This window comes from Flavobacterium sp., from assembly GCF_024305175.1.
In the GTDB taxonomy this organism is placed as follows: Bacteria; Bacteroidota; Bacteroidia; order Flavobacteriales; family Flavobacteriaceae; genus Flavobacterium.
Genome location: NZ_JAMWYY010000009.1, coordinates 1 through 57,671 on the forward strand (window position 1 = coordinate 1; position 57,671 = coordinate 57,671).

The 57,671-nt window shown below is 41.7% G+C and carries 50 protein-coding genes (1 of these 50 running past the window's edge); 29 read left to right on the plus strand and 21 right to left on the minus strand.

Annotated features, from left to right (window positions below; translation table 11 throughout):
- Window positions 1–485 precede the first annotated feature (485 nt).
- The 9 genes from chrA to Q0K96_RS03580 all read right to left on the minus strand — a co-directional run bounded on the left by chrA (window position 486) and on the right by Q0K96_RS03580 (window position 8,100).
- Window positions 486–1,616, minus strand: coding sequence for a chromate efflux transporter (gene chrA, locus Q0K96_RS03540; RefSeq protein ID WP_297332631.1), 1,131 nt, complete (start codon window positions 1,614–1,616; stop codon window positions 486–488).
- A gap of 5 nt (window positions 1,617–1,621) precedes the next feature.
- Window positions 1,622–3,496 (minus strand): metallophosphoesterase, encoded by a 1,875-nt coding sequence (locus Q0K96_RS03545; protein ID WP_297332632.1) that lies wholly within the window; start codon window positions 3,494–3,496, stop codon window positions 1,622–1,624.
- Window positions 3,497–3,520: 24 nt separating this feature from the next.
- Entirely contained in the window at window positions 3,521–3,973 is a 453-nt protein-coding gene (locus Q0K96_RS03550) for a DoxX family protein (protein WP_297332633.1), read from the minus strand.
- Window positions 3,945–4,367, minus strand: coding sequence for a phosphatase PAP2 family protein (locus tag Q0K96_RS15050; protein ID WP_363317227.1), 423 nt, complete (start codon window positions 4,365–4,367; stop codon window positions 3,945–3,947). Before Q0K96_RS15050 ends, Q0K96_RS03550 begins: the two co-directional genes overlap by 29 nt.
- A 262-nt stretch (window positions 4,368–4,629) precedes the next feature.
- Window positions 4,630–5,118, minus strand: a complete 489-nt coding sequence (locus Q0K96_RS03560; protein WP_297332634.1) for a hypothetical protein — start codon at window positions 5,116–5,118, stop codon at window positions 4,630–4,632.
- 3 nt (window positions 5,119–5,121) lie between these two features.
- A complete protein-coding gene (locus Q0K96_RS03565; RefSeq protein ID WP_297332635.1) occupies window positions 5,122–5,868 on the minus strand; it encodes a sulfite exporter TauE/SafE family protein in 747 nt (248 codons plus the stop codon).
- Entirely contained in the window at window positions 5,865–6,578 is a 714-nt protein-coding gene (locus Q0K96_RS03570) for a hemerythrin domain-containing protein (RefSeq protein WP_297332636.1), read from the minus strand. Before Q0K96_RS03570 ends, Q0K96_RS03565 begins: the two co-directional genes overlap by 4 nt.
- A gap of 77 nt (window positions 6,579–6,655) precedes the next feature.
- Window positions 6,656–7,480 (minus strand): helix-turn-helix transcriptional regulator, encoded by an 825-nt coding sequence (locus tag Q0K96_RS03575; RefSeq protein ID WP_297332637.1) that lies wholly within the window; start codon window positions 7,478–7,480, stop codon window positions 6,656–6,658.
- Window positions 7,481–7,482: 2 nt separating this feature from the next.
- On the minus strand, window positions 7,483–8,100 hold the full coding sequence (locus tag Q0K96_RS03580; protein WP_297332638.1) for a class I SAM-dependent methyltransferase: 618 nt from the start codon (window positions 8,098–8,100) through the stop codon (window positions 7,483–7,485).
- A gap of 80 nt (window positions 8,101–8,180) precedes the next feature.
- Here Q0K96_RS03580 and Q0K96_RS03585 point away from each other — a divergent pair, with 80 nt between their 5' ends.
- The 4 genes from Q0K96_RS03585 to arsB are packed head-to-tail and all read left to right on the plus strand — an operon-like array spanning window position 8,181 to window position 10,718.
- Window positions 8,181–8,513, plus strand: coding sequence for a metalloregulator ArsR/SmtB family transcription factor (locus Q0K96_RS03585; RefSeq protein ID WP_297332639.1), 333 nt, complete (start codon window positions 8,181–8,183; stop codon window positions 8,511–8,513).
- 17 nt (window positions 8,514–8,530) lie between these two features.
- Window positions 8,531–9,004, plus strand: coding sequence for a DUF6428 family protein (locus Q0K96_RS03590; RefSeq protein ID WP_297332640.1), 474 nt, complete (start codon window positions 8,531–8,533; stop codon window positions 9,002–9,004).
- 11 nt (window positions 9,005–9,015) lie between these two features.
- A complete protein-coding gene (locus tag Q0K96_RS03595; RefSeq protein ID WP_297332641.1) occupies window positions 9,016–9,645 on the plus strand; it encodes a protein-tyrosine-phosphatase in 630 nt (209 codons plus the stop codon).
- A gap of 2 nt (window positions 9,646–9,647) precedes the next feature.
- Complete coding sequence (gene arsB, locus Q0K96_RS03600) at window positions 9,648–10,718, plus strand: ACR3 family arsenite efflux transporter (RefSeq protein ID WP_297332642.1); 1,071 nt, start codon at window positions 9,648–9,650, stop codon at window positions 10,716–10,718.
- A 235-nt stretch (window positions 10,719–10,953) separates the two neighbouring features.
- On the opposite strand, the gene Q0K96_RS03605 is transcribed toward arsB, so the two are convergent.
- The 3 genes from Q0K96_RS03605 to dinB form a co-directional block, all read right to left on the minus strand.
- A complete protein-coding gene (locus tag Q0K96_RS03605) occupies window positions 10,954–11,493 on the minus strand; it encodes an alpha-ketoglutarate-dependent dioxygenase AlkB (RefSeq protein WP_363317228.1) in 540 nt (179 codons plus the stop codon).
- Between the two features lie 69 nt (window positions 11,494–11,562).
- Window positions 11,563–14,640, minus strand: a complete 3,078-nt coding sequence (gene dnaE, locus Q0K96_RS03610) for a DNA polymerase III subunit alpha (protein WP_297332643.1) — start codon at window positions 14,638–14,640, stop codon at window positions 11,563–11,565.
- Window positions 14,641–14,642: 2 nt separating this feature from the next.
- Complete coding sequence (dinB, locus tag Q0K96_RS03615; protein WP_297332644.1) at window positions 14,643–15,797, minus strand: DNA polymerase IV; 1,155 nt, start codon at window positions 15,795–15,797, stop codon at window positions 14,643–14,645.
- Window positions 15,798–15,884: 87 nt separating this feature from the next.
- Between dinB and Q0K96_RS03620 the strand changes: the two genes are divergently transcribed.
- From Q0K96_RS03620 to Q0K96_RS03635, 4 genes are all read left to right on the plus strand, one after another.
- Complete coding sequence (locus tag Q0K96_RS03620) at window positions 15,885–16,649, plus strand: LexA family transcriptional regulator (protein ID WP_297332645.1); 765 nt, start codon at window positions 15,885–15,887, stop codon at window positions 16,647–16,649.
- An 8-nt stretch (window positions 16,650–16,657) separates the two neighbouring features.
- Window positions 16,658–16,903 carry a hypothetical protein gene (locus Q0K96_RS03625; protein WP_297332646.1) on the plus strand — a complete coding sequence of 82 codons (246 nt, stop codon included), beginning with the start codon at window positions 16,658–16,660 and terminating at the stop codon, window positions 16,901–16,903.
- A gap of 128 nt (window positions 16,904–17,031) precedes the next feature.
- On the plus strand, window positions 17,032–18,552 hold the full coding sequence (locus tag Q0K96_RS03630) for a MauE/DoxX family redox-associated membrane protein (RefSeq protein WP_297332647.1): 1,521 nt from the start codon (window positions 17,032–17,034) through the stop codon (window positions 18,550–18,552).
- Between the two features lie 11 nt (window positions 18,553–18,563).
- Window positions 18,564–18,845 carry a DUF6520 family protein gene (locus tag Q0K96_RS03635; protein WP_297332648.1) on the plus strand — a complete coding sequence of 94 codons (282 nt, stop codon included), beginning with the start codon at window positions 18,564–18,566 and terminating at the stop codon, window positions 18,843–18,845.
- Window positions 18,846–18,858: 13 nt separating this feature from the next.
- On the opposite strand, the gene Q0K96_RS03640 is transcribed toward Q0K96_RS03635, so the two are convergent.
- From Q0K96_RS03640 to Q0K96_RS03650, 3 genes are read right to left on the minus strand one after another with little or no spacing between them, the layout of a single operon-like run.
- Window positions 18,859–21,339: a prolyl oligopeptidase family serine peptidase gene (locus Q0K96_RS03640; RefSeq protein WP_297332649.1), complete on the minus strand. Its 2,481-nt coding sequence runs from the start codon at window positions 21,337–21,339 to the stop codon at window positions 18,859–18,861.
- Entirely contained in the window at window positions 21,326–22,702 is a 1,377-nt protein-coding gene (locus Q0K96_RS03645) for a RagB/SusD family nutrient uptake outer membrane protein (RefSeq protein WP_363317229.1), read from the minus strand. The genes Q0K96_RS03640 and Q0K96_RS03645 overlap by 14 nt, the downstream gene beginning before the upstream one ends.
- 3 nt (window positions 22,703–22,705) lie before the next feature.
- Entirely contained in the window at window positions 22,706–25,726 is a 3,021-nt protein-coding gene (locus Q0K96_RS03650; protein ID WP_297332650.1) for a TonB-dependent receptor, read from the minus strand.
- Between the two features lie 84 nt (window positions 25,727–25,810).
- Here Q0K96_RS03650 and Q0K96_RS03655 point away from each other — a divergent pair, with 84 nt between their 5' ends.
- The 7 genes from Q0K96_RS03655 to Q0K96_RS03685 all read left to right on the plus strand — a co-directional run bounded on the left by Q0K96_RS03655 (window position 25,811) and on the right by Q0K96_RS03685 (window position 30,969).
- Window positions 25,811–25,990, plus strand: a complete 180-nt coding sequence (locus Q0K96_RS03655) for a hypothetical protein (protein ID WP_297332651.1) — start codon at window positions 25,811–25,813, stop codon at window positions 25,988–25,990.
- A gap of 314 nt (window positions 25,991–26,304) precedes the next feature.
- On the plus strand, window positions 26,305–26,646 hold the full coding sequence (locus tag Q0K96_RS03660) for an XRE family transcriptional regulator (RefSeq protein ID WP_297332652.1): 342 nt from the start codon (window positions 26,305–26,307) through the stop codon (window positions 26,644–26,646).
- Between the two features lie 147 nt (window positions 26,647–26,793).
- The gene (locus Q0K96_RS03665) at window positions 26,794–27,594 is read left to right on the plus strand and encodes a hypothetical protein (protein WP_297332653.1); all 801 of its coding nucleotides are present in this window, start codon (window positions 26,794–26,796) and stop codon (window positions 27,592–27,594) included.
- A 63-nt stretch (window positions 27,595–27,657) separates the two neighbouring features.
- The gene (locus tag Q0K96_RS03670) at window positions 27,658–28,386 is read left to right on the plus strand and encodes a hypothetical protein (protein ID WP_297332654.1); all 729 of its coding nucleotides are present in this window, start codon (window positions 27,658–27,660) and stop codon (window positions 28,384–28,386) included.
- Between the two features lie 43 nt (window positions 28,387–28,429).
- Window positions 28,430–29,515, plus strand: a complete 1,086-nt coding sequence (locus tag Q0K96_RS03675; RefSeq protein ID WP_297332655.1) for a PIN domain-containing protein — start codon at window positions 28,430–28,432, stop codon at window positions 29,513–29,515.
- Between the two features lie 79 nt (window positions 29,516–29,594).
- Window positions 29,595–30,155, plus strand: coding sequence for a hypothetical protein (locus tag Q0K96_RS03680; protein WP_297332656.1), 561 nt, complete (start codon window positions 29,595–29,597; stop codon window positions 30,153–30,155).
- 40 nt (window positions 30,156–30,195) lie between these two features.
- The gene (locus Q0K96_RS03685) at window positions 30,196–30,969 is read left to right on the plus strand and encodes an excinuclease ABC (RefSeq protein ID WP_297332657.1); all 774 of its coding nucleotides are present in this window, start codon (window positions 30,196–30,198) and stop codon (window positions 30,967–30,969) included.
- Here Q0K96_RS03685 and Q0K96_RS03690 read toward each other — a convergent pair.
- On the minus strand, window positions 30,966–32,645 hold the full coding sequence (locus tag Q0K96_RS03690; RefSeq protein ID WP_297332658.1) for an AraC family transcriptional regulator: 1,680 nt from the start codon (window positions 32,643–32,645) through the stop codon (window positions 30,966–30,968). The two genes, Q0K96_RS03685 and Q0K96_RS03690, sit on opposite strands and share 4 nt — an antisense overlap.
- 339 nt (window positions 32,646–32,984) lie before the next feature.
- Between Q0K96_RS03690 and Q0K96_RS03695 the strand changes: the two genes are divergently transcribed.
- From Q0K96_RS03695 to Q0K96_RS03720, 6 genes are all read left to right on the plus strand, one after another.
- On the plus strand, window positions 32,985–33,674 hold the full coding sequence (locus Q0K96_RS03695) for a hypothetical protein (protein WP_297332659.1): 690 nt from the start codon (window positions 32,985–32,987) through the stop codon (window positions 33,672–33,674).
- 49 nt (window positions 33,675–33,723) lie between these two features.
- The gene (locus tag Q0K96_RS03700; RefSeq protein ID WP_297332660.1) at window positions 33,724–34,560 is read left to right on the plus strand and encodes an AraC family transcriptional regulator; all 837 of its coding nucleotides are present in this window, start codon (window positions 33,724–33,726) and stop codon (window positions 34,558–34,560) included.
- A gap of 64 nt (window positions 34,561–34,624) precedes the next feature.
- Window positions 34,625–35,467 carry an RteC domain-containing protein gene (locus tag Q0K96_RS03705; RefSeq protein ID WP_297332661.1) on the plus strand — a complete coding sequence of 281 codons (843 nt, stop codon included), beginning with the start codon at window positions 34,625–34,627 and terminating at the stop codon, window positions 35,465–35,467.
- Between the two features lie 143 nt (window positions 35,468–35,610).
- Window positions 35,611–35,919 carry a helix-turn-helix domain-containing protein gene (locus Q0K96_RS03710; protein WP_159801729.1) on the plus strand — a complete coding sequence of 103 codons (309 nt, stop codon included), beginning with the start codon at window positions 35,611–35,613 and terminating at the stop codon, window positions 35,917–35,919.
- A gap of 460 nt (window positions 35,920–36,379) precedes the next feature.
- Window positions 36,380–37,393: a DUF3945 domain-containing protein gene (locus Q0K96_RS03715; protein ID WP_363317231.1), complete on the plus strand. Its 1,014-nt coding sequence runs from the start codon at window positions 36,380–36,382 to the stop codon at window positions 37,391–37,393.
- Window positions 37,394–37,410: 17 nt separating this feature from the next.
- Entirely contained in the window at window positions 37,411–39,474 is a 2,064-nt protein-coding gene (locus tag Q0K96_RS03720) for a type IA DNA topoisomerase (protein WP_297332663.1), read from the plus strand.
- A 37-nt stretch (window positions 39,475–39,511) separates the two neighbouring features.
- On the opposite strand, the gene mobC is transcribed toward Q0K96_RS03720, so the two are convergent.
- From mobC to mobA, 4 genes are all read right to left on the minus strand, one after another.
- Window positions 39,512–41,512, minus strand: coding sequence for a conjugal transfer protein MobC (gene mobC / locus Q0K96_RS03725; RefSeq protein WP_297332664.1), 2,001 nt, complete (start codon window positions 41,510–41,512; stop codon window positions 39,512–39,514).
- Between the two features lie 436 nt (window positions 41,513–41,948).
- Window positions 41,949–43,796: an NERD domain-containing protein gene (locus Q0K96_RS03730; protein ID WP_297332665.1), complete on the minus strand. Its 1,848-nt coding sequence runs from the start codon at window positions 43,794–43,796 to the stop codon at window positions 41,949–41,951.
- A 151-nt stretch (window positions 43,797–43,947) separates the two neighbouring features.
- Window positions 43,948–45,210, minus strand: coding sequence for a conjugal transfer protein MobB (mobB, locus tag Q0K96_RS03735; protein ID WP_297332666.1), 1,263 nt, complete (start codon window positions 45,208–45,210; stop codon window positions 43,948–43,950).
- 2 nt (window positions 45,211–45,212) lie between these two features.
- The gene (gene mobA, locus Q0K96_RS03740) at window positions 45,213–45,650 is read right to left on the minus strand and encodes a conjugal transfer protein MobA (protein ID WP_297332667.1); all 438 of its coding nucleotides are present in this window, start codon (window positions 45,648–45,650) and stop codon (window positions 45,213–45,215) included.
- A 647-nt stretch (window positions 45,651–46,297) separates the two neighbouring features.
- Between mobA and Q0K96_RS03745 the strand changes: the two genes are divergently transcribed.
- The 8 genes from Q0K96_RS03745 (at window position 46,298) to Q0K96_RS03780 (ending at window position 53,845) form a co-directional block, all read left to right on the plus strand.
- Window positions 46,298–47,086, plus strand: coding sequence for a ParA family protein (locus Q0K96_RS03745; RefSeq protein WP_297332668.1), 789 nt, complete (start codon window positions 46,298–46,300; stop codon window positions 47,084–47,086).
- Window positions 47,070–47,480: a DUF3408 domain-containing protein gene (locus tag Q0K96_RS03750; RefSeq protein ID WP_297332669.1), complete on the plus strand. Its 411-nt coding sequence runs from the start codon at window positions 47,070–47,072 to the stop codon at window positions 47,478–47,480. Before Q0K96_RS03745 ends, Q0K96_RS03750 begins: the two co-directional genes overlap by 17 nt.
- A 2-nt stretch (window positions 47,481–47,482) precedes the next feature.
- Window positions 47,483–48,046 (plus strand): conjugal transfer protein TraD, encoded by a 564-nt coding sequence (locus Q0K96_RS03755; RefSeq protein ID WP_297332670.1) that lies wholly within the window; start codon window positions 47,483–47,485, stop codon window positions 48,044–48,046.
- A 165-nt stretch (window positions 48,047–48,211) separates the two neighbouring features.
- Window positions 48,212–49,576, plus strand: coding sequence for a DNA phosphorothioation system sulfurtransferase DndC (gene dndC / locus Q0K96_RS03760; protein WP_297332671.1), 1,365 nt, complete (start codon window positions 48,212–48,214; stop codon window positions 49,574–49,576).
- The gene (locus Q0K96_RS03765) at window positions 49,573–51,672 is read left to right on the plus strand and encodes an AAA family ATPase (RefSeq protein ID WP_297332672.1); all 2,100 of its coding nucleotides are present in this window, start codon (window positions 49,573–49,575) and stop codon (window positions 51,670–51,672) included. The genes dndC and Q0K96_RS03765 overlap by 4 nt, the downstream gene beginning before the upstream one ends.
- Entirely contained in the window at window positions 51,656–52,054 is a 399-nt protein-coding gene (locus Q0K96_RS03770) for a DndE family protein (protein ID WP_297332673.1), read from the plus strand. The genes Q0K96_RS03765 and Q0K96_RS03770 overlap by 17 nt, the downstream gene beginning before the upstream one ends.
- Window positions 52,047–52,619, plus strand: a complete 573-nt coding sequence (locus tag Q0K96_RS03775) for a hypothetical protein (RefSeq protein WP_297332674.1) — start codon at window positions 52,047–52,049, stop codon at window positions 52,617–52,619. Before Q0K96_RS03770 ends, Q0K96_RS03775 begins: the two co-directional genes overlap by 8 nt.
- Window positions 52,619–53,845 (plus strand): DGQHR domain-containing protein, encoded by a 1,227-nt coding sequence (locus Q0K96_RS03780; protein ID WP_297332675.1) that lies wholly within the window; start codon window positions 52,619–52,621, stop codon window positions 53,843–53,845. The genes Q0K96_RS03775 and Q0K96_RS03780 overlap by 1 nt, the downstream gene beginning before the upstream one ends.
- Window positions 53,846–53,923: 78 nt before the next feature.
- Here the strand turns inward: Q0K96_RS03780 and dptH are convergent, their stop codons facing one another.
- Window positions 53,924–57,671, minus strand: the 3' portion of a protein-coding gene (dptH, locus tag Q0K96_RS03785; RefSeq protein ID WP_297332676.1) for a DNA phosphorothioation-dependent restriction protein DptH. The gene runs 1,427 nt beyond the window's last position; the window shows 3,748 of its 5,175 coding nt (coding positions 1,428–5,175); its start codon lies off the right edge, out of view; it ends in the stop codon at window positions 53,924–53,926.

Genomic DNA, 57,671 nt, shown 5'->3' on the forward strand with positions numbered 1-57,671 from the left:
CACCTAATTACTCACAAAAATATTGATATAAATGCTGTTTCATTTAGGGTATAAAACGAAAAAGCCCGCAAATAATCAGTATTTGCGGGCCAATTAAAGGCTCTATGTCGGGGTGGCAGGACGACTCCAAGCCACCACAAATACTTTTATACCAATAAATTATAGCTCTAACTTAAAAAAACACTCACCGTTTTACTCACAAGAGATTTGAACAGTAATATTTACAAATTTAATGAATATTTTTTACAAAAGATAATTGAAAATTTTATACTTCCAATTCTTGCATAAAACAGGTTGAATACACGTCGTCGTACAAGGGAGAAAGATGGTAGTCGAACTACCATCTTAAAGCCTGCGGTAATACTGAGATAAGCATTGATAAAGATGTTTTTGCCGTGAATTTGCCACTTTTTATACCAGATCAAGAACGCTATAATTGAAATTTGAAGACAATAAAACTTCAATTATTAACTTTTAAGGGATAATCACACCATCGACAATAAGTACCCAACTAAAGCTCCGCCAATTACAACAAAAGCACTATTTATTTTTCTGAATGTAAAAACAATTATTATACTGGCCACTGCAATTAAAACTGTTCGCCAATCGGTGATGGTTTCTTTACCCATTTCAAAACACACAGCTACAATTATAGCTACGGATGCGACATTGACAGCATCTAAAAAAGATGATAGCCCCTTGGAATTCCGCAATTTTCTCATTAGCGGATTTAGCATTGCAACAAAAACAAACGATGGAAGAAATATCGCAACAGTGGAGATGACAGCCCCTGAGAGCCCGTTTATCTGAAAACCAATAAATGTTACCGATGAAAAAACAGGCCCCGGTGTGAATTGTCCGACGGCAATGGCATCCATGAGTTGCTGCCGTGTGAGTAGCCCAGTGGCTACCAGCTCTGTATCTAAAAACGCAAACAGGACATACCCGCTGCCATAAAGTATGGAACCAATCTTAAGGAAAGTCCAAAATAATTTAGCATTGATTGGCGACCAAAAGGCCATCTGGCTAATTTGGATAAATGTAAATGGTGCGAAACTTTGCAAAGTACCAGCCCTTCTATTCTGAACAGTATGCAGTGCCAGAGCCAGCAGGCCTGCTCCAAACATTAAGAAAATTTCATTAATTCCAAACACCGCCGCTGCCAGTACCACAATACCAATCAAACCTAAAAATAGTGTTTTGACTGACTGTCTTGCCAAGGGATAAACCGCTGCGAGAATAATCGCAATAATTGCAGGCTTAATGCCGTAAATAAAGCGCTGCACCTCCGGTAATTGACCGTATTGACTGTAAAAGTAGGCGAGCACACCCGTAATAAAAACAGCAGGCAAAATAAAGCATAAGCCTGCTATGAATAAACCTTTTACCCCCCCTCTGTCATACCCGACATGAATCGCCATCTCAGTGCTGTTAGGGCCCGGAATAAGATTTGTGGCGCCAAGTAAATCCAAAAAATGCTGTTCGGTCATCCAGTTTCGTTTGACCACTACTTCATCCCGCATCATGGCTATGTGCGCTGCAGGCCCTCCAAAACCGATAATGCCTAATTTCCCAAAAACTTTTGCAATTTCTTTTATACTTATTTTATCTTCCATTTTTATTACCTTAACTCGACTTCATCTATTTGATTTAAAGTATCAGGGTTAAAAACCTTCATCGTTATTTTTTTTCCTTCAATATAAAAAAGGCATAGCGCATTTTCTACACTGAAGGATTGGGTATGTTTGCTCCATGGCAACACTTCCTGCCCATAATAGGGAGCCCCTGCTGCGCCATTGTTGATTTGATAAACAGGGCGTGATACCTTAAGCTTTTTATGTGGATAATTGTCCGGATAGATAGGCATATCAGCTGTAAGCTTTAACCAATTATAGTTATGCTCATCTCCCGTAAGCATTCCCACCACTTTTCTACTTTTATTAATCAAAAGATCTAAATATTCATCCCTGCGCTCTATAATGCCTTTTTCTACAGGCTTCCCTGCAATGTATGGACGCTTGCTGTTATCGCCACTGTACCACATGTCATCCTTACTATGTCCCCCGTTAGGGAAAGCCGGTGTATGCTGTGTCACAAAAATATGGTCGATATGGGTGTCCGCCTCCAGCTTCTCAAGGGTCTGTTGAAGCCATAAAAGCTGGTTATCCATAAGATAACCATGCAATCCTCCTCCGGTAGCCGTCTGATCAGCAATAGAAGGTGCGTACCAGTAGTTGCTATTAAGAACGATCATAGCCACATTCCCGTAAGTGTAATAATATACATTTTCCTTGTAGGAAGGAAAATCTATATTTTGAGGGTCAGGGTCATACTTGTTGTTATCCTCGCCGCCGGGCCCGTTCTCAGGGTTGACAAACTCCTCCGCAAAAAGTGCTTCGGCCGACTGTGTATCATACGGAAAAGCATCAATAAATGCCTGCTGTTTCCCCTTTTCATCTTTGAAGATAAAGCCTAACGCCTCATGATTGCCCATTCCTATATAAAAAGGCATGTAGTGCCAAAAGGGTTCGATGGATTTTTTCCAGTTATAATACTCTAGCCGTTGCTGTTCTTTGCTGCTCAGATAACCGTTAATCATATCGCCCGTGAATTGTATAAAGCTGGCATCTTTCATATAAGCAAGCGCAGCAATTTTCTTCATTATGTATGCGTTGGCTCCCAGGATTTTCCGTTCGCCTCCACCGGTAGCATGGCGGCTATCGCTTGAATAGCCAAACACGAAGGCTTCCCTGCTGCCTTTCTTCGGGGCGGTTTTAAGATGATACGATTGCGATTGTATCCCATAACTCACTTTATAGCTGTACTTGGTATGGGGAGCAAGTCCGGCAATATCCCACCGATGGAGCGTCTTTTCCTGCTCATCTTTATATACTTTTCCATTAATTTCAATTTCGGCTTTTACCGGATGTGTGGTCCTGCACCAAATGACCGCAGAGTTATCCGTAACCATATTTACAAAAGGGCCTTCATAAATCGCCGGTGTTACTTCAAACGGACCCTCGCCTTTTAACGCTACTATCCCGTCAAACAAGATCATGCCCTGATCATTAGCAATCCTGTAGCCAATGTTCAGGTACCCATTTTTCTTCCAGTCTACAAAATCATAAGGATATTTAAAATCGTCTTTTATATTAAATGTTACATTACCATTCTCAATATTGAGGGTTTTGCGATAAACAGGAAGCGGGTGTGGTGCTTTTCCATAGGGGATTAAGCCATAAGTCACCGTACCCTTCAATGTTCCAAAATCCATCATGACACCATTCTCGTTCCCTTTGGCTTTACCTAGAAACTGTTCAATGGTTAGTGGACCTGTAAGTTCTTCCGTAAAGTACTTTCCTCCTTTATTCTCAAAGTATAGTTTTCCGTTAGCATCAAAAGCCAGATTATTGTATGAAGCAGGAATCCTCGGATGCTGCGCCATAGCGGCAATAGTGAGCAGTAACGCGATCGTCGAAAATAATATCTTATTCATATGATTTGTATAGTTGAAATAAGTTTAAGCTGAAGGAACGATCTGATTTTTAAGTTTATTTATCAGGGCATCAGCTGACCATCGTCCTCCACCTTTTACTAGCAGATAGATGCTTCCTAACAGCATTGCCCAGTCGGTCCTGCTCCCGTGGAGCATTGCCCAAAATCCTTCCTCCTGTAAAACGGTTGATTTGGTTGTGGCTATGGCCACCAGCATAATGATAATCGGCACAATTGCGGCAAGGCGCGTCAGGAGCCCGGCAAGGATCAAAAGGCCTGAGAGGATTTCAAAAAAGCCTACAAAGCTTCCCAGGAAGTCAGGTGAGGGCAAACCGATTTTTTCAAACCGCCCTGCACCCCGCAAAGCCGGGAACAAAAATTTCTGTATTCCTTCCGAGAGGAAAACAGCACCCACCATCAGCCTAATGAGGATTGTAGCCCTGCTGGTGTCAGTAGTCAGAATCTGATTTAGTTTCATCTTTAAAATATTTATTGGTGATGTATAGATAGATCGCGGCAACAAAGTTACTTATGAAAACGCTCAAAAAAAGCGGTGCCAGTATATCGGTAGGATAATGAGCGCCAAGGTAGATGCGGCTCACACTGACCACAAGTGCCCATGGAAGGATCAGGTAGGGCATCCACTTTATTTTCCTGCGGGTAAGTATTGTCAGGTAAAGCGCCAGTGAAAATGCATTGGCAGCATGTGAGGACATAAAGCCATAGCGCCCGCCCCTGTAACCGTTTACGTAATGAAGCATGTCCTGCAAGCCCTGTTCATGTCCGGGGCGAAGCCTCTCCACAAGGGGCTTGAATAGCCCCGAGGCAATCTGGTCGCTAAGGGTGATGAGAAGCGCGATTAACAGCACCATAGGAATAGCTCTTTTTCTAAAGTGTAGGGCGAGAACAACTATCAGCCCCGCATAGAATGGCAGCCAGACCCACTTGGCACTGATCCACCACATGACAGGGTCCATCATGGGACTATGCAAGCCGTTGATCCACAAGAGCAACGCTTTGTCCCACTCAAGGACAGTTCGTGCTATACCTGAAAATAAAGGAGTCAGTGTAATCAGCAAAAGGATGCCTACAGCCCCCAGCATCATCAGCAAAGCAATAATGATTTTCTTCATGTTATCGGAACCTTATTGGTGATTGCCGCTCCAATGGCTGCTTAACAGTAAAATAAGGAACTTTTTCCATTGTATGGCAGGCATTGCAGTTGACGGTCATCATTTCAAATTTTTCCTTAAAGAGGACACTGTCCCTGGCTTTTATCGCCTTTTCCATTTCCGGCAATACGAAATCCATAAAATGTTCCCCCGAGGCTTTACGTTTGGGCCTACGCTCAAAGCCATTTTTTAATGTAGTCCCTATTTTCTCTCTCTGATACTGTGCATAATCCCAGTTGCCATCCCGGCCTGCCCAGTAAAGCTCTTGATAGCGGTAACCCACCTCAACCATAGTGGCATCAAAGCCTCTTAATTGACCTGCTACAGTATTGAATTTTTCTCCTGTATCACCTTTGAGCCAACCCCCAGGGCCACTAGGCTCTTCCCGGCTGTTGCAGCCCCAAAGAAAAGGCAGCAGCCCTGCTGCCAGCCATAAGTATAATCTTTTCATATTTTATATAATTATTGATATTATCATTACTACCCCGCTGATAACCATGACAGCGATAACCAATACCCTGAATAACCGGGAACTGATACGATTCAACAGCTTTTTTCCGATAAGGTTCCCAATTGCCGCTCCCACACCCAGCACAATACCATACACCCATAACTCCCCCCGCAGCGAGCCTAAAGTAACATAAGTCCCGATCTGCATAAAACCAAGAATAAAAGAGTTGACTGTTTTGGTTGCTATAAGCTCTTGCTTTTCAATTCCATGGTTTAAATAGAAAGGATTCAGTACCGGACCGACAGCTCCCACCATCGTTGAAATTAACCCAATTAAGAACCCTAAAGGGATGAACCATTTAATGGGCATCCTAAAAGAGCGTTCTTTCTTCCCAAAGCGGTATTGAAAAATAGTACTTACCAGAAAGATGCCAAGCAGGACTTCTATTAGCTCCAGCCTAAGATGCGAGAATAGCCATCCTCCTAGGAGTACTCCTAAAATACCTGCGGGCACATACCTTGCCGTAATATGCCATTGTATACTTTTCCAAAATATCCAAACCCTAAAGGGTTGGCCAATACTGTTGGCCAGGTTAAGTACCGGCGCTACAGCGCCTGTCCCTAAATAATAGCGTGCAATAGGCACTAAAATTAGGGCCCCGCCACCGCCGGAAAGCGTTGAAACTATGTAGGCTAGAGTGCCCGCAATAAAGACCAGTATGTAAACAAGTATACTATCTGGTGCCATCATTGCAATTGGTTTTGTACAGGAGTGAATTGACCAAGGTCATAGATGTCCAGGGCCTTTTCGATTGACTCGGTTTTTGCCAGGTAGTCCAGGTACCCGTCTTTTCCAAACATCTTATGCTCATTCTTCTCGAACTCCTCTCCAAGGCTGTTATACTCATGCGCTGAAACAAGCTTTTTAAAAGCGGGAAAAAGAACTGTATCTTCACGCGACTCGTGCGGACGGTACATCCTGATAAAAGCGGACAGGTTAGCTTTAATTTCACTATATTCCCTATCTCCCAGGCGTGGTTTGCTTCCAAGGCTCATAAGGGTCGATGTGAGCAGCCCGCCCTGCTGGTGCTGTACCCTGAGGGTAGTGACCAGTTCAGTATGCTGGCCGGCCTTTTCAAAACGCGGGAAAAGGTATAATTCCTCCTGCTTCTCATGATAATCCTCAATAAATTTTCTTATTATCATTGCAGCCTGGTATAGGAGCTGCGGATCGAAATCTTTGTGGGAATTAATTCTGTTTACCAGTTCGTCATATATCAGCAGAACCCGGTTAAGTATCCCATGTTCCTGCATCAGGTCCTCATTGGGGCTTATCCCTTCTTCCTTATCTTCGCCTTCGTCTGCACAGGATGCAAGTACAGAAGCCAGCGGCAGGCTTACTAATCCGGCTGCAGCTACCTGCCCGATAAACTGCCTCCTGTTTTGGTTTCTTTTTTCCATAACAATGTAATTAGCGACAATACAAAATTGCCCTATAACTATAAACCTGTTATGGTAAATTTGAAAAAAGACTGGTATCAGGTAGTAACCCTGAAGTTTTTCGGTGTCTTGCCGACGCTTTTTCTGAAGAACTTGGTAAAGTGGGATGGGTCATTAAAATTAAGCAGGTATGCTATTTCCGAGCTTTTTTTGTCAGTGTAAAGCAAAAGCCGCTTTGCCTCGTTAAGTACAAAATCGTGCAGGATGTCCAACGCCGGCCTGCCTGTAGCACGCTGACATGCGGCATTGAGATTTTGCGGTGTGGTGTTGAGCTTTTCTGCATAGTAGGAAACAGTTCGCTTTTGTGCGCCTTCCCGGGTCAGGAACTCGATGAATGCCTGATGCATATCTTCCTTCAATGAAGTGACGGCCATGTTTTCAGCTTCCAGCGACGAAAAGACCTTTGACAGGAAAGACTTCAAAAGCCCCTCAATACTACTACCGGCTAAGGCCAGCCCTCCTTCATATTCCCTGCACAGCAGTTCCAGCACCAAATCAATATCATTTTGTGCGGTTAGGTAATGCACCGGTTTAGCCGAAAGCCTGCCCACTAATAGTTTTAACTCCCGGTCAATTGTCTGGTCCAGGAATTCCCGTTTTAGTATAAGTACATAGCCTTCCGGTTCAGAATCCATATCCCAATGGTGTATTTGATCCTGCCTCACAGTCAGAACCATCGGCGTATGAATGGTATAACCTACAGAGTCGGTATTATGCGTCCCGCTGCCTCCTGAGAGATAGATGATCTCCAGATAGCTGTTATGCTTATGAGGCTCGGTCCGGCGTATGTGCTTACGGAAAGGGGATATTTTAATTCCCGATATGCTATCGGATTTATCTTTGATCAGTAACTCAGACGCCATTATCAAACGTGTTTTTTTCTAAAACTGCAAAACCTGAAATTCTGCACCGTATTAAAAGGAGTTTGATGTTCATGGACAAAGCAGGCCGCTTTATCGAAATTTTCTTTAAACGCAAGTTCCAGCTGATCCTCCGAATAACGGCTTACTGCAATACCGCTGCATTTTTCGGGGCCCATTTCCGAGAATGTCCCGATTAGGGCGTGTCCATCTCTTTGTAGCGCTGCCGCCATAATTTCCGTATAACGTGTTATATCATTGCCTCCTGTAAGGAAGTGGAAGGCAGCGCGGTCATGCCAAAAAGCATATTCCCTTTCTGATCTGAAATCAAGAATGTCCGAAGTTATATAAGTTACGCCTGAATCTTTGCCGGCCAGACGATACCTGACCTTATCTAAAGCAGCCTGGGAAATGTCTAATAATGTTATATCGGTGAATCCTGCCTGTAAAAGAAAATCTGCCAAATTACTATCTCCCGCCCCCACATCAATTATTGCAGCGTTTTTAGGAACGTTCTTTTTTATAAACTGCAATGAAGCATCAGGTACACTCTGGTACCAGCTTACGGCATTACTTTCCTTGGAATTATAAACCTCCTGCCAGTGCTCTTCTTTTGTCTTCATGTTCAAATTTATAAATATTTTAATAGAACAAAGCAAAAATAAATTTAATATCGTAATATTGCAATATAATAATTAAAGATATGGGGGCAACAAAAACCGATCACTTCACTGACAACCAGAACGAGCTTGCTGTCTTAGCCAAAGCATTGGGGCATCCTGCACGAATAGCTATTATTGAATACCTGATGAAGGTAGACACCTGCATATGCGGCGATATTGTAAATGAAATGCCCCTGGCCCAGCCAACTGTTTCACAGCACCTTAAAGAACTTAAGAATGCAGGGCTGATAAAAGGAAACATTGAAGGTACTGCCATTTGTTATTGTATTAATGAGGCAGGATTCGAAAAAATAAAAGGTTTCTTTCAGAATATTACTGAATACTCAGAAAAGAAAAAAGCGAACTGCTGTTAATACTAAATAATCATCAAATGAAACTATCAGAATTTAAAAATTGCCTAAGCGCAGTACCAACATTGTCCTTTCAGCTTCCTGACGGGTCTTATGTACCTGAAAATTTCCACGTTACAGAAGTGGGATCAATAACTAAAAACTTTATTGATTGCGGTGGCACTGTCAGAAAGGAGAGTGTTGTTAATTTCCAGCTGTGGGAGGATTCCAATGACGAAGACCACAGGCTTAAAGCTGAAAAGCTGTTGAAGATTATTGATTTATCTGAAAAAGTGTTAGGCATCGGCGACTATGAGATTGAAGTGGAATACCAGCACGGCACCATCGGCAAGTACGATCTTGGCTTCGACGGTAAAGCCTTCTTACTGTTAAACAAGCAGACAGCCTGCCTGGCATCGGATCAGTGTGGCGTACCTGCCAGCAAAAAGAACGTTAGCCTTATGGAAATAACTGAAACATCCAACAGTTGCGCTCCCGGAGGAGGCTGCTGCTAATAGTATATATCATGTCAGAAAACACCGTGCTTTATCCGGAATTAGCTGCTGTTGCTAATGGATTCAATGCCAATACTATTTCAAACGAACGAAAAGAAGTGCTTAAACCGCTGATCGATTTTATACAGTCAAAAGCTGGAAATCAAGAGGAAATACGGCTGAACCTGATTTGTACTCACAATTCGAGAAGGAGCCATCTTGCACAAATTTGGGCGCAAGCGGCGGCTGCTTATTACAACATACCTAATGTGTTTTGCTATTCCGGCGGAACAGAAGCAACCGCGATGTTCCCTGTGGTTGCAGAAACCTTAAAAGATTCAGGCTTTAAAATACAGGCACTTTATTCCGGGAATAATCCGGTGTACGCTGTGAAGTATTCTGAAAACCGGCACCCGGTCATAGCCTTCTCTAAAACTTATTCTGATGAGTTTAACCCCGAAGGTGGCTTTGCAGCCATAATGACCTGTTCGCAGGCGGATGGTGGCTGCCCTTTTATATCGGGTGCAGAGAAAAGAATAGCCATCACATATGAGGATCCAAAGGAATTTGATAATACACCGCAGCAATTGGAAAAGTACCGTGAACGCAGCGGGCAGATTGCTGAAGAAATGTTTTACGTGTTCTCTCAAATAAACAAATAGTTATGTCTGCAAATAATTGCGCCCCTGCGGCCAATAGAAAAAAGCTTGGATTTTTAGACCGATACCTCACCCTTTGGATTTTTCTCGCTATGGCAGCAGGTGTAGCCCTCGGCTACTTGCTGCCGTCAAGCAGTGACTTCATCAACTCTTTCTCAAGCGGGACCACCAATATACCTCTTGCCATAGGTTTGATCCTGATGATGTACCCGCCACTTGCAAAAGTAAATTACAGCAAGATGGGTGACGTGTTTTCAAATACCAAAGTTTTGGGTGCCTCCCTGCTGCTAAATTGGATTATAGGGCCAATCCTCATGTTTGCCCTTGCGCTGTTATTCCTAAAGGGTTATCCCGAATACATGATTGGGGTTATCCTTATTGGCCTGGCACGCTGCATCGCCATGGTAGTCGTCTGGAACGACCTTGCTGATGGCAACCGTGAATATGCTGCGGGACTCATTGCTCTTAATAGTATCTTCCAGGTGTTCCTATATAGCGTATATGCCTATATTTTTATAACAATACTTCCTCCTTATTTCGGATATGACGGCTTTGCCGTAGATATCAGTATTGGCCAGATCGCCGAAAGTGTCGGCATTTATCTGGGTATACCTTTTGCCCTCGGTATCATAAGCAGGTATACTTTGATTAAGCTTAAAGGAATTGAATGGTTTGAGGCTAAATACCTTCCATTAATCTCTCCAATAACCCTGATAGCATTACTCTTTACAATTATTTTAATGTTTAGCCTTAAGGGTGAGCTTATCGTACAGATACCAATGGATGTTGTCAGGATTGCAATACCGCTGGTCATATATTTTACAATTATGTTTGTAATAAGCTTTTTCACCGGACGTTTCTTTGGTGCCGACTATTCAAAAAGCACTTCAATAGCATTTACTGCAACGGGAAACAATTTTGAACTTGCTATTGCTGTTGCCATTGGGGTATTCGGAATCAATAGCGGCCAGGCCTTTGCAGGCGTCATAGGCCCGTTGGTTGAAGTTCCTGCCCTGATCGCTTTGGTTAACCTTGCATTCTGGTTCAGGAAGAAGTACTTTACAGAGAAGTATTAGATTGCTGCTCTTGAGAGGACAAATAGTCGAACTATTCTCCTAATCCATTGTGACCCAGCTATGGCAGCTCCTTCGCTGTAAAATTGCCACGATGTTGGCATAATTATTCCTAGTACATTATAAGTGCTAAAAAATCTACCGAAATGCTAATTGATTTTAATTGCTATATCACACGCCTAAAAGTGAGATTAATCCTTGGTAACATCTCTTTAGATGATTTAGGTATATGATGTTCTCAAAAAGTATTGGTAGTACCAGACATTAAAAGCAATGTCCCATGATGCAGCGGTATTTCAACCTGACCAATTTCCTTGTTGGTCTTATGCCGAAAGCGGAATGGACGTGTTTGTCCAAAGGTTAAGGACGCTATATTAGGATTGCTGCCAATCTTATGCTCTTTATCTGAATGCCAGGCCACACTGTCATTGCCGTCGCGGTATAAATTTAAAAGTACCGCGTTGAATTTAAGTCCGGTTTCCTGTTCCACTTTTTGCCGAAGCTCCAGAAGTTCCGGTGTCCAAGGGTGAGTAGCTTCGCCAGCTTCTTCCTGCTCACCATACCAGGCAATCATTCGCGGTGCCGTCACTATCTTATCGTACATGGGCATTTGGTACCTGTGCCATGGTGTGTTGCGAAGTAACTTTCTATAGTAATGGTCAGCGTCTTCTTTTAATATAAAGCCATCATACTGCATCAGTTCTAGGCCCGGCAGGTCAAAGTATTTCTTTGGGCTGGTGCCCACTATAAAAAGATCGGTATCGTTAAAGAGTGTCATAGCTGTGCTTTTTAGTGGTTGAAGTCGCTTCAGGCTTGAAGTCAATATTTCCTATAGCCTGTTGTCTTTTCATCCTGCTTTTTTCTGATTAGTCGTATTCATTTTATGCCTCGGCAGGTTAATCTCCTGCTCCTGTGGATATGGCTCACGGTGTGTCATGGAAACATCTTCACGAAGCCTTTCCTGCGTGCGCATGCTTTCGGCATCAGATTCCCTGTAACGTGGGTCGGCAATAAATGGCATTTTCTCCATTTTGGAGATAGTAATCGTAGGAAAATGATAATCCACTTCTACCGTACCCAACAATAAATAGCAGCCCCCGCCTTTAAAAGGATATTCTTTCAGGCTACCTGTAAAATGGGCTGTATCGAAAAACTCCCCGTTAGCGTCGATCCATGTCCCGAAATACATGGCGCCCATTTTGGTAGGTACGTGCTTGCGGGAGACCAGGTACGCCAGCATCTTTACCTGTTTCTTATGGTGATGTACCAAATCGCATGCCATCACATCGCCACGGTATTTAGTTTTCAAAAGATTGAAGGGCGTTACCGAGACCGGAAAGCCTAAAAGTTCAATCTCATCAAAAGCATCTTCAAAGGGGGAGCGTTTCAGTTCTGGCAGCTTGTATTCGCGGACGGGTTCCGGCAGGAGTTGCGGCTGGCGGTGTTCCGGCTTAAAGTTCATCATGATACGACGGGCTGTGACCAAAAGCTCATTTTTATTTTTACCTGTTGAACGGAACGCTCCGATATAAATTAAAAGCTGTAGCCCTTCAATCCCGATAGGTACGCGCTTGATGAAGTCTTCCAACGAAACATATTGCCCGTTAGCCAGGCGTTGCTCTACAATACATTTTGCAATCTCCCCTTGCAATCCCTGAAGATGCATGAAGCCCAAATAAATATCCTTGCCATACAAGGTGGTCTCTAACTCGCTCTTGTTCACACAGGGATTATGGATCGCGGCACCCGACATCCGCGCCTCATGGACATATACTTCTGTACGGTAAAAGCCGCCCTGGTTGTTGATGACGGCAACCATAAATTCAATAGGATAATGTACTTTCAGGTACAGGCTCTGGTAACTTTCTACGGCATAGGATGCCGAGTGTGCCTTACAGAATGAGTATCCTGCAAAGGATTCGATCTGGCGATAAATCTCTGTACTTAACTGCTCGGGATGTTCTTTGGCTGCACACGAGGCAAAGAAGTTATCCTTTACTTTCTGCAATGCCGCTTTGGAACGTCCCTTGCCGCTCATGGCCCTGCGCAGAATATCCCCGTCGGCTGCTGCCAGCCCACCGTAATGCAGGGCGATCTTAATCACATCTTCCTGGTACACCATGATGCCATAGGTTTCACCAAGCTGCTCCTCGAAAACCGGATGGAAGTATTCAAACTTATCGGGATAGTTGTGGCGAAAAATGTACTCCTTCATCATCCCGCTTTGGGCCACGCCGGGGCGTATTATCGATGAAGCGGCTACCAGTACCTTGTAATTGTTGCACTTCAGCCTCCTGAGCAGCCCCCGCATAGCAGGGCTTTCAATATAAAAGCATCCAATCGTTTTCCCCCTGCCCAAGTACTCATTACACGCAGCTTCGTCTTTTGAGAGGGACGTATCGCGGATATCCACGGTAATGCCACGGTTTTTTTTGATGAGCTTCACAGTATCATCAATATGCCCAATACCCCTTTGGGAGAGGATGTCGAATTTATCAAAGCCTATCTCTTCCGCTACATGCATATCGAACTGTACGATCGGGAAACCCTTGGGCGGCATTTCCAACGCCGTAAAATCCGTGATCGGGTCTTCGGAAATCAGGATGCCACAGGAGTGCATCGAGCGCTGGTTGGGGTATTTCTCCAGCATCATCCCGTACCGGTGTACCAGTCTGACCACTTCATTTTTATCGTGCTGGTCCATAGCGGTACCCGATAGGGCATCCAGTTCCTCTTTTGGCAGGCCAAAGACTTTGCCTACTTCCCTGAAAATGGATTTGTACTTGAACTCGACATTCGTGCCACAAAAGGCCACATGGTCGGCACCATAGCGCCTGAAAATATAGTCCAGTATCACGTCACGCTCTTTCCAGGACCAGTCAATATCAAAATCCGGCGGGCTTTTGCGGTTCAGGTTCAAAAAGCGCTCAAAATACAGGTCCAGTTCCAGGGGGCAGATATCGGTAATACCGAGGCAGTATGCTATAATGCTATTGGCTCCGCTGCCACGTCCTATATGCAGGAATCCCATCGAATTGCTGTAACGGATGATGTCCCAGGTGATCAGGAAGTAACCACTGAATTCCAACTGGTGAATCACTTTGAGTTCCTTTTCTACCCTTTCCCGCGCCGCAGCATTATCAGTGCCGTAGCGTCTTGCCAGCCCCTGATGTGCAAGGCTGGTCAATAATTCCAGATCGGTGTCACGGTTGGCCGTGTAGTGTTTTTTATTCCTGGGCTCGCCGAACTGATATTCAAAATGGCACTTGTTGATAAGGGCAAACGTATTTTCCATTATCTGCGGGTATTGGCTGTAAAGTACCATGATCTCTTCAGGAGGGAGCATCATTTCATCTACACCGCAATAGTCGGACGGGATTAGTTTGCTGCCCAGCGTGTTGAGGTCAATAGCCCGCAATATCCGGTGCAGGTTGTACTCGGTTTTGCTGCGAAAGGTTACCGGCTGCAGCACCACCATTTTAGAAAGCCTGTTTTTCCATTCGGGGCGGATCAGGAGCGAGAGGTTTTCAGGGCGGATACCGATAAATTCAAACTCCCTCAGCGTATCCGGTACATTTTCCACAGGATAAATGACGAATACCTCTTTGAAATCGGGTGCGGTGGAAGGTATTGGCAAACCGTCCAGGTTGTATTTGGTGCGATGTCGGTTGATCTCCCCAATCCCAAGACGGCTCTTTGCAAGGGCTATATAAAGCAGTTTGTCCTGCTCACGGAATTCCATACCAACGAGAGGCTTTATATCCTCCTCCTTACAGGCTTTATAAAACTCATAAATTCCGGTCACCGTGTTGATGTCCGTGAGCGCCATGGCCGTAATGCCAAGGCTTTTTCCCTGGGCCACCAGCTCGCTGACCGGTATGGTACCGTAGCGCAAGCTGTGAAAAGAATGGCAATTAAGGTACATACTTATATCATTTTTGATTGAAAGATGCCGCTGCCGCGCATCACGGCATTAGCACCGAAGCGGTTTTTGATCTTGTCCATCGCCTGATATAGGGACATCATTTCCTGGGTGTCCTCAAACAGGTTGATCTGGTAGGAACCCCGCACCAGTTTGCTGAAGCGCACCCCTACCAGGCGCAGGCTCATACGGCGCTGGTAGAGTTTTCCGAAAGCTTCGAGTACGGCTTTAGTGAGCGTATGGTCGGACGAGGTATACGCAAGGGTGACCTGCCTTGTCTCAGTATCGAAATTGGAATACCGGATCTTTACCGTCACGTTTGCCGTAAGCCATCCCTCACTACGGAGCTGGTAGGCTAATTTTTCCACCATAGTGCAAAGCACGGACCGCAGGAATGCCATGTCTGTTGTGTCCTGGTGGAAGGTATCTTCGGTCGATAAGGATTTACGTTCACGATGCGGCTCCACCGGGGTATTGTCGATACCGTTGGCTTTCTTCCATAATTCAATACCGTTCTTGCCGATCATCTCCTGTAGCACATTTACAGGCATTTCGGCAAGGGTCTGTATGTTACGGATGGCGATACGGGACAGCAACTTGAAAGTAGCATCACCTACCATCGGTATTTTTCGGATCGATAAGGGATTTAAAAACTGCTGTACCATGGGCTGTGGTATTTCCAGGTTGCCTTTGGGTTTCCCTTCACCGGTCGCAATTTTGGATACCGTTTTATTTACCGAGAGCGCAAAGCTGATCGGTAAGCCTGTTTCACGGGTGACGGTAGCGGAAAGCTCATTAGTCCATTTGTACGAACCATGAAACTTATCCATGCCGGTGATGTCGAGGTAAAATTCATCGATGGAGGCTTTTTCCATGACCGGTGCCCGCTGCTCTATAATTTGTGAAACGGTATTGGAATAACGGGAAAATAATTCCATATCACCCTTTACGACTTTCGCCTCAGGGCACAGCCTGAGGGCCAATTTAATCGGCATTGCGGAATGCACGCCAAACTTCCTTGCTTCATAAGAACAGGAAGCCACCACGCCGCGGTCACCACCGCCGACAATCAGGGGGATACCTTCTAAGGCACTGTTTTGCAGCCTTACACAGGAAACAAAAAACGTATCAAGGTCCATATGTACCACCGAGCGTTCCATAATCATAGCATTTAGTACCGAACAAAATTATACCAGATTAGAACAAAATAATATATATTTGCTGTTCCAAATAGCAACAATTCGCGTATGTCTTTATTTTCCGACAACATCAGGTTCCTGAGGATTCAAAAGAACATTTCCCAGGAAAAGCTTGCCACAGCGCTCCTAATCGCGCGTGCACGCTATGTAAAGTATGAGTCCGGGACTTCTGAAGCCCCCTATGATATACTGAAACGTATCTCCAAATTTTACCATGTGAGCATCGACCTGCTGCTGAATGTCGACCTGCGCAAGATCGATATGGATGGGCTGCTGAAACTTGAGGACAACCGCATATTGTTACCTATTACCATAGACGCGGGCGGGGAAAATACAATAGAGATCATACCCCAGAAAGCCAAGGCGGGCTACCTGAATGGTTACAGTGACCCCGAATTCATCGAAGGCCTGCAGCAGATATCATTGCCTTTCCTTAAAAACGGAAAGTTCAGGGCCTTTCCTGTGTCCGGGGACTCCATGCCGCCCCACAGGGACGGTTCCTTTATTATCGGAAAATATGTGGAAAGCCTTGGGGAAGTACGCGATGGCAGAACCTATATCCTGCTGACCAAAAACGAGGGCATTGTATACAAACGCCTGAATAAGAACGGCAAGAACAACCTGGTACTGAGCTCCGACAATTCTTTCTACGAGCCTTATTCGGTCAGGGCCTCCGATGTGTTGGAAATATGGGAATATGCCTGCAGCATCGCCACCAATGAATTTGAGCCAGACAGCCTGGAGCCGCAAAACATCCGCGATATGTTTAACAGCCTCCGTAATGAGATAAAAGCTTTGAAGCATTTACAATAATCAGATTGATGACTACAACTATACGCTTAAGGATACCAAAAGATATTGATACCGCTACCGAACGAAAAATACGCAAGCTTAAGGGAAGCCTTATTGCACAGTCTTTCACCGATATCATCCATTTCGATGATGATGGAGAAGATTTTTATATCCATTATTTTACCACGCCTTCCGTGAAAAAGAATGATGCCATAACTTTTATCTCTTCATTTCTAACAGAAGAAGCACTGACTGAAACCGCAATGATACTATAACGCTGTATATACTGTTATAAGGGTATCAATTTTAAATGACTGTTTTTGAGTGATTTTAGCTTGTTTTGGCTCAGTATTTTCATTCGTATAGCACCTACCTTGCATAGTGAATAAAATATGCCGGGGAGATGAAAGCTTCGTTTAAACAAAATATTATAATTGCCGTTTGCCTGCTGTACGCGCTACTCTTCATTTATGCAGCCACTTCAAAATTACTGGACTTCAGCAACTTTCAGGTACAGATTGCCCAATCCCCTTTATTAAGTGCCTATGCCGGTATTGTCGCACCGGCTGTTATACTGGTTGAGTATGGTATTGTTTTTCTACTTTGGAAACCTGCGCTGAGAAAAATTGGGCTTTACCTGGCGCTGGGGTTGATGAGCGCATTCACCATTTACATTTACCTTATACTGAATTATAGCGACTTTATTCCTTGCTCCTGCGGAGGGATACTGGAGAAAATGGGATGGACCGAACATCTTATATTCAACATTGTATTTGTAGTGTTGGCGCTGGCTGCTCTGCTACTAAGCCCGACGCCCGGGCATAAACAATCGTGGAGGACTGTGCTGTTTCCATTACTGAGTGTACTTATTGGTACCAGCTTGGTAGTAGTATTGTTTCTTTCTTCAGAACATATCATAAAACGCGAAAATAATTTTACCCGCAGGTTTTTACAGCACCCGGTGCTGGAGGATAAAATTTATGACCTGAAATATAACTCTTACTATTTTGCGGGAAGCCATGAGGGGAAGATATACCTTGGTAATTATACGGCGCCTAACATCCTTACCATCATTGACAGTTCCTTTACCCGGACACATAGCAGGACTATTAGGCTTGATGTATTCCGGCAACCTTTTCGTTCCGCAAAAATAAAAGTGGAATATCCCTACTTCTTTGTGTATGACGGAAGCCTACCCGTAGTCTTTAAAGGCCTGTTGGATACTATGGAAGCAAACAAGACGGCTATGGATACTTACTTTAGCCAGCTGGAAATCATTACGCCAAATTACTTCGCATTTAAGACACTTAGCAACCTTGAAAAAACCAATATACTGGGGACGGTAGCTTTAAAAGAGGTGCCTGACGTGTCACTTCATTACGACCTTTTGGAGAAACAGGCTCACGGGATTTTCGACACCGACGGTCTGTTGTTACGCGACAAGGGTGATGATAACTTAATTTACGGCTATTTCTACCGGAATGAATTCCTGGTTATGGACCGGAGCCTGAAGCTTATACGCAGGCTTAATACCATTGATACGGTCTCCAAGGCACAGGTAAAGGTAAGGCAGCTGCCTGACGGCACCTATAAGATGGAAGCGCCGCCCTTACAGGTAAATAAGAACATGACCGCTTACAACCAGGTTTTATTGATTCAGTCCAACCTTATGGGGAGGTATGAATCGCGTGAAATATGGGATAACGCTTCGATAGTGGATATGTATGCCACTGATGAACAACGCTATTTGGGTAGTTTTTTTATAAATGACCGCGGTAAAAATAAAATGGCCCAGATGCTTTTGACGGATAGGTATTTTTACGCCCTGTCCGGCAATGAAATACTTCGTTACCGGTTGCGCAACGATATTGGGGTATTTCAGAGGGGGAAGCCGAAAAACCAACAGAGTAGGCAGAATAATTAAATTTTACGATCATGAAAACGCTAAGAGGATTTCTTTTACCGGCTGTAGTCATTACAGCAGGCGTGGGCGCTGCCTTCGCCACCAGCAAACCTGCTAACACAGCAGCAGTACCGGAAACAGGCTATTATTTTAACAGCTCTGCTCCGATGATTAAATGTATTGCAACTTCAGTGCAGTGTGAAACTGTACCAGGACCTCTGTGTACCTGGAAGGATGCGAACAACGTGACCCATAACCTTCAGCGAAAGGTGAATGATGCAACCTGCGGCATACAGCTGTACAGGACTAATTAAAAAGAAAAGGGAGCTATGCTCCCTTTTCCATTTCTTTTCTGATCCACTCAATATCCTGCTTTCCTTTCAGGTGGAAGTCGAACCACTCCAGAATACGGATTGATAAATCCCGATTGGCTTTCGGGTTTACCAATGCATGGCCTTCCCCCGGATAAAAAAGCGCTATTGCTTTTTTGCCGTTCCTGCGCAAGGCATTGTAGAAGGTCCGGGTTTCTTCCCATTTTACATTCTCATCCTCAAGCCCTGTCCACAGGAGTATGGGTGTTGTTATTTTATCTACCTCATACAAGGGATTATTTTTGTAGTATACTTCCTTATTTTCAGTGAAAGCGCCATTCATATAAAACTGATGGGTTTCATAGCGCCAATAGGATGGCCTTACAAAGTTGATGTTGAAGCTATGGTAGTTATGTATAATATCAATATTGCCGCATCCGGAAACATAGGCCGAAAAATGCTTGGATTGGGTGGCAATAAAGTTGGTTTCATAACCACCGAAGGAGTGCCCTATCAGGCCAATTTTTTGCCTGTTTATTGCTGAAACAGATCCGAGCGCATCCAAAGCATTGTTAACACACTGTAGCGCCCCAAAACCCGCCCCGTCATTTCCCTCGGTAATATCAGGAAAGAAAACAAAGTACCCGTTTTCGATGAGTGCACGCGTGTTAAACCCTTCAGGATCCCTAAAGGACAGTGACAGGTAGGTGTGCTTACGGTATCGTTGTAGCTGATAGATATATACGACCATCGGATAGCTTTGGTTCGGGTCATAGCCTGCGGGATAAAATAATGTGCCTTCTATCATGTTTCCTTTACTGTCGGGATACTGAACAATTTCCCGTTGTAAGTGGCCAGCACCAGCATCCTGCCAGTCATTACAGTACACCCTTTGGGATTTGTTTTCTATTTTATGGACAAGCCTTGGCGGAAGGTTAAAATTCTGCTCTAGGTAGGCGATGTCTTTGAGCTGCGCATCATACTTTATACCGGTGACCAAGTTCCCCGTCGGTGCTACCAGAACCTTCAATTTACCGTTATGGTATTTTGCATAGGAGGTGACTTTAGCCCTGTCTTCTGTTAATTTTAAGAGCAGCCCGTTTTGCGTGCCTACCGTATTCTGGTAAAAATTGTAATTGGTGAGCCAGGTGCTTTCTCCATTTACAATCGATACCGTCAGCCCTTCCTTGGCAATCAACTTTGAAAGCACTGATTTTTTGATCTGGTAGGACCACAGGCCGCCATCGCCTCCAAAGTAGATGGTAGTTTCATCTTCTGTAAAGAAAGGCACCTTTAGGGACTGATTCCCAAAAGTTGTTTGTTTGCCAGTTGCCAAATCATAAAGTGCCCATTCCCCTTCCTGCGGTGCCAAAACATAGTTCCCCTTACCTGACACATAAATCTCAGGAGAAAAGGTGTCAATTGGCCTGCATGTATCGGCTTGACAGACACTAAGTTCGATATCAGGCACATTGGCAATATAGTTATTAAACTGGAAGCGATCAAAAGCAAGTACATTGCGGGTACTGCCGGTATTCAATACCGTATACCCTTTATCGCCTGCCAGTTCCCTGACTACCTTTTTTTGGGGTTCCCAAAGGTAATAGCGCTCGGTGCCGCGATGTTCATATTTATTTTCAAGGTCACGGTCATTGGTGTACCAGATATCGACAATCTCCTCTGCTTTTTCCTCCTTTGACCATAGTTTGAGGAAATAAGTGCCTTTAACCGCTGTCTTTTGAACATAAGCCGCATCAAAAGCTACCTGCATGATATCGCTGAGCACATATTGCTTACCTTCTGAAAGGCAGTATAAAAAAGGCAAACCTCGCAAGTCCCGTTCAAAAACCAGGAGTTCCGAATCCTGATACCCGGGTATTACATACTGTATACTGTTTGTTGTCGCATGCACAGGAACCACTCCCTTGCGGTCCAGTAGGAAGATATTGGAGACCGCATCGCTTTCCCCTTTACTAACTACTGCGACCCTGCCTTCGGATAACATATTGTATTGTATCACATGATCGACAGACCCCAGCACGTTCCCGTTACGGCCATAGAGTTCCAGCCTGTCCTGCTTCTCCTCGCCGTACCTGATAACGAACATTCCATCTTTCTCCATAGCTTTTACTTCACTGGCGTTTTCAAAATAAAGGCTGCGGTGCCTCTTCATATCCCACAGTTCTGCCTTACCACCCGTTGGCGGCAGCAGCATCATGCCTGATCCCAAAAAATAGTATTGCCCCAAGACCGCCTTTTTTCTAAGGGCTTTACTACTGCCGGTACCAAATACTACCAGCGTGTCCTGGTTTTGTTCGTAGGCGATCCGTACGGCACAATGCTCCCCATCAGGGCTCATCTGAAGGGATTCAAACCAGTTGAACTTTTCTGAAAGCGCTATCGCATCCCGGTAGTGCCCTTGTGCCACCATGCCCTGGATGCCGAAAAGGATAAGGGCAGCTACCGATACTACCTTAATCCTATCAATAGTTTTCATTTTGTGGTGCAAGGTTTGGGTTAAGAAGCAATTCATTCTGAGGGTACGGCCATACGCTTTTATGAGGTTCCCAGTTCGGCTTTACCAGAGTGAGCTGTCCAAGCCTGCCATTCCTTTTGAGATCGGTAAAGCGAATGCCCTGTTCTGTAAAGAATTCACACCTTTTCTCCTGCAGTATGGCATCGAGCAACGCTGTGGGACTTGCTGGCTCCAGCGCCGTAAGCCCTGCACGTAGCCTTGTGGCATTCAGGTAGGGAAGCGCGTCGCTGACCCTGTTTTGCATTGCCATGGCTTCCGCCAATAACAGGTACACTTCTTCCATCCTCATGACAACGGAATATTCGGTAGTATTGCTGCCGGAGAGGTTCTTGTATTTGAAAGGGCGGTAATATTGCTGCCCGCCAACGGTAACATCTGCCACCCAAAGGCTCCGCCTGAGGTCACCGGGCTCAAAGGCAGCAATAAGGTTTTCCGATAAGGCATAGGCCGATGGCGGCGCGTTATCGAAATAGTAGAACGACGCTTCCTGGGTGGAGTCACCACTATATTGCGGCTTTATCTGCCATAGGATGTGGCTGCCGGTATAGTTGAATACCTGGTTGATGTCCGGCTGGAATTGATAGTCGGGGGATTGCAGTATCTGAAGCGCAACCTGCTCGGCTTCACTATAGCGCTGTTGCGACATATATACTTTGAGCAGTACCACCTCTGCTACTTTACGGTTCGGGTAAATCCGTGACGGGTCACGATAAGCATCGGTTAATAATCCTATCGCCTGGCTCAGGTCCGCTTCGAGGTTTGACAATACCGCTGGCGAAGCGGTTTTAGCCAGTGAGCGGTTAAGTTCATAGTCCGTTGACCTCGTGTAGGGAACGGCGCCGAAGAGCTGCTGTAAATTAAAATACAGCAGCGAACGTACGGTCAGTGCTTCCCCGATCACCTGATCCCGGTCCGCCTGGGATAGCCCTACAGCGTTTTCAGCACCGGCAATAATCGCATTGGCAGCGTATATCTGGCGGTACGTGTTGTTCCACACCGTTTGTATTACACTGTTAGTAGGCAACTGTGTATTTGATGCAATGGCTTCATAGCCGTTAAGGTCGTTAAAGTAACAATCCAGTTCATCAGCATAAGAACCCAGTAAGGCACCCGTGCCAAAATTGTTGCCGGAGAGCAGAGACTGCGTGCGCAGGTCGCTGTACAGGCCGGACAGGGCGGCATAGGCCGTCTGGGCATCTGCGAAGACCTGCTGCGTCCCCAATTGATTGTTTGGCATATCCACCTCAACCATTTCCTCACATGATGCCGTGCCAAGCAGCAGGCAGGCTAATAATAGTTTTATAGTAGTCTTCATCTGTATCATTGTTTAAAAATTTAATTGTACACCGAAAGAAACGGTCTTGAGCGGGGGGACAAAACCGGGTTGCGTAAACTCGGGATCCAGCCCGAAGTATTTGGTAAAGGTCAGCAGGTTCTGCCCCTGAAGGTATAGCACAGCATCACTGGCAAAACCGTTCACCGGCAGCCTGTAACTCAGCTGTATGTTCTTCAGGCGGATAAACGAAGCATCACTCACTGCCGCTGTACTTTCCATGAAATAGCCATGCAGCTGGTTCTTTACAGGATCTGCGCCCGAGGTATAAGGCATGTAGGTTCCCGAAGGGTTTTCGGGTGACCAGACATTACCCACTTCGACTGGCTGGTTGTTCATACTGCCCGGCGTGGGCATCATACTGTTATAATTCCACTGTCTTTGTTTTACGAACTGAAAAAGGAAAGCAAGGTTCCAATTCTTATAAGACATGTTATTGGAGAAGCCGCCAAAATAGCGGACACCAACATTTTCTGTAATTGTGTTGTCATCGGGAGCGGTAATCGTCCCATCGCCATTTTGGTCGGTAAACCGGTAAAGGCCTGTCTGAGGGTCAATGCCTTCAAAGTTGTACAGCTTTACAATGGATACCGGCTGCCCGATCACATAGCGGTTGGCATAGGTCGATCCTTCCAGTCCTGGGAAAGCGACCAGTTTATTTCGGGGAATACTCAGGTTTACCGAAGTCTGCCACCTGAACGCACCCGAGCGCAATGCATCAAAAGAAGCCTCGATTTCCCAGCCCGTGTTTTCCACTGTTGCCGGCAGGTTCGCCAGTATTGTTGCAAAGCCTGTTGTACCCGGCAGCGGAATCCCGACCAGTTGGTTTCCGGAGCGGTTGCGGTACCAAGCCAGTGATACATTCAGGCGGTCCTCCCAAAGACCAAGTTCAAGAGCTGCCTCCAGCTTGGTTGTCTTTTCCCAACTGAAATCAGGGTTGTAGAGCCGCGATGGCAAAAGGCCTGTATAATTCCCGTAGAGGTTTGGGGAAACCTGATAGGTGTCCAGGTATTGATAGTCCCCGATCTGGTCGGAGCCTGTGGTGCCGTAGCTGCCCCTAAGCTTGCCATGGCTCAGCCAACGGGAACCTTCAAAGAAGCCTTCCCTTGAGAAAAGCCATGCGGCGCCGACCGCACCAAAATTCGCAAAACGGTTTTCAGGGCCAAAACGGCTCGAACCGTCCCTTCTCCCGGTAATGTTCAGGATGTATTTCTGCCTGAACTTGTAATTGACCCTTCCAAACACCGCGGCATATTTATACTCGGTACGGCTGTCCTGTGATACGACCTGCGTGGTTGCGGCAGAAAGGTTGCTAAGCAGGGCATTACTCTGAAAGCCGTACCCTTCTGCATTCAGCACATCGCTCGTGGTTTGCTGGTAGGTACTTCCGATAAGGAATTCAATATCATGATCCCCAATACCCAGATCGTACTGCAATTGCGGTTCCAGCAAGTAGGAAAACCTGTTTTGATTGCCTTTAAAAGCCATGGAATTAGCAGGTGTCAGCCCATATGCCGGGTTGTACATGGTGCTCGGCCTGAGCGACTTCTCGGAAAAAGACAGGTAGTTTAACCCACCGTTTAGTTTAACCTGTAATGCAGGCAACAGTTCATAGGACAGGTTGAGATTGGTGTTGAATCCTCTGCTTTCATAGGAGTACTTGCTTTCAAAAGCGGCTACAGGATTAGTAAAAGTATTGTCCTCCCAGTTGAGCGACCCATCCAGGCTGTACAGCTGCGGCGCATTAGGGCTAAGGTATAATGCCTGGCGGGTAAAATCATCGTTGACCACATTGTTACTTTGCGCGGCAAACAAGCCGGAGAGGTTCATGCGAAATTTGTTGTCAGCGGAGTGATGGCGTATGTTGGTAGAAAGATTACTGGTCCTGTACTTAAAATCATCTGAAAAAACAGTCGTCTGCTCGTTGTGGCTGCCACTCACTATAAACCCGGTGTTCTCGCTGCCCCCATTTATGGAGAGCTGCAATGACGAAGAATTGGCTGTCCTTCCAATGAGTTCCTTTTGCCAGTCGGTATCACGCTCCTGGCTCCATGTGCCGTTCACATCGTAAGCGTAGTCCGGGAGCGTAGTGATATTATCATTGGCAAAGGCGCTGCGCCGCATCGCCAGGTACTGGCGGGTATCCATCATCTCCATGTGCGAGGCCACGCTGCTTATGCCATAGCTTGAATTCACACTAAAGGAGGTCTTGCCTGCTTTTCCCTTTTTTGTGGTGATGAGCACCACGCCGTTTCCGCCCCTTGACCCGTAAATGGCCGTAGCATCGGCATCTTTCAGCACTTCAATGCTTTCAATATCATTGGGGTTGATAGCATTCAGGGGATTTACGGTTCCTCCCGGCAGGACGGCCCCTGCCAGTGTTGAGGCATTTTGTTCCGCAACCGGCACCCCGTCTATAATATAGAGTGGCGCGTTGCCATCTGCCCGCAGGCTGTTCGTTCCCCTTATCCTTATGGTATAGCCACCACCGGGGGTTCCCGAGTTCTGGGTAATGTTGACACCTGCCATGCGGCCCTGCACAGCGGCAAGCACATTGGTCACAGGCTGGTTTTGTATGTCCTTTGCCGTAACCCTTGCAATGCTACCGGTGCTCTCTTTTTTGGTTACATTATAATAACCGGCATTGATGGTGACCTCCTCAAGCTGCAACGCATCTTCCTCAAGGGTAATGTTTAGAGTATTCTGCGCTCCCACAACGACTTCAACGGTTTTAAAGCCCGTGAACGAAAATACCAATACATCACCGGCAGTCGCGGCAATGGCATAGTTACCCTCAGGATCAGTGGCCACCGAGCGTGTTGTCCCTTTGACGACAATTACCGCACCCGGTAAGGGACCTGAGCCATCGGAGACGGTTCCTGAAATAGTTTGCTGAAAAAAGGCTCCGGAAATTGGTGAAGCATGTGCCCGGGCTAAGGCACTGATTGGTAGGGTGGCTAAAACTAGAGAATAGAAAAGCACCCTTAGCCCTTTGTTTGCTGAAATAAATTTCATAACATTGGTTAAGATTAATGAGACATTGGGTTTTATTGGTCTATGCCTTCCGTGGGTCGCCAAACTTACACGGAGGGCTTTTTTATGAACCTGAAAAAGATACCCGGCCTTTCCCTAACCAACTCGAAAATGGGAATACCAGTACTGGCCGGGCTACTTAACTATGAAAAAACTAAACCATACGCAAAACGGATTAAAGGTTACACTACAACGTTTGCGAAGCCCGATAAAAAAAATGAAGAAACCGCTAAGAATACAAGCTGAGAGTGTAGAAGAAACTCCTAAAAAGGAGGCGTGGGTTTAAACTCAACTTACTGTTATCGGGGTACTGGCGGTACCTTACCACAAATAAGTGAGCCCACGCCATATAGAGGCGTGAGCATATGCACTTATCATCCCGTGGTAATTAAAACGCCAGTTTTCGATAACGAGATTCAAAGCGAATGCTTCAAATAGTTTCTAATGAAGTATCGCAAAATTACATCAATTGATGTAATACAATTGTCAAATGTAATAAAATAATTATTCAATACAAATTTGTATCGAATAAATTAACCCTTTTTCTGAAATTTTACTAAATGAGTAAATATGGAACTAAAGAACTTAATCTTTTAAATATCCAGATAGGTTGTGAGCTCAAGTTAGCGAGATTGAAGAAAAAAATTTCTCAAGAAGATCTCGGTTTGTCAATTGATGCCGATAAAACAAAAATTGCTCGTCTTGAGAGGAATGCTTCTAACTGGAATACTATTTATTTAGTAAGTCAGGAATTAAATGTTGACTTTCGGAGTCTGTTTACATTGAAAAGCAAAAAAGATATTTTATCTCTCATTGATGAATGTAAAAAGGAGGATTCTAAACTTACGGCTACGAAAGTCAAATATTACGAGGATTTAAAAAAAACTATTTTACGATATTAATTATTAAGAAGATGCGATAGCATCTTTTTTGTTTTAAGAAGTTACTTGCTGTAGAAAAATAGGTGTTACTACGCGTTAAAGTTATTGTTACTATCATTATGTTTGTTAAAGCTAACAATTGATAAGATAATATAGCATTTTAAAAACATGTATGAAAATAGGGTTACTGCATTTATTGATATTTTAGGATTTAGAAATATTATTTCTAAATCTATAGGCAACACAGACTTTACTAAAAAAATTTATGAAGTATTAAATAGTATGAAGGCTGATTCTATTTCTGATGAATTATTTATTGATGTGGCACCAAACATTCCTGAAGAAGAAATGGAGGATGTGTCAAAGATCGCGAAACTATTTTCAAAAGCAGTAAAATCACAATCCTCAGTCCAAGTTACCCACTTTTCTGATAGTATAGTATTGTCAATCGGTCTAGATAATGACATGAATGTTATGTCTGTACTTGAGTACATCGGAAGGCTTATGTACAGACTATGGAATGAGTTTAATATTTTAATTAGAGGCGCTATAACAATTGGTGAACTTGTCCACTTAGAAAATGGTGCGCTGTTTGGACCAGCAATGGTCAAAGCATATGATTTAGAAACAAATCTCGCCAATTATCCAAGAATAATAATCGATGATTATACAAGTAAGTGTATACTTACTAGCCCACATTATAAAAATATGACCAATTTATTTATTGATTTCAGTGCTGCTATTACTAGAAATGGTCGAGAATATACAGTAGCTAAAGGACTTGAGATAAATTTAAAGACAGTACTTGATCATCTTATAAATAGCCACTTCATATTTAATAATGCTAAAAAAATTGAAGTTGAAAATACTATACGAGATGCGATAACAAATCTTGAGCAACTGAAAAGCGAAACAGAAAAAATTGACGTCCAAGAAAAATACAACTACTTGATTAATTTTTTTTCATAAAAACATGATTTTAAACCTAAATTAATTGTAAAATTAAAAGTGGAAAAGTGGAAACCGTTGAATATGGAATTAAGGAGCTGGGTAATTAGTCATGTTCTTAGACTTGAGCAAACTTCCAGCAGCTTAATGAGAGCAATTTTAAGGATGTTTAACGAAAACAGTAAATCTCTTGGTAATCAATCAAGTGCTTTGTCATTTAAATCTAAAATTGACTTGCTTTATGATTTAGAAGAAATTGATAAAACGTACTACAATCATTTATTGAAATTGATGGAAATACGAAATCAATTCGCTCATAATCCGAATGCAACATCATTCGAAGAACTTGATAATATAAATCCAGATATTAATAAATACTTAGAGAAAAATATTCCCGAAGAGATTGTTACTGACTCTGACAGAGAGACCAAATTAAAAGCGGCCTTTAGCGAGTTGTTTAAAATGGCTGCGGGTAAACTCCTAGTACTTGAGATTGAATATACCAGGGGCATTGAAAAAGATATTCTAAAACATATAAATCATCAGATTGTAGAGAATATCGATTCAATTTGGGATAATGCCTTGACTCGACAGAAAGAAGAAAATGTATCCACACCTATTGCGTATATGCTTAGCGGGAATCCAAATCAATTAGAGCATTTCTATTCTAACTTTAAGCTTTCCATGTCGGAATTCACTGTTAAAGAACTGGAAAAGATAGGAGGTGATAATTTGAAACACATATTTAAGCAAAAAGAAACCACTGCAGAAACTGTTGAGAAGATCAATAAAAAAAAAGAGAGTGAAAAATGATAATTTTATCTTACTATTCTTAGATTAATTTTAAAAAAGATTCATGCTTAAGACCCGTAATATATTTATTGATACACAAGTATTTGTAGCTAATAATTTTTTTCAAAATAAAAACTTACACCGTTTAGCTGAGTTCGGAAACATGAGAACGGTTAATCTTTATATAACAGAGATTACGAAGAATGAAATTGAGAGTAATATTAAGGAAAATCTAACCACAGCCCAAGAGGAAATCAATAGATTTAAACAACAAATAGCAAATAAGGGCAAGATAATTAAAAATATCGAAGCTTTTAAAGCTTATCTTGATTTGCCAAAATTAGATATTAATCTTAGTTACAATCAATTATCTCACGATTTAGAAAGTTTTATAGAGAATGGTAAAGTTGTTACAATACCGTACGAATTGGCCAATATTCAAGATGTTGTTAATAAATATTTTAATCAAGAGCCTCCATTTAGTCAAGGTAAAAAGAAATATGAATTTCCTGATGCAATCGTATTATCAGCAATAGAAAATTGGTGCAAGCAACAATGTACTGAAATATATGTGATAAGTGATGATAAGGACTTTCAAGATTATATATCTCCAAAAATTATCCCCATCGCGAATCTCAAGTTAATGCTTGAGAAAATCAATAGACAATATAATACTGATGAGATTGTATGGATACACGCAGTTTATAAATATAATCACAGTAGAATTGAACAAGTTATTAAGGAAGCATTTAGTGAAAAATTAGTAGATGAGATAGGTTTTGATATTGAAATTTCTAATGTCAACATTGAAGAGATTTTTCTTCATGAGCCATCACTAGTAGAAGACACAAAATCAGCCGAATACATATTTCAGTTAGATTATGATATAATATTCACAGCCGAAATTTCTTATGATGATTATACGCATGCCAGTTACGACAGCGAAGATGATAAATATTATTTTGCTAGAAGAACTAATACCACAATAAAACTTAGTACTTCCCAAACCGCTGAAATATCAGTTGAAGCTTACTTTGAAGATGGTGAAACGGCTAGCAATACCCAAGCAGAAATAAGCTGTCTCTATACCAGCATACCAAGAGAAGATAAAATTACCGATGAGCTCGAGGGATATTTATTTCAATTTTAGTCTTTCTTCAATTTAATTTATAATACAACCTGTGCGGATAAAACACGAAATAGGCAATAGGACTTCTGTACCACGGGAATTGGTAGATGATTACTGGCATTTTTATGAAGGAAGATTTGTATACAAAGTGGGTGTAATAGCTGAGAAATATGGAATAAGTCCGCGAGAAATAAGATCTGCTGTTTCTTCGGCTTATGCTTATATTGACTTTGATATCTGCGCCGGCTGTTCGGATAAAAATGAAGAAGCTGTTGAAACCAGATGGCGGGCAAGTCAGATAATTGATAATGTGTATTATCACCATTTCTGTGGAACCTGCAGAGAAAAAGCAAAGGTTTACTGCAAAAATATGTCAGAGGAAGATAGGAAAATAGTTTGGATGAAGCTAAGCTTCAAGTATAAATTATGGACCAGACTAGATAAGGATGAGATAAACTTTTTAAAGGCTCTATATTATTTGCGGTCGTGGAATAGAATATACCATGAAATAATAAAGTTGGATTTAAACAATCATTTCAAGCTACTTTTTAAACTTGATAAAATGCACCTCATCCATTATGACAAAAATGAAGTTACCGGACAGATTAGAATTAAAATGCTTAAAGGATTGAAAGAACTAATTCAGGAGAAACATATATAGTAAATGGTTAATTAAATCCGACAGTTAAAATTAGATAGTCATGATTGAACAATTTACGCAGAAAACGCAAGAAGCCTTAAACTTTTATGTATATGCTTTAGTTGATCCCAGCGATAATAAAATATTTTATATAGGTAAAGGAAATGCAAATAGAGTTTTCGCTCATATAAATGAAGCACTAATTTCAGTACAAGCATCTGATAAACTTGAAATTATACGAAGTATAAGATTGAGTAATCTTAAAGTTCAGCATTTCATAATACGACACGGACTAGAAGAGGGCGAGGCTATTCTCTTGGAGTCAGTACTAATTGACTTTCTAACATATAAAGATTTCATAGAAGTTGCAAAAATTTCAAATATTGTATCCGGTGCTCATTCCTTCAATTTAGGTATCAGAACTGCGGATGAATGTGAAATACTTTACAATTGCGAAAAATTAAATGAGGAAGATATAAAGCACAGTATATTAGTTATTAATATAAATAAAACCTTTGACATAAAAAGGAACAAGAAGCAGAGGGATATCTATAGTCGACCAAATATATACGAAGCTACACGTGGATATTGGCGAATCAAAGAAAAGAAACTTGCAAATATAGAATATGTCTTAGCTGAATATAAAGGTATAATCAGGGCGTTATTTAAACCAGAGAGATGGTATCAAAATGTCGAGAGAAATAATCGCTGGGGCTTTGAAGGAAGTCCCGTGACAGATTCAGACATTACTGATTTATATTTGAATAAAGAAATTTCAAAAATTAAGGGGATGGCTAATCCTCTTAGGTATTTTTACCCGCAGACCTTAAGCTAGGCATTAACTTCCGCCATCTCCTTCCTGATCTTCGCACTAAAGAAGTTCGGTGAAATACCGGTTCGCGCCTTAAAAGCAGATACAAAACTTTGCGTAGTACCAAAGCCGGCTTCCTTAGCGAGTGCCTCATGGGTAAACATACGCTTGTGTTTATCGGTCTTTAGCTGCTCAATAACATAGTCTATCTTCAGGTCATTTATATATTCCGTAAAACTCTTGCCGTAACGGTGCAAAATCACATCGGATACATAATGTACATTTGTTTCCAGATACACCGCCATTGAGGCACGCGTAATGTTGGGCTCCAGGTACCGCATAGACTGTCTCCATTTCTCTAAGCGAGACAGGATTTTATCTACTGTTTCCTGCGGGATATTTAGTTCTTTAGGTGCGTCGCCAACTGGTTTACTAATAGGTTTTTTATTTTCCATCAATTCACGGAAAATTTGGTTGCGCCTGCGGTGCCTGTACAACGCCACTGCAAGTACAATGATAATTATAGCCAGGCAAACAGAACCTACAATTAATAATTTCTTATGAGCCATCTCCTGGCTGAGCTGCTTCTCAATATTCTTTTTTTCCTGCCTGAGTTCGACCGTGTCGTAGTTGACATGGATGTTGTCGTACAGTTTATCGTGGGTAACCCTTAAAATACTGTCAGCGACCAATAACCGGTCTACATAATACAATACCTGTTTCAGTTCGCCCTTATCTTTATAAAAATCAATTAATAATTCGAAGCTCTCCCTGAGATCAGGCCGGATATAATCGTAATCGATCAGTGCCTGGTCAACATGTTTTAAGTATGGTACGCTTTCCCGATGTCGCTTCAAATCCCAAAGGCTCTTGCCGATATAATAATTAGCCACTGCAACATTACCATGGTCTTTATTATCCTTTATTTCGGGTATGGATTTTTTGAGATGCTCAATGGCCGAAGCATAATTCTCCCTGAAATATTCATTTACGCCTTTCAAATGCAGGAAATACGCATTCATGCTATCATTGTTTAAGGCTGTGGCTGCCGCATTACCTTGCCGAACCATCTCAAGAGATTTTCCATAGTCGCCGGCTTTATTATATACTAAGCCTAAAGAATGCAAGGTATTCAGGTAGGCCCTGGGGTTTGTATCCTTAAAAAACTGAAGGCAGGAATTAAAGAGCTTGATAGCCTCCTCATTTTTGCCCAAGTAATACTTCACGTGGGCGATATTGTACGTGAGCTTATATTTTAAATACTCATCTTGGGATCTTTCAATATAGGGTTTAGCAATGAGATAATTCTCCAAAGCCAATTCATGCCGTTTAAGGACATAGAAAGCAATTCCTTTTGAAAGGTAGGCCGACCCTATTAATTTGTTATCACCTGATTGCTTGGCAGCATATACCATGCTGTCGGTATAAGTGATAGCCAAATTTTCATCAGCGTAATCAGCATAGTTTTTATAACCTGTTGCAATAAGTTCCCAGTCTTTCGCTGCATTAGCGTTAGAAAGGAATGCCTGCAGGTATATTTTCTGCCGGGCAGGCTGTTCTTTAGAGTTACTTATCGCGGTGAACAGATACTTAAAATCTCTCTTTTTTAAAGAGTCCTGTTCAGACGCCCCAAAGGACTGCTGGGAAGCAATGATAAAAATACAGAATGCGAGTAGAATAGATATGCGACTGATTGCCATTTCTTGAAACGGTAATTTAATTCTAAGCAATATATTTAAAACACAGCGCTAGTAAATTCTATGTAAAGTTGGGTAAATCAAAAATAGCCAATATCCCAGTTTTCACTTCTCATTTAACACATTTTAAGACTGTGAATTTTCAGAAAATCCACAGTGAGATTTCAGAATCCCCAGCCTAATGCGCTTGCCACGCCTCAGCAATGCCCATAGCTTTGTTTCGAATTCACAAGCCAAGGGTTGCCTGCAGCCCACCCAGTTTGTCATCCGGATGAATGAACTGATTAAAACGAATCAGTCACATTTAAACACGAAAAAATGAAAATTGTAAACTTGATCCCGATGGGCCTCTTATCGGTTATTCTGTTCGCATGTACAAACGAAACCGATCAACTGAATAGCATTGATAGCATTGATAATAAATCAGATACATACTTCAAAAAGCTTGGCAATAGTGCCGGTAACGGAGCGAATCCTTATGATGGTATTGGACAATCCTACAGAAATGCATTGTCACTTTATAAGGCAGGGGTTCACATACCGGGCAATTACGAAGATATCATGCTGCTTGTCCAAAACCTGTTGGGCAGCATGCCTACAATTACGGGAACGGCAACTACAACACAGCAGCAGTTATTAGCCGCGTGTATGACTACACCTGATGCTGCACTCGAACAAGTTCTGCAAAACCCTTCGCTGAGCGAGCCCGCTGTAACTATTTTATCAGATTTCTTTAATAACTACAGCCATTGGGCAAGCGAACCCTTCGGTAAAGCTTACAGCGATATTATTGCTATTGAAAACAGTACGCTAAACTCTGGCACGTTATCAGATGATGAGCAACGAATAATACTTGCAGTCACCTCCATAACCCGCTACTCACTGCACCACTCGTGTTGTGAGGACACGGACTGGGGGAAATCAGTCGGTAATATTATTGCTGCACTGGCGGGTGCACTGGAAAGTAATCAGACAGCTGTTGAATACCCACTAATTACAAGCATTGCCGGGTTGGAAAAAATACAATTGTAGTACTGTTTAAAGCCCGCGGGATACCGTCGGGCTTTATAATTCATTGCATATGGAAGATATAGCAGACAAGTTCCCGGCAGAAGTGTATTTCTTTACCGGAACAGATAATAATCCTAAAAACGATAGGGTTAACTGTAGCGGAAATTTCCTCTTTATTTTTGTCAGGTCAGGGGTTTTCAGGGCCATGATCGACGGGAATAAAATTTCCTGCACTTCTAATGAACTAGTTGTAGCATTATGCCGGCACTATTTCCAAGTGCTGAGTTACAACACAAAAATGGCCTGCTATTTTGTAAAGGTCCAATGGCAGTTTATAACTGACATAAAAATGTCCGGCCAATTTATAGAAGTGCTGGTAAGCAAGCAGAGTATTAAAATTTTGCCCGATTTGTTTGATGCGAAGGTCCTAGCGCGGATTATGAAACTGCTTCACTATTATTACCAGACTTCTACAAATCCGAACCGGTTTCCGCAGGCATCTTTTACCGCAGCGTTGAGCCTGCTGATATTTCAGGCAGCCTGGCAGCAGGATACAAATTTGGACAGTACATCGTTCAACAGGAAAGAATTGCTTACCATGCAGTTCCTGAAATTACTGATTCAAAATTACAGGGAGCAGCACAGCCCCGGATTTTATGCAAAGCAACTATTTGTGACAAGTGGCTACCTCAATAAAGCTGTGCGTGAGGTAACAGGAAAAACAGTTATAAAATGTATTACAGAGGTACTTATCAGCGAAGCAAAATATTTACTGATGAGTTCACAACATTCAGTGGAAACCATTAGCGAGCAACTGCACTTTACTTCTGCGGGGAGCTTCAGCAGGTTCTTTAAAAGGCAAACAGATACAACGCCTATGGAATATAGAAAAGAATACGGTAAATAACAGGCATGCACAGATAACAGTGCTTCATTATTGTCGGTGCACGGCTATATCAATTATTTGAGCTATGGTACGTTCAGCGATTTTTAAGGAGATACTATCAGAAATAGATACCAGGGAGCAGGAACTGTCGCTCGGCGATACATCCCTTATCCAACAGTCCGGGATTATGATCGCGTTGTTACAAGGGGTTCTTGTACGCATTAAGGAACAGGTACGCACAGCCGGATTTGCCGATGCAATGCAGGAAATTGAGTTTTTTAAGGAAGTGAAGCCTCTGGTTTTGGGTAAACTCATCTACTACAATAATGTTTATAGAATTGAAACTACCTGCCCCGTAAGGGGCGGCAAGCTATACCGTAAATATTTTGAGGGCCAGCTGAAGCTTTTAAAACAGAATAATGCCAGCCAGCTGGATATGGACTTCTACAGGTATTACCGTTCGGGCAGGACAGATAAAGATGCTGACTATTTTTTGCGGGAGCAGGTACATTATACTACCGTTTTAGACAGCTTCTACTTTGAGATGGACAGCCAGTATTCCACCTATTATGACCATCTGGTCGCAAGGTTTATAGCCCAGGACCATACCTACATTTATCTTTTGTCAAGGATTGATCCTGAAACGCCGGTTAACTTCGGTTTACTGGATATTCCGGAGGACCTGCAATGGACAGGCACTAAAAATGCCCTTATAGAACTCATTTACGCCCTATATATTTCCGGGGTACTATCCCATGGTAAGATAGGCATCCGAAAGCTGAGCCTGATTTTTCAAAGCCTTTTTAAAATATCGCTGGGCGATATCCATCACGCCTTTCACCGCATGAAAGACCGCTCCGGCAAGCGGACGTTATTTATTGACCAATTACGGGACTCCCTGGAAGACTATATGGACAAGGACCTTTAGAGAAGTGAAGCAGCCGATGGGCTGTTTTTTTTTATGATCTACAGCAACCATAAAAAAAATATTCTGCCCATTGGCACACCTTGGCGGATAAAGTTTACTGTAATGACAAACTTGTGGCTAGTTTAATTCTAAATCGTATTATCATGAACATCGACAGAAATGAATTTCATGCCTGGATGGAACGTGTTATGCAACGCTTTGACTTGCTGGCCGAGAAAATCCTACAGGTGGAACAGCGCCATACAGCTATTGATGGCGAAGAACTATTGGATAACCAGGACGTACTGCAGATGCTAAAGATCAGCTCACGTTCCCTTCAACGCTACCGTTCCGGCGGCAGGCTACCCTATTACACCATTAGCGGAAAACTTTATTACAAGCTTTCTGATGTGCATCAATTTATCCGCGACAGTTTCCAAAAAAGGCTACCGGGATTACAAGCCAGGGAGTGACAAGCCCTGCTTCAGGCTTCCCACGCACATTTGCAAATTCCTAAAGGCATAGCTTTAAAATGCAAAATCGGCAGCTATGGAAGACAATCAACAAATACCGGGACATCCTGATGAACTGAATGAGATGCTGCTTGTACTGGACAAGAAGCAAAATAAAATGCGGGCTGTAACACAGCTAACGAAGAACGGCGAGGTAAAAGCAGCGGACATAAACCATAAGAATCAACCTGATTTTCTACGGATTGAACGCCACGGTGACTTTTTCTCCAACTTCTTCGGCAACTTCACGCGGCAACTCAAGGAACCAACGCGATTTGATTTTTTCCGCGTACCCTTCTCCCTCGGATTAGAAATTGGCCGCGAACTGCAGGGTTACCTCAATGACCTGGGGGCAGATGCGCAGCAACTGCTTTCAAAATATGCTATCAATTCCGAATATCAACATAAAAATCATACTACAATGGAAACAACAGAAGAATACAAATTTAAGCCCGAACAAGTAAATTGGGAATCCCTGAATAATTTAGGACTAAGCAGGGAACGCCTGGAAAAGATGAACCTGATAGAACCCCTGCTTAAAGGGTTTAAGACCAACGACCTGGTGCCGTTAACACTCACCATGGGTAATGCTGTGGCGAAACTGGATGCCAGGCTTTCGCTTCAGACCAACGATGCCGGACAGGTAGTCGTTGCCATGCACGGGATACGCAAGGAACCGAATTTGAACTATCCCTTCTTTGGACATGAATTTTCGAAAGAAGATAAAGAGAATTTGCTTAAAACAGGAAATATGGGCAGGGTCGTAGACCTGTACAACCAAAAGACAAGCGAATTTGTGCCGTCAGTAATAAGTGTTGACCGCAAAACCAACGAACTTGTTGCTTTCAAGGCAGAGTGGATGCAGATACCTGATGAGATTAAGGGCATCAAACTGGATGAGCAGCAAAAACAGGCATTGCAGGAAGGTAAGCCGCTTTATCTTGAGGGGATGACCTCCAAGAATGGAGATCCCTTTGACGCCACAGTGCAGTTTAATGCCGACAAACGTTATGTCGAATTTATATTTGACCGCAACCAGGGCCAAAACCAGTCCCAAGGCAAAACCTATGATGAAGCACCGAGGGAATTCAGGGGCAAAGAACTGACCGAGGAACAATACAGTAAGTTCAAAGAAGGAATGACTGTATATATCACAGGGCTAATCGACAAGAATGATAAGGAGTACCAAGGGTACATCACCTACAACAGCGAAAGCGGGAAAGTTGGCTTTTCCTTTAATAACCCATCCAAATCCAAAGAGGAGGCCCTGCCAGAGACTAGCCCGCAAACATCGCAAGCAACTGCTGAAAGTAAAATGAGCCAGGATCGTAATCCTACAAAGGAAGACGATAAAAAACAGCAAAAAGAAAATATCGCTGACAAACAGCAGGATAAGGAAGATGCCCCTGCGAAAAAGAGAGGCAGGAAGATATAAAACATAAATGAAACATCATGATTACAGTACTTGCAGAAAAACCGAGCGTGGCCCGTAAACTGGCTGCACTGTTAAACGCTACGGAAAAAAAAGAAGGTTTTTTTCAGGGAAGCGGCTATTATGTGACCTGGGCCCTGGGGCACCTTGTGACTTTGGCACTGCCAGAAGATTATGGCCTGAGCGGTTTCCAAAAAGATAACCTCCCTATAATCCCTTCACCCTTTATACTCACCCCGCGAAAAGGATCAGGAAATGAACGGCTGCTGCCCGATAAAAGGATCGTAAAGCAACTGATTACTATTGGGGAGCTGTTCAGAAAAAGCGAAAGCCTTATCGCTGCGACGGATGCCGGCCGCGAAGGAGAACTCATCTTCCGCTACATATACGAGTACCTGAATTGCAGGAAACCTTTTAAAAGGCTTTGGGTCAGCTCACTGACCGAAAGGGCCCTCAGAGCGAGTTTTGCCAATTTATTGCCGGGAGAAGAGTTTGAAACCCTGTATCTCGCTGCCAGGGCACGCAGCCGCGCCGACTGGCTGGTTGGAATTAATGCTTCACAGGCGCTTAGTATCGCAGCAGGTACAGGAGTTTACTCCCTTGGCCGTGTGCAAACGCCTACCCTGGGGCTGGTCTGCAAAAGATTTTTTGAACACCGCGACCATAAACCCGCGATATACTGGCAGCTTCAGCTTTTACATACCAAGTCGTTTATAGAGTTCAGGAGCAATGGTGCACTACATTTCGATACGCAGCAGAAAGCCGAAGATGTTTTAAAATCAGTACAGCGCCATAGCCATGCCACAGTATCCGCTGTACTATCGGAAACTGTCCATGAACCCGCGCCCTTATTGTTCGACCTGACAGCGCTGCAAAAGGAAGCCAACCGGAAATATGGGTTAACAGCATCCGAGACTCTTGAAATTGCACAAAGCTTATACGAAAAGCAATTTATTACCTATCCGCGCACCGGCAGTAAATACGTTACGCAAGATGTATGGGAAGGAATACCTAGGCTAATAAGAAGCCTTCAACACGACCCCGAGCTTGGCAAGCATCTTACCACGATAAAATTTGGAAGGCTTAACAGGCACATTGTCAACGAAGGCAAGGTTACCGACCACCATGGGCTGCTTATTACGGAAAAGCTACCATCTGCCTTGTCGGTAAAAGAGGATATAATCTACAAAATGATAGCCCTGCGATTACTGGAATCAGTTTCTGAAGCCTGTACTAAAGAAGTCAGCCGTATTACATTGCAGGTGCTGCATTATGATTTCGGCCTGACCGCTTCCGAAGTAACTGAGCCGGGTTGGCGGTCCATACAGAACACCTTTGACGAAGATACTAACGAGGAAAGAAATGTACCGGAGTTAAAGGAAGGTGACCGGGTAACTATCACATCCAGCACCATAAAGCAAAAACAGCATGCCGGGCCACAGCTGTATACAGAAGCCAGCCTTTTATCCGCAATGGAATATATCATTTCCGAAAACTGCACCGCAGCGTCAAAGCAGGATTTAAAGCAGGTTGGCCTGGGGACGCCCGCCACAAGGGCTTCGATTATTGAAGGACTGCTGGAGCGGCAATATATAGCACGCAAGGGTAAAGCACTTATCCCAACCTCAAAAGGACTTGCTGTATATGATATCGTGGCAAATATGCCTATAGGCTCAGCAGCCATGACAGCAGAATGGGAAATCGCACTGGCAGGTATTGAACAGGGTACATTCTCCAGCGAAAAGTTCCAATCTGAAATTGAGGCTTATACCAAAAGCATCACTGAGGAATTATTAAAAGCTCCTGTTAAAAAAGAAGCTGTCCCGGAACTGCTATGCCCTAAGTGTGGAGAGCACCACCTGCATATTTCCGACAAAGTGGTAAAGTGCCCCGCTGAGCAATGTGGCTGGCTTCAGTTTAGAAAAGTCTGCGGTACGATACTACCCACTGCAGAAATTGAAAATCTGGTCAAGAACAGCACCACAAATGTACTTAAGGGAATGGTCAGTAAATCCGGCAAAAAATTTAACGCACGGTTAATTTTGGACGATGAGCACCAAGTTGCTTTCGCTTTTGAAAAATAATATATTACTAAACGGGGCTTGTGATTGCAAGCCCCGTTTAGCCTTTAGGCTTAAGGTGTTCCAATTCAGGGTCATTTTTAATACGTTCCAGTTCACTGTAAACAATGTTTACAATGTCAAGCTTTACCTGCCTGTAATTGTCCTCCACCTCCCTCTTAAGTATATCATTTCCTTTGTTATCAGTAAAATTTCTAATGCTTGGAATCTTCTTATAATTTTTCTCCTCTTCTGCAACCTTTTTCGTATCAACCACGATCTCTGCATGGAAGATCTTCTGTTTAATGCGTTCATCAAAATTGTCCGATACCGCACCTACAAACATACCCTGCGTCAGGGTAGAAATTTTAGAGGCAGGGATAAGGCTATCGAGTTGTGTGGATATAGAAGTGGATTTGTCACTCCGGTTGATGGTCATGCTCTGGCGTTTCTGCAGCACCTTACCGAAGCGCTCTGAAAGGCTCTTGGCGGTTTCACCAACAACCTGGCCGCTAAAGATATTCCCAACGGTATTTTGTATCACTTTACTCTCCTTATCCCCGTAATCCCTTGTAAGCTGCGAGTAATCCTGAAAGCCGAGGCATACGGCAACTTTATTACTACGCGCGGTCGCAATTAGGTTGTCCAGCCCGCGGAAATAAATGGTAGGCAGCTCATCAATTATAACCGAACTTTTCAATTGCCCTTTTTTATTTATCAACTTCACGATACGGGAATTGTAAAGTCCAAGGGCGGCAGAATATATGTTCTGGCGGTCGGGGTTATTGCCTACACAAAGTATTTTTGGTTCCTTAGGATTGTTAATGTCCAGGGAAAAATCATCACCGGCCATCACCCAGTAGAGCTGCGGGGAAATCATCCTTGATAGCGGTATTTTAGCCGAGGCGATCTGCCCCTGTAACTGATCCTGTGCGCCGCCCTGCCAGGCATCCATAAAAGGTGACAGGTAATTTTCAAGGTTGGGATAAGAAGTCAATATTGTAAAAACATCCGCATATTTTTGATTCAGCAGCTCTATAGCGTGTGGAAAAGTGCAATATTTACCGTTATCATAAATCTTTAAAAACCAAATGATGGCAGCCAAAAGAATAATTGGTGATTCTACAAAGAAGTCGCCCTGCTTTTGTATCCAGCTGCGGTTCAGGTTCAGCATAATGGTGTAAGCCGATTCATAGGCGTCAGAGATGTCCGTCATAAAATCAGGATTGATGGGATTGCAGCGGTGGCTGCGGCGCGGGTCGTCAAAGTTGATAACATAGAATTTAGGCTTGACTGTATATTTGTCAGCATGCCTTAGCAGGTGGTTATAGGCTATAGTGGAAAGATCGTCAAACTTAAAATCATAGATGTACATGGAAAAGCCTTTTTCGATGTGTTGCCTTATGTAATTGTTAACCACTGCGAAGGACTTACCCGAACCGGGCGTGCCCAATACTATAGTTGCCCTAAAGGGGTTGACAATGTTGATCCAGCCATTATTCCATTTTTTGTTGTAGTAGAATTTGGTTGGCAGATTGACGGAATACTCATTTTCCATAAGCCGGGTTTCCTGTTGAAAACTTTCGTTCTCGGTATTGAAAACGTCTGCCATCAAGCTGTTTCTCAAAAGCCTTGACAACCAGACTCCCCCGACCATCAGGCAAATGTAACCGGTCGCGACAATTGCCATGTATGCCGTTACAGCCCACCCGTTACCCAAAGAAAGCATCCACCCACTACAGAAGAAAAACAAAAAGCCTATCGCTAATACCGAATTGATCTTGGCCCAGGTTACCTTTTCGTTTTTGACCCCTTTTGTACCAAGGCAGCTTAACGCTAAAAGTACTATTGTAAAAATCTTCGTATACAGCCCATAGGAGAAAAATCCCGCCGTACGCTGGAAATTCGATAGTATCTTATTAACAAGGTTTAATGTCCAGCCTTTATCTAAGAACCAGCCATAGCAATACCAGTAAAAGTGCATCAGCAAAATAAGAATGCTGACCGCCCTCATAAACGCCATTATTTTGGCAAGCGCCCTGATGTCATCTTCTCCCTGCATGTTCCAACTTTTTTAATTCAAGGGATTGAACTTAAAAACTTTAAAGTTGGGTAAAGTTATGACCGTAGTGTATGGCTCTCAGATGCACTAGTTGGCTTTTTGCAACGCTAATAGAAATAGGCAGGCTTCATAATCAACAATTATTTTCCTTTTAAATCAAGAAATTACTCGGCTGTAATTGGACTGATTCGACTTTCTATACTTTAAAATATTGGATTAACAGTTTGGAGCTTGGCGCAGTGAAGGATTTCGGGACACAATACTATCAATACACCACAAGAGTTGATGCGAGGTAAAACTTTTAAATCGTACTAAAGAAGGGAAGCCTACAACACTTCTTTGAATAAATTAAACACTTATAAATTTAATTATTTTACGATTAATACTTTTTGTTTTCGTTCCGCTAATATGACGCAAAACTGATGTTAGCGCGGTTTTATTGTTCGTTCCATTTTTTTGGTAATTTTTCTCCAAAGCTTTCATATCGTTTATTCGCATTTAAAATAATTACATTTTCCTTTGTCCGTGTCAATGCTGTATAAACAATTGCGTCAAGTTTAGTATTGCTTTCAGGTGCTTTTGACGGTATAAACAAAACAATATTCAAGAGTTCCCAGCCCTTAAAGCTATGGATTGTTGACATTTTAAGTCTGCTGTCACCCATCCAAAATGCTTTTTTATGTGGGTGATAACTAGTTTCTGTGTCTTCTTCAAATACGTGATTCACTTCAATGTTTTTTTCTTTGAATAAATCAACTGCCAACTTCCCCAATTTATGATTTGGCAATAGTAAAACAATGTCAGAGGGGCTGTAACCTTCTTTCTTTAAACGCAGAAATGAATGGAATATAAAATCTTTCCAATCATCCTCGGTGATATTTAGCCACACAATGTGATGAGAATGTAGTAAAACAGGATTATCTTCTATCTTGCCAACTTTTAACTCTTGGTTTAAGGCAAAGACTTCACTAAACTCGTTTGACATCACTGCTACTTTTTTAGGAAGTCTGAAAGTTACTGTCAAGTCAATGTAAGGTTCTTTAAATTTTTCAAGACCTGCTTTGGTTACACGTTTGTCAAGCCAATCTAATTCTCGTTCAAAAATGTTTTGTCGTTTGTCGCAAACAATTAAAACTTCATCTCGGCTACTTAAAAAATACTTGTCAAGCATTGAATACCATTCGTAATGGTAATCTTGTCCTTCATCAATTAGAATTGCATCATATTTTTGTTGTTGTTTTCCTTGCACTGCATTTATGACTGCATTCGGAACAACTGATTTAAAAAACTCTTCAGTTGAAATGCCGTCTGATTTTGGCCACTTTTGGTCAAATTCATTTAACCTGTCTTTACAAAAGCCGTGAAAATGGGTAAAGGTAAATTGTCCCCAACTAAATGCAAAAGGCGAACGTGCAATCATATCTTTGACATAGTGCCAAAGAGTTATATTGAATGAGATTATTAAAACATTATAACCTTGCGAGGCAAGTTTTCCAGCCCTATATGCAAGAGCTTGGGTCTTACCACTTCCTGCAACACCACGAACACGGAAATGTCCGCTTTTAGGTTCAGCAACTTTAACTTGGTTGCCACGCAATTTTAAAACTGTTCCTTGCTCAATGCTGTGGAAAGGTGGAATAAGCCAAAATAAAATATCTTCATTCCATTCCTTATTCCAGTACTTACTATTTGTTATGTGGACATCGGGGACAATTTCTTTTAAACGATTTTCTGACAAGCTATCATAGCCAAAAAATGGAAAGTATTTAAAGTCTTTGATTTTCGCTCCAATTTTTTCTTGGCAAACTTCTGTCTGTGCCTTGTGAAAATAGACCCCTGTTTTAATTAAGCCGAAGTTTTTTTCATTTTTGTCAATTGACTCACCAATGTGTGGAACTAATTGTCCGATCAGTCTTTCTTTGTAATGTTCAACTTGGTCAATTGGGCTTTTAATTGGGTATGAACCACGTCCGTCATTTACAAAAAGTCCTTCCCCTTTTCTCCATTCGTAGTGGTCCAAGTTCCAATCTTTTACTTCATAAATAACAAGGCCAACTTGTGGGTTAAAAATTATAATGTCAGGTCTTGTCCCGTTTAAAAAAGGCTGAGCAAATATTAACCACCCTTTGTAATCCTTAAGATTTTTTAGTCCTGGTGCTGGTTTCCAATTTGGGTCTTTTGGTAAGTTGTCATCAAAGAATTTTATCAATGACTTTTCTCCAACAGCCAACGGATTATTCTGTTCTTCTAATTGTTGCCAAGTTGGATAAAGTCTATTTTCCATTGATGCTGTGTCGTTATAAAATGCCTGCTAATTAGCAAATAACCTCAAATATATACAACTTTTGTGAATGAAAACATCCTGAAAAACAATATTTTGATTACCTCAAAAAAAGAGGATCTGTGATATTAATTTACTAATAGATTGCGTTTGCTTATATGTCTCTACTACGTTTTCTCTTTTTCTTCATCCGGTTTTCAAAATCGCGTTCTTCGTAATCCTCACTATGGCTCTCCGGCAACAGGCCTACTAAAACACTAAGGAATCTATCGTCACGGTTAGTGTATAATTGAAAAGGCCCACCCATATCGTCTTCTTTACTCACGGTGGGAACTTGCCTATCAAAAGGCCCTTGGGCAGAATTTGTTTTAATCCCTTTGCTCCACCAGTCGTTAAACATATTCGCCGAAAGATTTTTACCTAGTTGCGAACCATTCCATACGCTTCGGGATTCATGGTCGATAAAAGTAATCCCATAAAGTCTTCCCTGATTATTCCGACGTACCACGACATTGATACCCTGTCCGAGTAGCTGCTTTTTAAAATCAAACTCCCCGCCGGCCATATGCATAGCAGCTTCAATAGTATTTTTAAGTATTGCCTTTGAAGGATGCTTTGCCATTTCCGTCCTGGACTTTTCATAATGCGCTTCGAGATGATCCAGGCCTGCATGTCGGCCGAACGAGGAAGATTTAAAGGGATTACCCGCTTTTTCTCCTTTAGAATCAAGGGCAAAGTAGACCAAACCTTTTTTTGGTTTGCCATAGGCTTCCCCGCTTACCTGCTCGCAGGTAATATTAAAGAGGGAAAGTAGCGCATTATAAGTACCAAGATTAGGGAACAAATAATATTGGGGCAAATACCGGATTACTGCTGCAAGCTGGCTTTTTACGTTGCCTTTGGCATAGTCAATAGGCTTGAAAAAAAGCTGGCCATTTTGCTGTGTTTTTTCATCCGCTGGTTTTAAATTAAATTTCTTTTCAAGGTTACGGCAGGCTGCCATAGAACGGTGGTGGTCATAACTGTCGTTGATCTTGCGTCCATCGATTTGTACACAGGTTGTCACGATATGGATGTGGGTACGCTCAATATCAGTGTGCTTATAGACTATGTAGGGCTGGCTTGCGTAGCCCATTTCCTTCATATATTGCTCTGCCATCTTCATAAAGCGCTCGTCACTGACTTTATCGGAGGGATCGGGATTCAGGGAAATATGCCTAACCGGCTTTTCCGTTTTGTTGTTAGCCAATAGGTACGGCTCGAAGGAGCGACAGATCTGCGCTGTAGTCAGGTGGCCATCAAATGCCTCAGGTATCTTATGGGTAAGCAATACCTTGCCGTTTTCCCTCTCCACCTTTTGTTGATTATAGGAAACAGCGCCAAAAATATTTACTCCCTTACCAATCTTGGCAATCATTTTTACTGTTTCTTATTGAGGTATTGTGACTCAAATACCTTGGTTAGATCAATAATTTTGCTGCAAAGTGTAGCCATTTCAAGGGTCTGTTTTTCGAGTCTGTACAGGTAAGCTGCCGCTTTTTTTTCAGTAAAGTTGCGGTATAATATCTTAACCACCTGGTTATAATTTACGCCTACCGACCTGAAAATGGTGTAGAATTTTGTCAACTGCGTATGGTATTCCATTGCCTGCATATCAATTTTTACCACCTTAATTTCCCTCTCCAGCAGAAGTGAAATGATAAACTTTGCCTTGTTGTGCATACCGGAAGTCTCATACAGCGACAACAGTTTTGCATTTTCTTCGTCATTCAGACGAAACACATGCCTGTGGGTACTTGGGTTAAGCTTTGGCTTACGCCCACCTTTTTTCCTTTGTTCGTTATCCTGTTCATTCATAATCAATCCATTTTAAAGTTAAAACACCCGACTTCGGAGGGATGTTCCAGCTCCCTGCAAGGGCAAGTTGTTTTGAGGCACCGATTGGGTTTCGGGTGCCTCAAAACATAACTTGCTCCTTTCCTGCGAAAGGAAATCCGCCCTGCTGGACAGATTAAGTTTAGCAAGGATGAAAACGGCTTCCTGCCGTTTATCCATATTTGGGGATAATCACTTTGGTACTTGCAAAGTAAAGGCTTGTTGTTCAAATCATTGATAGCCAAATCAGTGCCAAGGAAAGACGTATAATGCCCATCACTTCCAAAGGAGAAAATCTGCGAATTAGTTGTGTACTATTGTTCCTGCATTTGTAATTACGTTGACATGTATAAACGTAATTATGTAGCTACACTGGCACAACCGAACGCCAGTGATACGGTATAAGCAGACTGATAGGCATTTATAAAAAAATACAAAAAAAGGTAAGGATGCAGATATGTGAGTGTCAATATAACTATAGCCATGTGCCCGCCCAGGCATACCGTTGTTCGCAACTTTACACATAATAGCAGCCATAAATACCTGCTTACGAAACAACCTATAACTATAACAGTATCGGTAAGATGGTATGGTATCATAAATAAGTATAAATAATTACGGATAACAATATGGAAACACAGCACAACACATTATTTGTAGCCTTTGCTTCCCAAAAGGGAGGTGTTGGTAAAAGCACTTTTACAAGTCTTGTAGCAAGTGCGATGCACTACCGATTGGGATACAATGTTGCGGTATTAGACTGCGACTTCCCCCAGTACAGCTTGGTGCAGATGCGTGAACGGGATATGAAAGCTGTTATGGAAAATGAAGCGTTTAAAAAGATGGCGCACCGGCAATTCCTGACCCTTAATAAAAAAGCCTATCCTATCCTTCAGCATAAAGCAGAAAACGCGCTTGAAGCTGCCCAGGCGTTAATCGCCTCGTCAGAAGCCCCCATAGATATACTCTTTTTTGACTTGCCCGGAACGGTAAACTCGGCAGGGATCATTAAAGCATTGGCGAGAATGCATTACGTATTTACCCCAATAATCGCTGACCGGGTGGTGATGGAAAGTACACTGGTCTTTACACAATTAATTACCGATGTACTGATGAAACAACAAAGTGTCAGTATCAAAGAAGTTTATCTCTTTTGGAACCAGGTAGATGGTAGGGAACGCAACCCATTATATGAATCCTATAGCGAATTTATCCGGTCGCTTGGGCTAAAACTGATGAAAAATACCATTACAAACAGCGTCCGGTTCAGGAAAGAAAGCGAGCCTGATGCAAAGGCAGTATTTCGGTCCACCTTGTTACCAGCCGATGAGCGCCTGATGGAGGGCTGCAATCTTGATGCCTTTATCAATGAGTTTTTACAAATACTGAATTGTAATCGATATGGAAAAGGAAGATAAAAAAAACAGCGACAGCGGGGAGATCGATGAGCAATACCTGATGTCCATGATGGCAGGCGGTGTCCGTAAGGAAGGGCTTGAGGCGAAAGCTGCCCCAGATAGGCGACACCCCTCGAAAGAGCCTTCAGTAAGTAAAGATAAAAAGCTGCGAAAAAATATTTCAGAGGACTACGAAACCTTGTTTTTACGAAATACTGAGGGGAACGCCCGTTTAGGAAAATCAGTCTATATCCGTCAGGATTTCCATGAGAGGCTTACCCGGATCGTACAGGTTATCGGAGAAGACAAAGTGAGCCTCTATTCCTATTTGGAAAATGTGCTGGAGTATCACTTCAGAGAGTTTAGTGACCAGATTAAAAAGAGTTTTGATGATAAATATAAACCAATATTATAATTATGGAGACTATTATTATATGCCTGTTAGTACTGGCAATTGCGCTGTTAGTATATGTTATAGCACAAGGAAAAAAAGAAAAAAATAATGTACTACATAATGAAGATCCGCTGGCCGGATTGCCTGATATTATTGGGAGGCCGAAAGATGCTTCCAATTATTCATCCCCTAGTACCGCCCAAAGCAAAAGGGAAGATACTTTAAGCACAACCGATAACTTTGACAAAAGACATGAGGGAAGACCTAAGGTTTATAAGATTCCGCAGGAAGAGCCAGAAATGGCTGAAAAAATATTACCGGACTGGAATGAGGAGGAAGAAGAAATGGGAAGGTACTCGGCTTACGGCACAGAAGATGGTTTTGCTACAGGGGTTACCTTTGATGAACTTGCTAGCCTCGAAAGGTTACTGGAGCGTGAGACGGCTGTACCTTCTAACAGAGAAGATGCCTTAAGTATTATTTCTAAAATCGATGGAACCGAACTTTTGAATCTGCTGGAAAGCAAAGTTGGGGAGGCATCCACAAAAATAGCAACCCTGTTGGACAGCCACCTAGCCAATGGATAGACAGCGGTGGTTAAATTTTCCTAACTATCTTTATGCAAAAAAACATAATATAAACGATACCAAAATAACTGCTTCCGGTTACCTATTCTTTAATAAGTATAATTATTTTTGCATAGATTGATAATAAAGTGTATTTTTTCCAAAATGTAACAAATATAAAGTAGTGTGAGCCCTATAAAGAATAAAAAAGTTGAAGCAATTATAGCCGAAATCATTGATCAGTATGCTTATGCAGATAAATCTGAGAGACCATGGATTATAGGCTTTAGTGGAGGTAAAGATTCTACCGTTTTATTAATGTTGGTTTGGATTGCTTTACAGAGGATCAGGACTGAAATGCCGTTCCCTTACCAACTAAGAAGAAAAGTTTATGTTGTCTGCAATGATACAATGGTTGAAAATCCAATTATTGCAAATTATGTCGAGGATGTTCTTGTAAAAATCAGTGAGGCCGCCAGGGATCAGGACTTACCAATATTTGTTCAAAAAACTACACCTAAATTGGAAGAAACATTTTGGATCAATGTAATCGGCAAAGGCTACCCAGTACCAAACAATTCCTTCAGGTGGTGTACCGATAAGCTGAAAATACGCCCAACATCAAATTTCCTTGTTGAGCAAGTTGACCAAATGGGGGAAGCAATAGTTTTGCTGGGAACCCGATACGATGAAAGTGCTACGCGAGAACGGTCAATACGCCGCCATGAAGTGACCGGAAAAAGATTATCAAAACACCAAACTTCGGTCAATACTTATACCTATGCTCCAATTAAAGAAATGCTATTAGACGAGGTGTGGTACATCATAAATGCCGTTCCGTCTCCATGGGGATTTGACAATTCAATTCTGTTCCAAATATATGCTGACGCTAGTGCTGACGATTACGAGTGCCCGACAGTGGTGGTAAACAAAGAACACAATTCCTGTGGACAAAGCCGATTTGGATGTTGGACCTGTACTGTTGTTAAGAACGATAAGTCCATGTCGTCTTTAGTAAATAACGGCCAGAACTGGATGCAGCCTCTATTGGATTTTAGAAACAGATTGGTTGAAGGTCGTAACATCTCCGAGAATCGTTCGGATACCAGAAGAAATGGTCAGGAGGCTGTCAGGGAAGACGGGACATTTAATGGCAATTATACTTCAGAATACCGATACCAGATCCTTAAAGACCTGTTGTCTGTTCAGAAGGAGATTCAAAAAGATCGCCCGCATGTAACCTTAATAAACAATCAAGAGCTTATAGCAATTCAGGTAATATGGAATAGAGATGGATATTTTGAGCATACTGTCGGTGACTTATATAAGGAAATTTACAATAAGGAAATAAGTACAAACAATATTAAATCCCTCGACGATACCGAGCGAAGGATCTTAAGGGATGTATGCGAAGAAGATGTTAGATATTACCATTTGATTGATAACCTCATTGCATTACAGGAAACAAAAACATTAATGATATCCAAATATGGCCTTCATAATGATGTCGAAAAGAGAATTGAAAATTTTGTAAATGAGAACGAGCAATGAAAATCAGTAAAATAAAATTTCATAACTTCAGAATTTACAAAGGGGAAAACGAAATTGTGTTTTCTCCCAACAATTCTAAAAATATAAATATTATTGCCGGCAAAAATGGCTTTGGTAAAACCACTTTCCTTACTTCTTTAATTTGGGTATTTTACGGAAAGATGATGAGTGAAGTAGAAGAGAAATACAAAAAAGATATCAAGAATGCCGGAGGATACGAAAAATTCATTAAAACGCTTCTAAATCGGGACATTAAAACAGAGTTTGAGAGCGATGGAAAAGTTCTCCCCGTTTTCTCGGTAGAAATTGAGCTAAAGGACATTTTAATCCCTTCAATACCATGTAGGTCTGTAGTTATCAAGAGATCGTATAATTTAAGAAAAGATGCAGAAGAATTAAAGATCTTTATCGATGGCCTGGAAAACGAATTAACAAAGGAAGTTGGTTTGGATGTTTTTATCAATGATTTCATTTTACCTCGTGAGATAGCCAAGTTCTTTTTCTTTGATGCAGAGAAGATAGTCTCATTGGCGGAAGCAAAAACTAAGTCAGAGTTAAAAAACCTTAGTAAGGCTTATTCGGAAGTTCTGGGAATCAAGAAATACGAAGACCTAAAAAAGAATCTCGAAACATTGTTGATAAAACTTCGCAGAAGTGCCGCATCTGATATGCAACAAACTAAGTTACGCGAGCTAACTGCTAAGGAAAGTGAGTTAATTGGTTTGCTTGAAATCAATCACGACAAGCAGGTTAACATAGATCGTGACATCAATAATCTTAAACAAATCAGTGAAGGCCTTCAGGAAAAACTAATCCGTGAAGGTAACGGAGTCACTTTAGAGGAACTTCAGAGCATGAAAGCCGAACGGGACCGTCTAAAACATGATTCTGTTGAAATTAAAGGTAAACTGAAGAAATTAATGGATATCGCCCCTTTAGTAATTGCAGGGGAGAAAATGCTGCAGCTAAAGGAACAGATTTTATTAGAGCAAAAGCAGAAATCCGGTTCAATAGACAAAACTGTCCTGATCCGGGAATTAGATTCCTTTTCTAATGCCCTTTTAAAGAAATTAGAATCTTTTAGCTTAGATACTGACACTAGAATTATTGTAGAGCGCGCTTTGAAACAAACTTTGTCTGATAAAGAAAATACTCCAATAAAACCGAATTCAGCAAAGGTACTCTTAGACTTTTCTGTCGAGCAAGCCAGGAATTTTGACGCAGTATTTAACAATATAAAAGGTGCCTTTTCCAATCAGTTTAATGCTGTTGTTCAGCAAGAAAAGAACAACCGCATGTTTCTTAGCAAGGTATATAGCCAAATCCGCCAAGCTGAGGCTAGGAAGGATAATCCATTGGCAAAAAAACTGCGTGAGGAGAAAAAGGAAATAGAAGATAAGATTTCCGTACTGACCTTAAACAAAGGGAAACTCATCGAAGAATCAGATAGCCTGAATGCTAAACTGAACTCGACAAGAAAGGTTTTATCTGAATATGAAAAAAATTTCAGGCTAGTAGAAACCGACCAAAAAAAATATGAAGTAACCGAAAATCTATTAAAAAAGATAAGTACGATTATTCAAAAAATCAAAGAAGATAAAAAATATTCGCTGCAGAAATCGATTATGCTTGGGCTTAGGAAAATCATGCATAAGAGCGACTTTATTCACAATATCCGCGTGAACGTAACCGATGATGTGATGGATATTGATTTGCTTGACAGAAACGATACTACCATTGATAAGGATTCGTTGTCTAAAGGCGAGCAACAACTATATGCTACAGCATTATTAAAAGCATTAGTCGATGAGTCCGGTATTAAATTTCCTGTCTTTATTGATAGCCCGTTACAGAAGTTCGACAAATATCATTCTAAGAATATCATTAAGGAATTTTATCCCGCTATTTCGGAACAGGTGGTCCTATTCCCACTATTAGAAAAAGAATTATCGGAACTGGAGTATGATTACCTAAAACCTTATGTAAATAATGTTTTTGTAATTGAAAATCAGCGTGAAGGGTCAAGCTTCAAGGCATTTGCTGTTGACCAGCTATTTAAGGATTTAAAAAGGGAAGAGGATGTTTACGCAAATTAAGACAAGCAAAAAGAATAAGGAAGTAGTAGCTTTCCTAACCCGTAAATTGGGTTTAGGAACTGAAAATGTGATTGCCAGAATTGCTTTTTCGTATTCACTATCCAAAAACAGGAAGCTCGATTTAAATGATATCCAGGATGCTAGCGGTAAAGAGTATTCTAAAGGAGTACTTTTTGGAGATTACTATGATATTTACCTGGGTTTACTTTGTGTGCATTATGGCTTGTATAAAACGGATAAAGATATTGGCCGATATATAAAAATGCACGTTGATGATGGTCTTCAGTTGTTGACTAGTGAAGTCAACAGTCTTTCAAATATGGACGGCTTTGATTTTCTTTCTGAAAAGATTGAGAACAGTTTAAAGATAATAAATGATTAGGGATTCAACTTTCGATTTATTAGACGCAAATTATACTACTCATGTAGTAGATTATTTAAGCCTTAAAGATGAGCTGAGATATAAAAACTCAGAAGAGACGTTCATCCTAGATCCAAATTACTGGGAGAAGTATTATCGAATAATAAATCAAACAGGTTGTGTTTTCAATTGGCAGGAATTTAAATTCGACAGTAGGCCCGATTTAGATACATTAATACCTTCTGATGACATAGGGATTTATTTGTTTATTATTAAGCCTCCAAACAGAATCAATGATTTACCGAAATTTGTTGTATATGTCGGGATTTCAGGAGAGGACGGATCCAATAGGCCATTGAAAGAGAGACTAAACGATTACCTGAATTACAATGTTATTAAGAAACGTAAAAAAATACACAGGATCTTGAAGAAGTATTATGCTGAAGCATATGTTTCTTACACTACGGTAAATGTTACCTGGCAAGTTTTGGAGCAGATTGAAGAAGCAATGCATGGTTTTTTTGTACCTATTGCTAATGATCGCGATTTTCCAGTAGAAATCAAGTCAATAAAAAAATCATATTAATGAGAAACTATAAATTAGCTCTGCCATGTTTAAGAGGTGTAATAGGAAATTGGGTTTACTATTCATCTTTGATGACTGCAAAGCAAATCTCCGACTCTGTATCAACTGTTAAAGAGATCCGTGAGGCTGAAAGCTTGGATGAAGTGCTTCAAAGAAAACTAAAAGAACGCAAACATGATATAGCACGATATTTACTCAGTCACGATTCTCGGTTCTTTAACTCAATTATTTTGGGCGTATTTGATGGCGTCCCGGATTGGATTGAATTTGATCTAACTAAGAAGTTTCTGGAAGTTTTGGATGAAAGTGATATCGAAAATTCTGAATCCTCCATGGGTATAATGATTTTTGATGGAAATGAAAAAATATTCGCTATTGATGGACAGCACCGTGTCGAAGGAATTAAAATTGCGCTGGAGAAAGCCCCTGAAAAGGTTAAAGATGACCAATATTCGGTGCTATTTATAGCTCATATTGATGATGAAGAAGGAAGGAAGAGAACAAGAAGATTATTCTCAGACATAAATACGAATGCTAAACCGGTTTCTAAAGGCGATAGGATTATAATAGATGAAGACGATATATCCGCGATTGTTGCCAGAAAATTGTACAGCGATTACAGTTTTTTCAAAGCTGACAACACTATTTCTGTTTCAGAACAATCTAACTTGGATAAGGATGACAGCACCCACTTTACCAATTTGGTAACTTTACATACAGTCAACAGACATTTAAAAAAGCTGTTTAAAATTCCAGCTGGGACGAAGCCTAATGATCTTGACAATGTAGAGGCACTTTTTAAAATAGCCACCGATTTTTATGATTTTATGTTTAATAATTTAACTGATTATAAAAGCTATTTTCTAGATTCAGCTTTGACCTTAATTCAGGCTAGGGCTAATAATTCACACTTGTTATTTAGACCGATAGGGTTAATACTGATGGCAAAGATCTATGTATATTATAAGTTAAACAATATCGATACCAGTGAACTTTTAAATTTAAATAAATTAAGTTTTGTTTTTCCTGCTAGCTACCTTGAAAATATCTTGTGGAACAATGGCAGTATGGAAGTCAGACAAAAAAATCAAAATTTGGCTTTTGACTTAACGCTGTATATGCTTAATAGGTTTCCATCTGATAAAGAAGATAGTCTTTTAAATGCTTACAAAAGTATTTTAAAAAATGTAGATGCCACGTTACCCGCTAAAGTTACAGATGTTTAGCCTCATTTGGAAGTTAACTACATTTGTATAGACTGTATTTAAAGCTCGTATAATTTTTAAATACAGTCTATAATTTTATTACATTGAAAGTAATTCCCAAAACGCTTTATCCTTAATCAATATTGGAGGAGATCCCGCCAGGTTAACGATACTCTGGTGTTTTTCCAGTCCTTTTATAGTTTTTATAAGGTTTTCCCTTTGCTGCTTTGTTTCAAGAGAAAACAATGAGTCTACTTCTTTGGTTTTGATTTCATTGACACGGTGGATCACCCACGTTAAGATATAGTTTGAGTATTCATTTTCACTTGTAGCAAAGTGGTTTAAAAACTGAGTGGATAAGATGGTCCCTACACCAAATTCACGTCCTTCTTTCAATATTTTACGGATCGAAGTAAAATTTTTACTCAGAAAGTTATCCGCTTCGTCTACTAAAATCATCTTTTTTAATTGTCGTTTATGGCCGTTAATCAAGCTATGCCCGTGACGTTGCATTTGCGTATAAAATGCATCTAATGTTATAGCCACAATTAAATTCTGGATCGATTCGTCATAACCGGAAAGATTAATGACAACAACACCCTGAATCAGGGTATACAGGGACTGGGTCTTAGCGGTATCCGGCTCAAAAATTTCAAACTCAGAGAGGTTCGATATGGCTGCATATAAACTGTCCTGTGAATTAGTTTCATTGCCTAAGTAGATATTACATACGTCTCCCAGTGTCGGCGCGGATTGCAGCCAGGATTCCCTGTTGCCTTTAAAGATACCCTTGCTTTCATATGCTTCAACTATTACATCACGTAGCTTTTGCTTTTGTACGTTTCCAAGATTGAATGCATTGGAGATGGTTTCCTTAATATCATTGGCTGTATGCAAGGGCAACATCGGTTTAGATTGGTCAGTTGCATCTAATGCTAAGGGATTGTAGGGCAAGTGGTAGGGCTCAAGAACTTTTGCTTTGGTAGCATTGACGAAATCATCCTTAATATAATCCCCTTTGTAATCGAAGATCAATATACCTAATTTCTCATCTCCAATATTTTTATCCGCATTCATTATCAGCTGGGTAATTAGAGATTTAGTAAATTGTGTCTTACCAGTCCCCATTGTCCCAATGATACCGGTATTAGTGTGCATCACTTTGTTGGTATCATTTGGCTGCCACATTACCTGTTTTTGCGTGTTTAAATCAGTGCCAAACAGTATTTCTATCCCTTCACCAGTTCCCAAAAAGGGCATCAGATCAGCTTCTTCAGGCAAATCTATATTCACAATTTCTTCGCTTACCTCGTCCAGGTCTGCATCGTCGGATATTAGATCGATATCCTCAAAGGGCTCCAGGAATGTATATGTTGGCGCCGTGATATCAGCGTAGTTATTTCTTAGCAAAAGATTTTTGTCAATCGTAGTCTCCGTTTCATGAAAAAGATGGATTAAATCGTCAATAGAATTTACCAGAAAGTTATAGCCATCTTCTTCGCGCAGGTCAACCCTCATAAAACCGTTTACAATACTTATTTTTCTCTGATAAACATCATTACCAAAATGGATCAACCCAAAAGCCCCTATCGTATCGTTCAAACGATTACTGATAGTGAAATTATTATTCATCAGGTCAGCCCTGTAATTGTCGGTTATCAAATTCCACTTTTGGTTATCCCACACGTGAAATAGCTTCATTTTCTCTGCATTAGTTAAAGCCAGCTTACCAAAGAAATTTTGATAAAACTTACCTAAGAATCCATCTTTGCTGAGGTGCTCATAAAGCAAATGAGCGGTTCTTTTTCCCTGGTCAATCCCTTTTTTTACAATATTCAGCCCACCGATTTTAAGTTCGACAGGGTACAGGTACATTAATAGATCGCCTTCGAACAATTCTAAGCCGATAAGTAATAGATCATCGCTAAATGAACCGATGGCGCCAAGATTTTTAGTAGAAAATAATCCATCGCCGGTATTTAATCCCGCATTTCCTGATACCCTCAATATCTCTTCTAAAGAGATCGGCACCCATATTATATTTTCCTGATGCAAGAAAGTAAGGGAGGATTTGATTCCTGACAAAAGACTTAACTTCTCACGCGGGAACTGGCTCTGTTGGCGAATAAGTCGTAGCAACCAATCCCCGTTGATGGCATTAAAAAAATTAATAATGTTTACAGTGTCTGAAGCCGCATCAAATCGTACATGATGTTTTTCCAGAAACTCTTTCACTACAAATTCGTACTGATTGGTTTTTCTGCTAACGGTAATAGCATCGTAACCGTTGGAATTATTGTACTGATCACTGTAATGAATAATCACCAGATCCTTACTCTCTTTAAAAAAGTCAAGATCAACTTTTGGATCAATGTAAGTGACCCACTGTGAATTATGGTATAGCTTCTCTAATTGTACCTTAATTTCATAATTAATAGTAGTACAAAGGGCCTTGTTACTCTCATAGGGATGCCCATTGTTAGCAACGCGGGCGAAGGCATTAAATAATATTGAAAGTTTAATCAGCTCTGATGGCTGGCCAGGCAAGTCCATTGTCCCGAAACCGGTCCGGTAATTTTGAACCCTTGGTGTCGAAGATACATCAGCAATCAAACCGTTAAGCGAGATGCCTGTCTTAACTAAGCTCATCTCATCATAGGATTGTTCTGTCTTTGTAATATCAAACTGATAAAAAGTGATATGGGAATATTCAAAATCCTCTGTCTTTTGGGGCATCTTTTTGGAAAAGAATTTTACCTTTCCAAGAAATACATTTAAAAGATCCTCTTTATCAAAATTTTTAGTTTTTAATTCAATGCCTAAATTTCGCTCGACATCCTCCACCCGGTCATAAAATGTCAGTTCTTCAAATTTTGTAACAATGTTATCGGAGCCATAAATACTGACTTCAATGGGCAATACCTCAGACAAGCGTTTATTTAGGTTGTTATTCAGGTATTTTCTGTAATATTCGAAAATACCCTGAACAATTTCTTTACAATCCCCCACATTAATAACATTAATCTTTACAGGTGATTTGCTCGACTGAGCAAAGAGAAACTCAAAATTTGTCGTAAAGTCTTTAATTTTATCTGCAACCAAACCAGAGACAAAGGTTTTTGGCTGCGCTTGCTTAGAATTCAGGTAAATGGTATAATACAACCATTCCGGTGAGTGGCTTGATTCAATGGGAACATATATTTCACTTGATCTTCCTTCTATATAAGGCACAAGATTGTATGGGCTTAACCTTTTTAGTATGGCATTGTATATGTCTTCATCGCCTAAGTCTTCATTTAATTGAAGCTGGTACGCGACATTTAGGGGATGCAAAGGGCTGAATTTTATTTTCTGTTCGCCACCCACTTCCTTAACAACACCAAGCCAAAGCAAATTCTTCTGTTCCGCTGTTAAGGGAGCATTCTCCTTGAGGTCCTCTAACTGTCTTATGTAAGCCTGTACGAATTCTAATGCAATCCCTTTCAGCTCCGCATTTAGATATGCGAGGCTGGGCTGTATTTGACGGTTCCTATAATAGTTTCTTAATTTGTCAAAGGCCAGCTTAATTGATTCATCTAATTGAATATCATTTACAGTAATAGTATTTTCATTTCCCAAGAACCATGAGTATGCTTCAGAATGTATGATTTCCTGCTCCTGAATAAGATTGTTCCTAAATTCATCCCGTACTGTCTTCTCGTTGTTTTTAAACAGTAATTTTATGGTGTTGCCATCAGTGATGTACTTAAAATCAAGCTTATGCACCCTTTTGTCTTTCCAGACATCCAAACCTGTAATTGGCTTTGGCAATTCAAAGTCATTCTTTATCGCGATCGGTACTTGAATA

Bases quoted from the DNA above. Each gene is read 5' to 3' on its own strand.
- chrA (WP_297332631.1), bottom strand. From the start codon at position 1,616: ATGGAAGATAAAATAAGTATAAAAGAAATTGCAAAAGTTTTTGGGAAA.
- Q0K96_RS03545 (WP_297332632.1), bottom strand. From the start codon at position 3,496: ATGAATAAGATATTATTTTCGACGATCGCGTTACTGCTCACTATTGCC.
- Q0K96_RS03550 (WP_297332633.1), bottom strand. From the start codon at position 3,973: ATGAAACTAAATCAGATTCTGACTACTGACACCAGCAGGGCTACAATC.
- Q0K96_RS15050 (WP_363317227.1), bottom strand. From the start codon at position 4,367: ATGGTGCTGTTAATCGCGCTTCTCATCACCCTTAGCGACCAGATTGCC.
- Q0K96_RS03560 (WP_297332634.1), bottom strand. From the start codon at position 5,118: ATGAAAAGATTATACTTATGGCTGGCAGCAGGGCTGCTGCCTTTTCTT.
- Q0K96_RS03565 (WP_297332635.1), bottom strand. From the start codon at position 5,868: ATGATGGCACCAGATAGTATACTTGTTTACATACTGGTCTTTATTGCG.
- Q0K96_RS03570 (WP_297332636.1), bottom strand. From the start codon at position 6,578: ATGGAAAAAAGAAACCAAAACAGGAGGCAGTTTATCGGGCAGGTAGCT.
- Q0K96_RS03575 (WP_297332637.1), bottom strand. From the start codon at position 7,480: ATGGCGTCTGAGTTACTGATCAAAGATAAATCCGATAGCATATCGGGA.
- Q0K96_RS03580 (WP_297332638.1), bottom strand. From the start codon at position 8,100: ATGAAGACAAAAGAAGAGCACTGGCAGGAGGTTTATAATTCCAAGGAA.
- Q0K96_RS03585 (WP_297332639.1), top strand. From the start codon at position 8,181: ATGGGGGCAACAAAAACCGATCACTTCACTGACAACCAGAACGAGCTT.
- Q0K96_RS03590 (WP_297332640.1), top strand. From the start codon at position 8,531: ATGAAACTATCAGAATTTAAAAATTGCCTAAGCGCAGTACCAACATTG.
- Q0K96_RS03595 (WP_297332641.1), top strand. From the start codon at position 9,016: ATGTCAGAAAACACCGTGCTTTATCCGGAATTAGCTGCTGTTGCTAAT.
- arsB (WP_297332642.1), top strand. From the start codon at position 9,648: ATGTCTGCAAATAATTGCGCCCCTGCGGCCAATAGAAAAAAGCTTGGA.
- Q0K96_RS03605 (WP_363317228.1), bottom strand. From the start codon at position 11,493: ATGACACTCTTTAACGATACCGATCTTTTTATAGTGGGCACCAGCCCA.
- dnaE (WP_297332643.1), bottom strand. From the start codon at position 14,640: ATGTACCTTAATTGCCATTCTTTTCACAGCTTGCGCTACGGTACCATA.
- dinB (WP_297332644.1), bottom strand. From the start codon at position 15,797: ATGGAACGCTCGGTGGTACATATGGACCTTGATACGTTTTTTGTTTCC.
- Q0K96_RS03620 (WP_297332645.1), top strand. From the start codon at position 15,885: ATGTCTTTATTTTCCGACAACATCAGGTTCCTGAGGATTCAAAAGAAC.
- Q0K96_RS03625 (WP_297332646.1), top strand. From the start codon at position 16,658: ATGACTACAACTATACGCTTAAGGATACCAAAAGATATTGATACCGCT.
- Q0K96_RS03630 (WP_297332647.1), top strand. From the start codon at position 17,032: ATGAAAGCTTCGTTTAAACAAAATATTATAATTGCCGTTTGCCTGCTG.
- Q0K96_RS03635 (WP_297332648.1), top strand. From the start codon at position 18,564: ATGAAAACGCTAAGAGGATTTCTTTTACCGGCTGTAGTCATTACAGCA.
- Q0K96_RS03640 (WP_297332649.1), bottom strand. From the start codon at position 21,339: ATGAAAACTATTGATAGGATTAAGGTAGTATCGGTAGCTGCCCTTATC.
- Q0K96_RS03645 (WP_363317229.1), bottom strand. From the start codon at position 22,702: ATGATACAGATGAAGACTACTATAAAACTATTATTAGCCTGCCTGCTG.
- Q0K96_RS03650 (WP_297332650.1), bottom strand. From the start codon at position 25,726: ATGAAATTTATTTCAGCAAACAAAGGGCTAAGGGTGCTTTTCTATTCT.
- Q0K96_RS03655 (WP_297332651.1), top strand. From the start codon at position 25,811: ATGAACCTGAAAAAGATACCCGGCCTTTCCCTAACCAACTCGAAAATG.
- Q0K96_RS03660 (WP_297332652.1), top strand. From the start codon at position 26,305: ATGAGTAAATATGGAACTAAAGAACTTAATCTTTTAAATATCCAGATA.
- Q0K96_RS03665 (WP_297332653.1), top strand. From the start codon at position 26,794: ATGTATGAAAATAGGGTTACTGCATTTATTGATATTTTAGGATTTAGA.
- Q0K96_RS03670 (WP_297332654.1), top strand. From the start codon at position 27,658: ATGGAATTAAGGAGCTGGGTAATTAGTCATGTTCTTAGACTTGAGCAA.
- Q0K96_RS03675 (WP_297332655.1), top strand. From the start codon at position 28,430: ATGCTTAAGACCCGTAATATATTTATTGATACACAAGTATTTGTAGCT.
- Q0K96_RS03685 (WP_297332657.1), top strand. From the start codon at position 30,196: ATGATTGAACAATTTACGCAGAAAACGCAAGAAGCCTTAAACTTTTAT.
- Q0K96_RS03690 (WP_297332658.1), bottom strand. From the start codon at position 32,645: ATGGCAATCAGTCGCATATCTATTCTACTCGCATTCTGTATTTTTATC.
- Q0K96_RS03695 (WP_297332659.1), top strand. From the start codon at position 32,985: ATGGGCCTCTTATCGGTTATTCTGTTCGCATGTACAAACGAAACCGAT.
- Q0K96_RS03700 (WP_297332660.1), top strand. From the start codon at position 33,724: ATGGAAGATATAGCAGACAAGTTCCCGGCAGAAGTGTATTTCTTTACC.
- Q0K96_RS03705 (WP_297332661.1), top strand. From the start codon at position 34,625: ATGGTACGTTCAGCGATTTTTAAGGAGATACTATCAGAAATAGATACC.
- Q0K96_RS03710 (WP_159801729.1), top strand. From the start codon at position 35,611: ATGAACATCGACAGAAATGAATTTCATGCCTGGATGGAACGTGTTATG.
- Q0K96_RS03715 (WP_363317231.1), top strand. From the start codon at position 36,380: ATGGAAACAACAGAAGAATACAAATTTAAGCCCGAACAAGTAAATTGG.
- Q0K96_RS03720 (WP_297332663.1), top strand. From the start codon at position 37,411: ATGATTACAGTACTTGCAGAAAAACCGAGCGTGGCCCGTAAACTGGCT.
- mobC (WP_297332664.1), bottom strand. From the start codon at position 41,512: ATGCAGGGAGAAGATGACATCAGGGCGCTTGCCAAAATAATGGCGTTT.
- Q0K96_RS03730 (WP_297332665.1), bottom strand. From the start codon at position 43,796: ATGGAAAATAGACTTTATCCAACTTGGCAACAATTAGAAGAACAGAAT.
- mobB (WP_297332666.1), bottom strand. From the start codon at position 45,210: ATGATTGCCAAGATTGGTAAGGGAGTAAATATTTTTGGCGCTGTTTCC.
- mobA (WP_297332667.1), bottom strand. From the start codon at position 45,650: ATGAATGAACAGGATAACGAACAAAGGAAAAAAGGTGGGCGTAAGCCA.
- Q0K96_RS03745 (WP_297332668.1), top strand. From the start codon at position 46,298: ATGGAAACACAGCACAACACATTATTTGTAGCCTTTGCTTCCCAAAAG.
- Q0K96_RS03750 (WP_297332669.1), top strand. From the start codon at position 47,070: ATGGAAAAGGAAGATAAAAAAAACAGCGACAGCGGGGAGATCGATGAG.
- Q0K96_RS03755 (WP_297332670.1), top strand. From the start codon at position 47,483: ATGGAGACTATTATTATATGCCTGTTAGTACTGGCAATTGCGCTGTTA.
- Q0K96_RS03765 (WP_297332672.1), top strand. From the start codon at position 49,573: ATGAAAATCAGTAAAATAAAATTTCATAACTTCAGAATTTACAAAGGG.
- Q0K96_RS03770 (WP_297332673.1), top strand. From the start codon at position 51,656: ATGTTTACGCAAATTAAGACAAGCAAAAAGAATAAGGAAGTAGTAGCT.
- Q0K96_RS03775 (WP_297332674.1), top strand. From the start codon at position 52,047: ATGATTAGGGATTCAACTTTCGATTTATTAGACGCAAATTATACTACT.
- Q0K96_RS03780 (WP_297332675.1), top strand. From the start codon at position 52,619: ATGAGAAACTATAAATTAGCTCTGCCATGTTTAAGAGGTGTAATAGGA.